61 protein-coding genes (2 of these 61 running past the window's edge) are annotated in these 55,692 nt (G+C 70.1%); 32 read left to right on the top strand and 29 right to left on the bottom strand.

The genetic code is table 11. The features are described from left to right. Positions 1-292: the 5' portion of a Fur family transcriptional regulator gene (locus EL338_RS11795; RefSeq protein WP_126333918.1), read on the bottom strand. 185 nt of this gene lie to the left of the window's left edge; 292 of the gene's 477 nt are visible here — the first part of the coding sequence; the start codon lies at positions 290-292; its stop codon lies beyond the left edge, outside the window. Positions 293-453: 161 nt separating this feature from the next. Between EL338_RS11795 and EL338_RS26145 the strand changes: the two genes are divergently transcribed. From EL338_RS26145 to EL338_RS11750, 10 genes are all read left to right on the top strand, one after another. Next, positions 454-612, top strand: coding sequence for a hypothetical protein (locus EL338_RS26145; protein WP_170217437.1), 159 nt, complete (start codon positions 454-456; stop codon positions 610-612). Between the two features lie 115 nt (positions 613-727). Beyond that, positions 728-1,324, top strand: a complete 597-nt coding sequence (locus tag EL338_RS11790; RefSeq protein ID WP_126336822.1) for an FKBP-type peptidyl-prolyl cis-trans isomerase — start codon at positions 728-730, stop codon at positions 1,322-1,324. Between the two features lie 72 nt (positions 1,325-1,396). Beyond that, positions 1,397-1,786, top strand: coding sequence for a TA system antitoxin ParD family protein (locus tag EL338_RS11785; RefSeq protein WP_126333917.1), 390 nt, complete (start codon positions 1,397-1,399; stop codon positions 1,784-1,786). A 28-nt stretch (positions 1,787-1,814) separates the two neighbouring features. Then, the gene (locus tag EL338_RS11780) at positions 1,815-2,393 is read left to right on the top strand and encodes an ATPase (protein WP_126333916.1); all 579 of its coding nucleotides are present in this window, start codon (positions 1,815-1,817) and stop codon (positions 2,391-2,393) included. 306 nt (positions 2,394-2,699) lie between these two features. Then, positions 2,700-4,052, top strand: coding sequence for a serine hydrolase domain-containing protein (locus tag EL338_RS11775; protein ID WP_235666509.1), 1,353 nt, complete (start codon positions 2,700-2,702; stop codon positions 4,050-4,052). Between the two features lie 157 nt (positions 4,053-4,209). Further along, the gene (gene rox / locus EL338_RS11770) at positions 4,210-5,643 is read left to right on the top strand and encodes a rifampin monooxygenase (RefSeq protein WP_126333914.1); all 1,434 of its coding nucleotides are present in this window, start codon (positions 4,210-4,212) and stop codon (positions 5,641-5,643) included. A gap of 26 nt (positions 5,644-5,669) precedes the next feature. After that, the gene (locus EL338_RS11765) at positions 5,670-6,269 is read left to right on the top strand and encodes a TetR/AcrR family transcriptional regulator (protein ID WP_126333913.1); all 600 of its coding nucleotides are present in this window, start codon (positions 5,670-5,672) and stop codon (positions 6,267-6,269) included. Next, positions 6,266-6,769 (top strand): pyridoxamine 5'-phosphate oxidase family protein, encoded by a 504-nt coding sequence (locus EL338_RS11760; protein WP_126333912.1) that lies wholly within the window; start codon positions 6,266-6,268, stop codon positions 6,767-6,769. Before EL338_RS11765 ends, EL338_RS11760 begins: the two co-directional genes overlap by 4 nt. 93 nt (positions 6,770-6,862) lie before the next feature. Continuing rightward, positions 6,863-7,588, top strand: coding sequence for a cutinase family protein (locus EL338_RS11755; protein ID WP_435404903.1), 726 nt, complete (start codon positions 6,863-6,865; stop codon positions 7,586-7,588). A gap of 16 nt (positions 7,589-7,604) precedes the next feature. Next, positions 7,605-7,979 (top strand): Hsp15 family ribosome-associated heat shock protein, encoded by a 375-nt coding sequence (locus EL338_RS11750; protein ID WP_126333911.1) that lies wholly within the window; start codon positions 7,605-7,607, stop codon positions 7,977-7,979. Between the two features lie 6 nt (positions 7,980-7,985). On the opposite strand, the gene EL338_RS11745 is transcribed toward EL338_RS11750, so the two are convergent. Genes EL338_RS11745 through EL338_RS11735 form a run of 3 tightly spaced genes read right to left on the bottom strand, consistent with a single transcriptional unit; the run spans position 7,986 to position 11,340 of the window. Further along, entirely contained in the window at positions 7,986-9,554 is a 1,569-nt protein-coding gene (locus EL338_RS11745) for a threonine/serine exporter family protein (protein ID WP_126333910.1), read from the bottom strand. Between the two features lie 29 nt (positions 9,555-9,583). Then, complete coding sequence (locus tag EL338_RS11740) at positions 9,584-10,636, bottom strand: zinc-binding dehydrogenase (protein WP_235666448.1); 1,053 nt, start codon at positions 10,634-10,636, stop codon at positions 9,584-9,586. Positions 10,637-10,650: 14 nt separating this feature from the next. Then, positions 10,651-11,340: a phosphonatase-like hydrolase gene (locus tag EL338_RS11735; RefSeq protein ID WP_126333908.1), complete on the bottom strand. Its 690-nt coding sequence runs from the start codon at positions 11,338-11,340 to the stop codon at positions 10,651-10,653. A gap of 151 nt (positions 11,341-11,491) precedes the next feature. Between EL338_RS11735 and EL338_RS11730 the strand changes: the two genes are divergently transcribed. Then, on the top strand, positions 11,492-12,619 hold the full coding sequence (locus EL338_RS11730; protein WP_126333907.1) for a TIGR03364 family FAD-dependent oxidoreductase: 1,128 nt from the start codon (positions 11,492-11,494) through the stop codon (positions 12,617-12,619). A gap of 6 nt (positions 12,620-12,625) precedes the next feature. Here the strand turns inward: EL338_RS11730 and phnE are convergent, their stop codons facing one another. The 6 genes from phnE to EL338_RS11700 all read right to left on the bottom strand — a co-directional run bounded on the left by phnE (position 12,626) and on the right by EL338_RS11700 (position 19,175). After that, the gene (phnE, locus tag EL338_RS11725; RefSeq protein ID WP_435404968.1) at positions 12,626-14,335 is read right to left on the bottom strand and encodes a phosphonate ABC transporter, permease protein PhnE; all 1,710 of its coding nucleotides are present in this window, start codon (positions 14,333-14,335) and stop codon (positions 12,626-12,628) included. Positions 14,336-14,339: 4 nt separating this feature from the next. Then, on the bottom strand, positions 14,340-15,143 hold the full coding sequence (phnC, locus tag EL338_RS11720) for a phosphonate ABC transporter ATP-binding protein (protein ID WP_126333906.1): 804 nt from the start codon (positions 15,141-15,143) through the stop codon (positions 14,340-14,342). Positions 15,144-15,173: 30 nt separating this feature from the next. Beyond that, entirely contained in the window at positions 15,174-16,142 is a 969-nt protein-coding gene (locus EL338_RS11715) for a phosphate/phosphite/phosphonate ABC transporter substrate-binding protein (protein ID WP_126333905.1), read from the bottom strand. A gap of 123 nt (positions 16,143-16,265) precedes the next feature. Then, a complete protein-coding gene (locus tag EL338_RS11710; protein ID WP_126333904.1) occupies positions 16,266-16,730 on the bottom strand; it encodes an SRPBCC family protein in 465 nt (154 codons plus the stop codon). Positions 16,731-16,783: 53 nt separating this feature from the next. Beyond that, positions 16,784-18,610, bottom strand: a complete 1,827-nt coding sequence (locus EL338_RS11705) for a fatty acyl-AMP ligase (protein ID WP_235666447.1) — start codon at positions 18,608-18,610, stop codon at positions 16,784-16,786. Positions 18,611-18,629: 19 nt separating this feature from the next. Next, positions 18,630-19,175: a TetR/AcrR family transcriptional regulator gene (locus tag EL338_RS11700; protein WP_126333903.1), complete on the bottom strand. Its 546-nt coding sequence runs from the start codon at positions 19,173-19,175 to the stop codon at positions 18,630-18,632. 186 nt (positions 19,176-19,361) lie between these two features. On the opposite strand from EL338_RS11700, the gene EL338_RS11695 reads away from it, so the two are divergent. Together EL338_RS11695 and EL338_RS11690 are read left to right on the top strand one after the other, a co-directional pair. Beyond that, positions 19,362-19,778 (top strand): hypothetical protein, encoded by a 417-nt coding sequence (locus EL338_RS11695; RefSeq protein WP_126333902.1) that lies wholly within the window; start codon positions 19,362-19,364, stop codon positions 19,776-19,778. Between the two features lie 193 nt (positions 19,779-19,971). Continuing rightward, positions 19,972-20,886 carry an MPT63 family protein gene (locus EL338_RS11690; protein WP_126333901.1) on the top strand — a complete coding sequence of 305 codons (915 nt, stop codon included), beginning with the start codon at positions 19,972-19,974 and terminating at the stop codon, positions 20,884-20,886. Between the two features lie 38 nt (positions 20,887-20,924). Here the strand turns inward: EL338_RS11690 and EL338_RS11685 are convergent, their stop codons facing one another. After that, on the bottom strand, positions 20,925-21,734 hold the full coding sequence (locus EL338_RS11685; RefSeq protein ID WP_126333900.1) for a hypothetical protein: 810 nt from the start codon (positions 21,732-21,734) through the stop codon (positions 20,925-20,927). Positions 21,735-21,868: 134 nt separating this feature from the next. On the opposite strand from EL338_RS11685, the gene EL338_RS11680 reads away from it, so the two are divergent. Both EL338_RS11680 and EL338_RS11675 read left to right on the top strand, forming a co-directional pair. Next, positions 21,869-22,642 (top strand): enoyl-CoA hydratase/isomerase family protein, encoded by a 774-nt coding sequence (locus EL338_RS11680; RefSeq protein ID WP_126333899.1) that lies wholly within the window; start codon positions 21,869-21,871, stop codon positions 22,640-22,642. Positions 22,643-22,650: 8 nt separating this feature from the next. Continuing rightward, positions 22,651-24,204 carry a class I adenylate-forming enzyme family protein gene (locus EL338_RS11675; RefSeq protein WP_179967195.1) on the top strand — a complete coding sequence of 518 codons (1,554 nt, stop codon included), beginning with the start codon at positions 22,651-22,653 and terminating at the stop codon, positions 24,202-24,204. Positions 24,205-24,209: 5 nt separating this feature from the next. On the opposite strand, the gene EL338_RS11670 is transcribed toward EL338_RS11675, so the two are convergent. Next, positions 24,210-24,803, bottom strand: a complete 594-nt coding sequence (locus EL338_RS11670; RefSeq protein ID WP_126333897.1) for a DUF1707 SHOCT-like domain-containing protein — start codon at positions 24,801-24,803, stop codon at positions 24,210-24,212. Positions 24,804-24,893: 90 nt separating this feature from the next. On the opposite strand from EL338_RS11670, the gene tenA reads away from it, so the two are divergent. After that, positions 24,894-25,595, top strand: a complete 702-nt coding sequence (gene tenA, locus EL338_RS11665; RefSeq protein ID WP_126333896.1) for a thiaminase II — start codon at positions 24,894-24,896, stop codon at positions 25,593-25,595. Between the two features lie 10 nt (positions 25,596-25,605). On the opposite strand, the gene EL338_RS11660 is transcribed toward tenA, so the two are convergent. The 4 genes from EL338_RS11660 to EL338_RS11645 form a co-directional block, all read right to left on the bottom strand. Further along, positions 25,606-26,388, bottom strand: coding sequence for a DUF3159 domain-containing protein (locus EL338_RS11660; RefSeq protein ID WP_126333895.1), 783 nt, complete (start codon positions 26,386-26,388; stop codon positions 25,606-25,608). 59 nt (positions 26,389-26,447) lie between these two features. Further along, positions 26,448-27,008 carry an NlpC/P60 family peptidoglycan-binding protein RipD gene (gene ripD, locus EL338_RS11655; RefSeq protein WP_126333894.1) on the bottom strand — a complete coding sequence of 187 codons (561 nt, stop codon included), beginning with the start codon at positions 27,006-27,008 and terminating at the stop codon, positions 26,448-26,450. A gap of 227 nt (positions 27,009-27,235) precedes the next feature. Further along, positions 27,236-27,730 (bottom strand): thiol peroxidase, encoded by a 495-nt coding sequence (gene tpx / locus EL338_RS11650; protein ID WP_126333893.1) that lies wholly within the window; start codon positions 27,728-27,730, stop codon positions 27,236-27,238. A 78-nt stretch (positions 27,731-27,808) separates the two neighbouring features. Continuing rightward, on the bottom strand, positions 27,809-28,786 hold the full coding sequence (locus EL338_RS11645; protein WP_126333892.1) for an enolase C-terminal domain-like protein: 978 nt from the start codon (positions 28,784-28,786) through the stop codon (positions 27,809-27,811). Between the two features lie 101 nt (positions 28,787-28,887). On the opposite strand from EL338_RS11645, the gene EL338_RS11640 reads away from it, so the two are divergent. Together EL338_RS11640 and katG are read left to right on the top strand one after the other, a co-directional pair. Continuing rightward, positions 28,888-29,331 (top strand): Fur family transcriptional regulator, encoded by a 444-nt coding sequence (locus EL338_RS11640; RefSeq protein WP_126333891.1) that lies wholly within the window; start codon positions 28,888-28,890, stop codon positions 29,329-29,331. A gap of 114 nt (positions 29,332-29,445) precedes the next feature. Then, positions 29,446-31,602, top strand: a complete 2,157-nt coding sequence (gene katG / locus EL338_RS11635) for a catalase/peroxidase HPI (RefSeq protein WP_235666446.1) — start codon at positions 29,446-29,448, stop codon at positions 31,600-31,602. A 78-nt stretch (positions 31,603-31,680) separates the two neighbouring features. Here the strand turns inward: katG and EL338_RS11630 are convergent, their stop codons facing one another. Further along, positions 31,681-32,358, bottom strand: a complete 678-nt coding sequence (locus EL338_RS11630) for an Rv0518 family GDSL lipase (RefSeq protein ID WP_126336818.1) — start codon at positions 32,356-32,358, stop codon at positions 31,681-31,683. A gap of 70 nt (positions 32,359-32,428) precedes the next feature. After that, positions 32,429-33,622, bottom strand: coding sequence for an acyltransferase family protein (locus EL338_RS11625; protein ID WP_126336817.1), 1,194 nt, complete (start codon positions 33,620-33,622; stop codon positions 32,429-32,431). A gap of 231 nt (positions 33,623-33,853) precedes the next feature. On the opposite strand from EL338_RS11625, the gene EL338_RS11620 reads away from it, so the two are divergent. The 5 genes from EL338_RS11620 to yaaA all read left to right on the top strand — a co-directional run bounded on the left by EL338_RS11620 (position 33,854) and on the right by yaaA (position 37,825). Further along, positions 33,854-34,741: a DMT family transporter gene (locus tag EL338_RS11620; RefSeq protein WP_126333889.1), complete on the top strand. Its 888-nt coding sequence runs from the start codon at positions 33,854-33,856 to the stop codon at positions 34,739-34,741. Between the two features lie 83 nt (positions 34,742-34,824). Continuing rightward, entirely contained in the window at positions 34,825-35,241 is a 417-nt protein-coding gene (locus tag EL338_RS11615) for an STAS domain-containing protein (protein WP_126333888.1), read from the top strand. Positions 35,242-35,251: 10 nt separating this feature from the next. After that, positions 35,252-35,908: an MOSC domain-containing protein gene (locus EL338_RS11610; protein WP_126333887.1), complete on the top strand. Its 657-nt coding sequence runs from the start codon at positions 35,252-35,254 to the stop codon at positions 35,906-35,908. A gap of 8 nt (positions 35,909-35,916) precedes the next feature. Then, positions 35,917-37,053, top strand: coding sequence for an alkaline phosphatase family protein (locus EL338_RS11605; protein ID WP_126333886.1), 1,137 nt, complete (start codon positions 35,917-35,919; stop codon positions 37,051-37,053). 25 nt (positions 37,054-37,078) lie between these two features. Then, positions 37,079-37,825: a peroxide stress protein YaaA gene (gene yaaA, locus EL338_RS11600; protein WP_126333885.1), complete on the top strand. Its 747-nt coding sequence runs from the start codon at positions 37,079-37,081 to the stop codon at positions 37,823-37,825. A gap of 9 nt (positions 37,826-37,834) precedes the next feature. Here the strand turns inward: yaaA and EL338_RS11595 are convergent, their stop codons facing one another. Together EL338_RS11595 and EL338_RS11590 are read right to left on the bottom strand one after the other, a co-directional pair. Continuing rightward, positions 37,835-38,554 carry a phytanoyl-CoA dioxygenase family protein gene (locus tag EL338_RS11595; RefSeq protein ID WP_126333884.1) on the bottom strand — a complete coding sequence of 240 codons (720 nt, stop codon included), beginning with the start codon at positions 38,552-38,554 and terminating at the stop codon, positions 37,835-37,837. Positions 38,555-38,684: 130 nt separating this feature from the next. Beyond that, complete coding sequence (locus tag EL338_RS11590; protein WP_126333883.1) at positions 38,685-39,947, bottom strand: amidohydrolase family protein; 1,263 nt, start codon at positions 39,945-39,947, stop codon at positions 38,685-38,687. 77 nt (positions 39,948-40,024) lie between these two features. Here EL338_RS11590 and EL338_RS11585 point away from each other — a divergent pair, with 77 nt between their 5' ends. The 3 genes from EL338_RS11585 to EL338_RS11575 are packed head-to-tail and all read left to right on the top strand — an operon-like array spanning position 40,025 to position 42,285. After that, positions 40,025-40,879, top strand: coding sequence for an AraC family transcriptional regulator (locus tag EL338_RS11585; RefSeq protein WP_126333882.1), 855 nt, complete (start codon positions 40,025-40,027; stop codon positions 40,877-40,879). Between the two features lie 39 nt (positions 40,880-40,918). Further along, positions 40,919-41,848, top strand: coding sequence for an alpha/beta fold hydrolase (locus tag EL338_RS11580; RefSeq protein WP_126333881.1), 930 nt, complete (start codon positions 40,919-40,921; stop codon positions 41,846-41,848). 26 nt (positions 41,849-41,874) lie between these two features. After that, the gene (locus EL338_RS11575; RefSeq protein ID WP_126333880.1) at positions 41,875-42,285 is read left to right on the top strand and encodes a nitroreductase family deazaflavin-dependent oxidoreductase; all 411 of its coding nucleotides are present in this window, start codon (positions 41,875-41,877) and stop codon (positions 42,283-42,285) included. A 23-nt stretch (positions 42,286-42,308) separates the two neighbouring features. Here EL338_RS11575 and EL338_RS11570 read toward each other — a convergent pair whose 3' ends face one another. After that, the gene (locus tag EL338_RS11570; protein WP_126333879.1) at positions 42,309-43,574 is read right to left on the bottom strand and encodes a competence/damage-inducible protein A; all 1,266 of its coding nucleotides are present in this window, start codon (positions 43,572-43,574) and stop codon (positions 42,309-42,311) included. A 2-nt stretch (positions 43,575-43,576) separates the two neighbouring features. Next, the gene (locus EL338_RS11565) at positions 43,577-44,239 is read right to left on the bottom strand and encodes a GNAT family N-acetyltransferase (RefSeq protein ID WP_126333878.1); all 663 of its coding nucleotides are present in this window, start codon (positions 44,237-44,239) and stop codon (positions 43,577-43,579) included. Positions 44,240-44,348: 109 nt separating this feature from the next. Between EL338_RS11565 and EL338_RS11560 the strand changes: the two genes are divergently transcribed. Both EL338_RS11560 and EL338_RS11555 read left to right on the top strand, forming a co-directional pair. After that, on the top strand, positions 44,349-45,473 hold the full coding sequence (locus EL338_RS11560; RefSeq protein ID WP_126336816.1) for an epoxide hydrolase family protein: 1,125 nt from the start codon (positions 44,349-44,351) through the stop codon (positions 45,471-45,473). A 99-nt stretch (positions 45,474-45,572) separates the two neighbouring features. Then, positions 45,573-46,700, top strand: coding sequence for a nitronate monooxygenase (locus EL338_RS11555; RefSeq protein WP_126333877.1), 1,128 nt, complete (start codon positions 45,573-45,575; stop codon positions 46,698-46,700). A 298-nt stretch (positions 46,701-46,998) separates the two neighbouring features. On the opposite strand, the gene EL338_RS11550 is transcribed toward EL338_RS11555, so the two are convergent. After that, positions 46,999-47,391, bottom strand: a complete 393-nt coding sequence (locus EL338_RS11550) for a hypothetical protein (RefSeq protein ID WP_126333876.1) — start codon at positions 47,389-47,391, stop codon at positions 46,999-47,001. A gap of 179 nt (positions 47,392-47,570) precedes the next feature. On the opposite strand from EL338_RS11550, the gene EL338_RS26265 reads away from it, so the two are divergent. Continuing rightward, complete coding sequence (locus tag EL338_RS26265) at positions 47,571-48,155, top strand: hypothetical protein (protein ID WP_197721926.1); 585 nt, start codon at positions 47,571-47,573, stop codon at positions 48,153-48,155. Here the strand turns inward: EL338_RS26265 and EL338_RS11540 are convergent. Further along, complete coding sequence (locus EL338_RS11540; RefSeq protein ID WP_126333875.1) at positions 48,152-48,523, bottom strand: dopamine receptor D4; 372 nt, start codon at positions 48,521-48,523, stop codon at positions 48,152-48,154. The genes EL338_RS26265 and EL338_RS11540 overlap by 4 nt on opposite strands. Before the next feature lie 189 nt (positions 48,524-48,712). On the opposite strand from EL338_RS11540, the gene EL338_RS11535 reads away from it, so the two are divergent. Then, positions 48,713-49,960: a cytochrome P450 gene (locus EL338_RS11535; protein WP_126333874.1), complete on the top strand. Its 1,248-nt coding sequence runs from the start codon at positions 48,713-48,715 to the stop codon at positions 49,958-49,960. Here the strand turns inward: EL338_RS11535 and EL338_RS11530 are convergent. From EL338_RS11530 to EL338_RS11515, 4 genes are all read right to left on the bottom strand, one after another. After that, positions 49,953-51,227 carry a DUF7159 family protein gene (locus EL338_RS11530; protein WP_179967194.1) on the bottom strand — a complete coding sequence of 425 codons (1,275 nt, stop codon included), beginning with the start codon at positions 51,225-51,227 and terminating at the stop codon, positions 49,953-49,955. The genes EL338_RS11535 and EL338_RS11530 overlap by 8 nt on opposite strands. A gap of 155 nt (positions 51,228-51,382) precedes the next feature. Further along, the gene (fdxA, locus tag EL338_RS11525; protein ID WP_126333873.1) at positions 51,383-51,724 is read right to left on the bottom strand and encodes a ferredoxin; all 342 of its coding nucleotides are present in this window, start codon (positions 51,722-51,724) and stop codon (positions 51,383-51,385) included. A gap of 70 nt (positions 51,725-51,794) precedes the next feature. Then, complete coding sequence (locus EL338_RS11520; RefSeq protein WP_126333872.1) at positions 51,795-52,718, bottom strand: cytochrome c biogenesis CcdA family protein; 924 nt, start codon at positions 52,716-52,718, stop codon at positions 51,795-51,797. Between the two features lie 6 nt (positions 52,719-52,724). Then, positions 52,725-53,240 carry a protein disulfide oxidoreductase gene (locus tag EL338_RS11515; RefSeq protein WP_126333871.1) on the bottom strand — a complete coding sequence of 172 codons (516 nt, stop codon included), beginning with the start codon at positions 53,238-53,240 and terminating at the stop codon, positions 52,725-52,727. Positions 53,241-53,408: 168 nt separating this feature from the next. Between EL338_RS11515 and EL338_RS11510 the strand changes: the two genes are divergently transcribed. Then, on the top strand, positions 53,409-53,861 hold the full coding sequence (locus tag EL338_RS11510; protein ID WP_126333870.1) for a transglycosylase family protein: 453 nt from the start codon (positions 53,409-53,411) through the stop codon (positions 53,859-53,861). A gap of 3 nt (positions 53,862-53,864) precedes the next feature. Here EL338_RS11510 and EL338_RS11505 read toward each other — a convergent pair whose 3' ends face one another. Beyond that, positions 53,865-54,968 carry a pyridoxal-phosphate dependent enzyme gene (locus tag EL338_RS11505; protein WP_235666445.1) on the bottom strand — a complete coding sequence of 368 codons (1,104 nt, stop codon included), beginning with the start codon at positions 54,966-54,968 and terminating at the stop codon, positions 53,865-53,867. Between the two features lie 77 nt (positions 54,969-55,045). Between EL338_RS11505 and EL338_RS11500 the strand changes: the two genes are divergently transcribed. Beyond that, positions 55,046-55,692, top strand: the 5' portion of a protein-coding gene (locus EL338_RS11500) for a cytochrome P450 (RefSeq protein ID WP_435404902.1). The gene runs 643 nt beyond the window's last position; the window shows 647 of its 1,290 coding nt (coding positions 1-647); its start codon is at positions 55,046-55,048; its stop codon lies off the right edge, out of view.

Genomic DNA, 55,692 nt, shown 5'->3' with positions numbered 1-55,692 from the left:
AGCCCCGGCACACCACGTGGTGGTGGTTGTCGCCCACCCGGGTTTCGTAACGAGCGAGCGAACCGTTGGGCTGGATTCGGCGAACCAAACCCGCCGCGGTCAGCGCATTCAGCGCGTCGTACACGGTTTGGTGGGACACCTCCGGCAGGCGGACGCGGGTGGCCCGGATGATCGTGTCGGTCTCGGCATGGGGGGGGTGCTCGCTCACAGCGACCAGCACCGCGAGGCGGGGGCGGGTGACACGTAAACCGGCCGCCCGCAATGTGCTCGGCAATTCGGGGGCCTCAGCCATTCTCCCGAGTGTGGCGCGCAGATTTTAAAGTATCAAGTGTCAATCGAAATACGCTGTGGCACTTGCTTTTCAGTGTGCCCACCCGGGACCGTCAAGGGCCGAAATTCGATGTTTGAATTCGCGCATTTGCGGGTACCGAAGGCGGACGAAAGGAGCCATTCATGGGCAAGCACAGCAAGGACAACGCGACCGGACCCGAGCCCGGGCAGGAACCGCCGGCCCCAGGCCCTACCGATCAGGGCGGCAAGGGCGGAATGGCCACCCGGGAAGTCGCCCCGGACATCGCCGAGCCCAGTTCCGACAGCGACACGCGGGACTGAGCCGATTTCACCTGGCTCACGGGGTAGCGCCCCGGTGGCGGCCGGCGTCTGTAGCGTGACCATCGTGAACTCTTCTCGCATACCCACCTCCTTCACGTTCGTCGCCGGCGCCGCCATGGTCGCCCTGACGCTGAGCGCCTGCGGTTCCTCGGACACCGACACCGCCACCTCACCGACCACCCCCTCGGTCGCCGAGGTGGTCACCACCTCCGTCAACGAGACGACGGTCGATGAGACGACGGTCGCTGCCGCCGAGTGCCCGACCACGGCTCCGGCCGAGGGCGGCACGCCCGAGTGGACGTTGCCCGGCGACACCGGCAGCGTCGCGGTCACCGGCGCCACCGAGTCCGCGGCGCCGCTGGTCACCGTCGAGGCGCCGTTCAGCGTGGCCGAGACCCAGGTGCAGACGCTGCAGGCCGGCGACGGCCCGGTGGTCGCCGACGACGCCACCGTCCTGGTCTGCTACATGGGCGTCAACGGCCGCGACGGGTCGGTGTTCGACAGCACCTACGAGCAGGGCGCGCCCATCGACTTCCCGCTGGGCGGCGTGGTCCCCGGCTTCCAGAAGGCCATCGCCGGTCAGACCGTGGGCTCCACCGTGGGCGTGGCCATGACCTCGGCCGACGGCTACCCCGACGGCCAGCCCGCCGCCGGCATCCAGCCCGGTGACTCGCTGATCTTCGCCATCAAGATCCTCGACGCGACCAGCTGATTCAACGACGGCCGTGATCGTGTAGCAATATGCTACACTCGTTTCAGATTGCTACACGATCACGGAGTCGTCATGACGGATACCACCGACCGGGTGACCCGGTTCGCCGCGGACCTCGTCGATGCCGCGGCGGTCGAAGGTGCCCGCCAGAGCCGCTCGGCCAAACAACAACTCGACCACTGGGCGCGGGTCGGCCGCGCGGTCTCCAGCCAGCACAGCGCCGCACGCCGCAAGGTCGAAGCCGCGTTGGCCGGCGAAACCCCCCTGCGCAACCTCAGCCCCGAGGAGGGCGTGGCGTTCAACGCAGAGATCACCGCCGCCCTCGAGGAAAACTTGGCGCGCACCGACTACGGGCAGATTCTTGCCGACCGCGGCGTGACCACCGTCGCCCTCGATGACGATGGACAGATCGTGCAGTACCGGCCCGATGGAACGACGGCGGTGCTGGAACCTCGTCCGTGACCCGTGACGGCGAACGGGTCGCGCCGAGATGAAGCGGCTGGACCTCGTCATCGGCTGCAACGGCGCCGGAAAATCTACCTTCGTGGAGCTGACCCTGGCGCCCCTGCTGCCGGGTAGCGCGTTCGTCAATGCCGACGAGATCGCCAAGCGGCGTTGGCCCGCTGATGCCGCCGAACACGCCTACGAGGCCGCGCGTACCGCGGCCGCCACCCGCGCCCGGCTCATCGAACTCGGTGAATCGTTCATCGCCGAGACCGTGTTCTCACACCCATCGAAGCTCGAACTCGTCGACACGGCCCTCGCAGCCGGCTACGTCGTGGCCCTGCACGTCGTGCTGATCCCCGAAGAGCTCGCGGTGCTGCGCGTGGCCCACCGCGTCACCGCCGGCGGACACGCGGTGCCCGAGAACAAGATCCGGGAACGCTACGGGCGGGTATGGGAGCTGGCCGCCCGCGCCGCGCAGCGGGTCGATTCAGCCACGTTCTACGACAACAGCACCCGACGAGGACCTCGTATCGTCGCCCAACTACACGGCGGTTTCATCGTCGGTCAGCCCCGCTGGCCGGACTGGACGCCAACGGCGTTCACCGACCGCTGGCCCGCCTGACTCAACTACCCTGCACAACAGTCGATTTCATGTGGGCCAATTTTTCCAACCGTCACGAGAATTGACGGTCGCGCTGTTATGGTGATCGCGCTCAGGCCAATTGACGCGCGAACAAGGAAATTCGAAGCCGTGCAACACCATTACGGTCGCCCCTTTCCACGCCGAACTCTGCTCCGCGGTGCGGGCGGCCTCACGGTGGCCGCATTGTTCGCCGGCACCGCGGCCACGACGGCGTGTAGCCGCACGGAACCAGCCCCCGACGACGACGCGAGGTTTGCTGAACTCGACGCCAAGGTCGAAGAACTCATGGCGCGCTACGCCGTGCCCGGGGTGGCCGTCGGGGTGTGGCACCAGGGCCGCGAACACCTGCGCGGCTTCGGCGTCACCAACCTCGAGGAGCCCGAGGACGTCACCGAAGACACGCTTTTCCGGGTCGGCTCGACCACCAAGACGTTCACCGGGACCGCGCTGATGCGCCTGGTGGAATCCGGCGACGTCCACCTCGACGAACGGGTCCGGACCTATCTTCCCGACTTCACCACTTCCGATCCCGAGGTGGCCGAACGGGTCACGGTGCGCCAGTTGCTCAACCACTCCGCGGGCTGGCTGGGCGACTACTACGTCGATTTCGGTCCCGGCGACGACGCGCTGGCCAAGTACGCCGCCGGAATGGCCACGCTGCCGCAGCTGACGCCGCTGGGCACCACGTTCGCCTACAACAACGCGGCCCTCGCGCTGGCCGGCCACCTCATCGAGAAGGTCACCGGCAACACCTACGAGCAGGCGCTGCAGGAGTTGGTCCTGGACCCGCTGCACCTCGACCGCAGCGGGTTCTTCCCCGACGAACTCACCGACGTCCCCACCACCGCATCGCACAACAACGTCGAGGGGCGCGCGGTGCTCAACCGCGACGCCTGGGTGATGGGCCGCTCGCTGCACCCGACCGGCGGGCTGATCTCCACCGCACGGGACCAATTGCGTTACGCCCGATTCCATCTCGGCGACGGCGGCGGCCCCGACGGCGAGCAGCTGCTGACCACCGAGTCCTTGCAGGCCATGCGTTCGCACCTCGGTCCGCCGGGCACGCTGATCGTCGAGGTCGACGGCGCCGGGGTGGCCTGGCATGTGCGGCCCACCGCCGAGGGGGTGCCGGTGATCATGCACGGCGGCTCCTGGCCGGGTCAGCAGTCTGGGTTCTACTTCGTTCCGGACCGCGACTTCGCCCTGACGGTGCTCACCAACTCCGACAGCGGGGACCGGTTGATCGCCGACATCATGTACGACGACTGGGCGCTGCAGCGCTTCGCCGGACTGCACAACCTGCCCGCCGACGTGCGCGACCTGAGCCCCACGGAGCTGGCCGCTTACGAGGGCCGCTACACCGCCACCGAGATCGAGGCCGACGGCGCGGTCAACAGCACCGAGGCGGTGCTCACGGCCGAGGACGGCCGGCTGCGCTACCGCGTGCTGAACGCCGACGGCGAGCCCAAGCCCCCCGAGCCGCACGCGCCGGCCTATCTGGCGTTCTACCGCGACGACTACGTGCTGCACCTCGACCGCGACGGGAACTCGCTGCATAACCGCGCGAACTTCGTGCGCGGCGACGACGGACAGGTGCAGTGGCTTCGGATGGGCGGACGACTCAACCGGCGCAACTGACGCCCTGTTTCCGCCTCACTTTCAACGTATAGCGCACCCCGGGGCTTGTGGCAAGGCCCCCGTCATGCTGCAGAATCGTCGGGCCCGAAGCCAGATCCGCTGAAAATCAACGACTCTCGGCGTGACTGGCATCCCGATACTCCGAGGAGATGCGCAGATGTTCGACGTGATCATTGCCGGCGGCGGCCCCACCGGCATGATGCTGGCCAGCGAGTTGCGGTTGCAGGGCGTGCACGTGCTGGTCCTGGAGAAGGACACCGCGCCCGGTAGTTTCGTTCGGGCGCTGGGATTACACGTGCGCAGCATCGAGCTGCTGGACCAGCGCGGGGAGCTCGAACGGTTCCTCGCGCACGGCCGGCGACACCCGCTGAGCGGATTCTTCGCCGGCATCGCCAAGCCGGCGCCCGCCGACCTCGACACCGCGCACGGCTACGTGCTGGGCCTGCGGCAACCGGTCATCGACCGCCTGTTGGCCGCGCGGGCCGCCGAACTGGGGGCCGAGATCCGCCGCGGCGCCGAGGTCGTCGCCGTGGCCCAGGACGACGACGGGGTCACCGTGGCTCTGGCCGACGGCGCACCGCTGCGTGCCCGGTTCCTGGTCGGCTGCGACGGCGGCCGCAGCACGGTCCGCAAACAACTGGGGGTTCCGTTTCCCGGTGCGCCCGCCCAGGCCGAGACCCTGCTCGGCGAGCTGGCTGCCACCGCGGATCCCGCGGTCATCGCCGCCGTCGTCGCCGAGGTGCGGCAGACCGAATTGCGGTTCGGCGCAATGGCTCTCGACAGCGACCTGTATCGCATCATCGTCCCCGCCGCGGCGGTGAGCCCCGACGGCGCCGCGCCACCGACGCTCGACGAGTTCCGCGCCCAACTCCTGGCGGTCGCGGGCACCGACTTCGGCGTGCATTCGCCGCAGTGGCTGTCGCGGTTCGGCGACGCCACCCGCCTGGCCGAGAGCTACCGGGTCGGCCGAGTGCTCCTGGCCGGCGACGCCGCGCACGTACACCCGCCCGCCGGCGGCCAGGGGCTCAATCTCGGTATCCAGGACGCCGTCAACCTGGGCTGGAAGCTGGCCGCCGAGCTGAAGGGCTGGGCGCCAACGGGATTGCTCGACAGCTATCACCACGAACGTCATCCGGTCGCCGCCGAGGTCCTCAACAACACCCGCGCGCAGATGGAACTCATGTCGACGGCGGCCGGCCCGCAGGCGGTGCGGCGACTGGTCTCCGAATTGATGGAATTCGAGGAGGTCAACCGCTACCTGATCGAGAAGATCACCGCCATCGACATCCGCTACGACCTGGGTTCCGACCACGACCTGGTGGGCCGACGGCTCCGCGACCTGCCGCTGCGCCACGGCGGCCGGCTGTACCCGCTGCTGCACGACGGCCGAGGCCTGCTGCTCGACCGCTCCGGCGGACTGTCGGTCGCACGGTGGGCGGACCGGGTCGATCACGTCGTCGACGAGAGCCCGGAGTTGGATGCACCGGCGGTGCTGCTGCGGCCCGACGGTCACGTGGCCTGGGTGGGGGCCGAGCAGCAGGACCTCGACGACCGCCTGGCGGCGTGGTTCGGCGAACCTTGCCGCGATTGATTTTAGAGATTACTCTCTAAAATCTGATGGGACGCGCACCGAGGTTCGACGCCGACACCCTGCTGGACGCCGCGCGCGAGTTGTTGCTCACCCGTGGCCCGGCCGGGCTCACGGTGCAGGGCGTGGTCACCGCGCTGGGCGCGCCGTCGGGGTCGGTGTACTACCGGTTCGCGAATCGGGACCTGCTGGCCGCCGAGGTGTGGCTGCGCGCCGTGGAGCGTTTCCAGGCCGGGCTCACCGCCGCCGTCGCCGCACCCGACCCGCTCGACGCCGCGGTGCGCAGCGCACTGCACGTACTCGAGTGGAGCCGCGCCAACCGGGCGGACGCCAGCGTGCTGATGCTCTACCGGCCCCGCGACCTGTTGCCCGACGGCTGGCCGACCGCGGTGCGGCCGCGCAACGAGGAACAACTCGCGGCAGTCTCGACCTATCTGTCGCAGCTGTCGACCCGGTCCGGCACCGACCCACTGCGGGTGCGATTCGCGGTGATCGACGTGCCCTACGCCGCGGTTCGCCCCGCCCTGCTGCGCGGCCGCGCGCCCGAACCCGAACTCGACGACCTGGTCGAAGCGACGGTCCGCACCACCCTCGCGCACCCCACCACCACAACGCAGGAGGAGCCATGAGCATCACCGAAACCCAATGGCGCACAGCGCGGCACGTCGTTCGACGCGCGGTCCGCAGCTCGCTGCACTGCAGCATCGCCTCGCGCAACCCCGACGGCTCCCCGCACGTGACGCCGATCGGATCGGTGCTACTGGACCACGACATCGGGACCGCGTGGTACTTCGACGTGTTCAACACCCGCCTGGCCGCCAACGTCGACGCCGACCCGCGAGTCACCATCCTGGCCGTCGACAGCGGCCGGGGACTATGGCTCCGAGCCCTGGCCACAGGCGTTTTCGCCGCTCCCCCGGGCATCCGGTTGATCGGAGCGGTCGGTCCCCCGCGGCCCAGCACACCGGCCGAAGTGGCCCGCTTCCACCGCACGATCGGCCCGCTGCTGCACACCCGGGGCGGCCGCACGGCGTGGGGCCGGCTCGCGAGAGTCCGTGACATACAGGTGGACTCCGTCGACCCAATTTCCATCGGCACCATGACACGCCCGGAGTTGAGCCGTTCTTGACGACCGTTTGAAGCGGCAACACCATGGGTACTGCCTCTTTGCTTCTGCTCGCTCGCCGGGGGATGTGAGCGGCGTATCCCGAAGGAGTCGCTTGTGAACGTTCGCCGGGCCATCCGGATCTTCGCCGCCGCCCTGCTGACCGCGGGGGCCGTGACGGCAGGCAACATGACCGTCAGCGCCGTCGTGCCGGGCGCATCGGCGCAACCGTGCCCCGATGTCGAGGTGGTCTTCGCGCGCGGCACCACCGAACCGCCCGGCGTCGGGTTGACCGGACAGGCCTTCGTCGACGCGGTGCGCGCCCAGGCCGGCGGCCGCACCGTCGCGGTGTATCCGGTGAACTATCCCGCCAGCAGCGACTTCGCCAATCGGATCGCCTTCGCGCGCACCGTCGTCGACGGCATCAAGGACGCCGGGGCCCACATCGAGGCCACCGCGGCGGCCTGCCCGGATACCCGCATCGTGCTGGGCGGTTACTCCCAGGGGGCGGTGCTGGCCGGCTTCGTGACCGCCGCCGAGATTCCCGACGGCATCCCCGACGAATACCTCTCCTACATCCCGAACCCGCTGCCCGACGAGGTGGCCGAACATGTGGCCGCGGTGGTGCTGCTGGGCATGCCGTCGGACGAGTGGCTGAGCCGCTACGACGCGCCGCTGGTCACCATCGGTCCACTGTACGAACAGAAGACCCTCGAGTTGTGCGCGCCCGGCGACTCGATCTGCGACGGCAACCCCGGCGGGATGCCCACCTTCGAGCACACCCTGTACCCGGTGAACGGGATGGTCCACGAGGCCGCGGCGTTCACCGTCGATCGGATTTAGGCCGTCAACGGCTTTAATGGATGGCGTGGAAGCAACCCGTGTTGATCGCTGGCTGTGGGCGGTCCGCCTGACCAAGACCCGGCCGGACGCGGCCGCGGCCTGCCGGGGCGGACACGTGCGCGTCAACGATCGACCGGCCAAACCGTCGACCATGGTCTCCCCCGGTGACGAGGTCCGGGCGCTGGTCGGCACCCGGACTCGAATTGTCGAGGTGGTCCGGGTGATCCAGAAGCGGGTGGGTGCCGCCGACGCGGTGACCTGCTACCTCGACCGCAGCCCCGCGCCGCCGCCGACGGCCACGGTTCCGGTCGCGGTGCGCGACCGCGGCGCCGGGCGGCCCACCAAGCGGGACCGCCGGATGTTGGACAAGTGGCGCGCCGCCCAGGGCTGAGATCCGCTACTTTTCCTCGGCGTCGGACTCGGGTTCCTCGGTGTCCTCGGCCGTCTCTGTCTCCGGTTCGAGGGCGACACTGCGCGACCGCAGCCGGCGCGCCCCCGGGCGCGCGGGGCTCTCGCTGGGTCGCAGATGCACGACGCGGCCCACGGCCCGGCGCAAACCCGGTGGGCCCTCGATCCGGACGAAATCACCGACCCGGCCGGCCCGGTAGCGCAACGGCGAACCGAGCAGCTCACCCATGACCACCCCGGCGCCGATCGCCAGCGCCACCGCGGCCGCGGCGAGCAACTGGGCCAGGCCGGCGTTGAACTTCTCCTCGACCGCGAAGTTGAAGACCGCCCGGAAGATCGCCAGGCCGGGCAGCATCGGCGTGATGCCGGCGGTCGCGGTGACCAGGGCCGGCGCCTGCCGGCGGATCGAGACCAGGGTGGCCAGCAGACCCACCCCGATGGCCGCGACGCCGGTGGCCAGCACCTGCCCGAACTGCACGTTGCCCAGGCCGATCAGCACCAACTCGGCGGTCCCGGCCGCCATCCCGGCGGTGACCACCGAGCGCAGCGGCGCGTAGTAGGCCAGCGTCAGACAGACCCCGGCCAGTGACGCCCCGAGGACGGCGATCAGGATCTGCGCGGGTTGGCTGGGCGCGACAAACGATTCGGTGGCATCGATGTGCAACGCCATCCGGATACCCGCCAAGGTGGCGACCTGCAGGCCGGCGACGATCCCGACCACGATGCCCGCGGTCAGGAACACGGCGTCGCCCAGGCGCGCCATCGCGGTCACCATGTAGCCGGTCAGGGCGTCCTGCACCGACCCGACGAGGGTCATGCCGGAGAGCAACACGACGATGCCGGTGGCCACCATGACCGTCGGCCCCTGATCGGCGAACCGGTAGGCCGCCACCGCCACCAACGTGGCGATGAACGCACCGACTGCGTGGTAGAAGAACAGCGGCGCGCCGGCCCGCAGCAGCCACCGCCCTACCTGATCGATCACCGCCGAGGTGATCGCGGCCAGGATGCACGTCAACCAACCGCCGCCGAGCAGCATCGCGATGCCGAGCGCGAACCCGGCCCACCCGGCGCTGGCGAACCACCGCGGGTACGGGTGCGACTGCTCGGTCAATTCGTCCATGGCGACGTGCGCCTCGTCGACCGTCACGCCGCCGGCGGTGATCCGTCGGACCAGCCCGTCGAGTCCGGCGAGCCGCGTGTAGTCGGTGGCCCGGTTGCGGACGGCGCGCACGATCGTCAGCGGCGGGCTCTCCGCGGTCGGCGGCGCCGAGACGATGACCGTGTTGAACGTGATGTCGACGACGCAGTCGGTGAGCTGATAGGCCTGCGCGACGTCCTGGGCCGTCGCGACGATGTCGGCGGTACCCGAACCGGACGACAGCATCACCTCGGCCAGCCGAATCGTCAGGTCGAGCACCTTGCGGGTGTGCAGGTCGCCCAATCCTGCCTGCCGGCTCCGTTGCCCGGCGCCGGTGGCCGGTTCGCGCCGCCCGCGAAGCGCCATTTGCAGGCCGCGGCGAATGCGCGCGCTGCCGTTCGAAAGATCTTCCGCCATTTCCTAAGCAGGATACTGGCGTCAGCGGCTCATCCGCGCCGGCCGGGGCGGACCGCCCGCCGCAGCACGGCTCCCCCGGTTTCGATCATCTGATCGCCGAGATCGGCCAGGTCCGCGGGCTCGGCGACGACGGCGGCGAAGTCGTACCCCGTGGGGGCGGCCAGGAAGGCGACCGCCTCGGCCAGATGCCGGGGTTCGTAGTTGTGCACGCCCACAACGGTGATCAGGGACCGGACCAGATGTTCGGGATCGACCGGCACGGTCCCGCGCGGTGCCACCGAACCCGCCAGCACCACCCGACCGCCGATGTCGACCAGTCGCGGCGCCGTCGTGACCGCGTCGGGTGCACCGGAGAGTTCGATCAGCACGTCGGCCGCCGGGTCGGGATCGGCAGCGTCGGGCGGCACCGCCCGCGCCGCCCCGAACCGGCGCGCCAGCGTCCGTCGCTGCGGGTCGGGGTCGCGCGCCTCGACGATCGCGCCGCGCGCGGCCGCCACCGCGCACGCGCACAACCCGAGCATGCCGAGGCCGCTGATCACCACCCGTCGGTCCGTCAGTTCACCGGCGGCCTCCACGCAGGCCATCACGGTGGCCAGCGCGCAGGCGCTCATGGCCGCCGACGCGTCCGGGACGACGTCGGGCACCCGCACCAGAGTCAGGCCCGGGTGCAGCAGGATGTGCGAGGCGTAGCCGCCCGACAACGGCCACGGACCCGTCAGCGGTTCGTGCCCGGTCTTGAGCAGCCGACGGCACTTGGCGCTGTGACCGCGCCGGCAACGGTCGCAGTCGCCGCAGACCGCGGTCACGCTCCACACCACCCGGTCCCCGATCGACAGCGGCGCACCGGCGTGGTCGACGACGCCGTCGCCGAGCGCGGCGATTCGGCCGACCGCCTCGTGGCCGAGGACGCTCGGGTGCGGGCCGGGGCGCCGGCCCCGCACGGTGTGGACATCGCTGCCGCACACGGTGGCGAGGTCGACCTCGACCACCGTCTCCCCGCGCCCGGGCGACGGGAGGTCGAACTCCCGCAGCGCGAATTCACCTGCCCCGAGCCAGACTTGCGCCTGGACCTTGGTTCCCACCGTCGTCAACCTCGTCAGCCCAGCGTCGCGTATTCCGGGATGGTGGGCAGGTCCGCGAGCGAGGAAAGCACGTGGGCGTGCGGTTGCTCCTTGAGGATCTCCGCGGGTACCGATCCGGTCAGCACGCCGACCCCGATGACCCCGGCGTGATGCGCGGCCTGCAGGTCGACGATCGTGTCGCCGGCCGCGAGCACGCGGTGCACGTCCAGCACGCCGGTGCGCTGCATGGCCTCGTGGATCATGTACGGCGCCGGGCGGCCCTGGGCCACCTGATCCGCACAGACCAGCGCGTCGAGGGTGGCATCGGCCCCGCCGACGGTCCAGCCGATGCCGGTCAGCAGCGACTCGGCGACGTCGGTCGAGAAGCCGGTGCTCAACCCGACTTTCACGCCGCGGCCGCGCAGATCGGCGATGACCTCGGCGACCCCGGGAAAGGGGCTCGGCGGTTGCTCCCGATAGGCCCGGGCCAGGGCGTCGACGAACCAGCCGTAGGCCTCGTCGACGGTGCCGGTGTCGGCCTCGACGCCGCCGAGGGTGAGCAGATTGGTGATGGCCGAGCGCTTTTCGGTGCCCATCCAGTTGCGGAACTGCGCGTCGGTGATCGTCGCGCCGCGGTCCTCGACGCACTGCCGCAGCACCCGATACACCTGATGCCCCTCATCCAGGGTGGTGCCGGCAATATCGAAGACCGCAAGGTCGATCATCTGACGTCCTAATGTCGAGGGGATAACACCGGGCAGCCTAGGAACCCCACGCGATGCTCAACCGCCGACGAATTGACCGGCACCCGAACGCGCGGTGAACAGTTGCCTCCCGACCGCGCGACGAAAATGCCGGCCGCTCAGGATGAGAGCCATGGTGGATTCCGTTGCGGATGTCGTTGTCGTCGGGGCCGGGATCGTCGGGCTGTCCCATGCCGTCGAGGCGGTGCACCGCGGCCTGTCGGTCCACATCGTCGAGCGCGACGCCGAACCCGTGGGGGCCTCGGTGCGCAACTTCGGCCACGCCTGCATCACCGCGCAGGGGCCCGAACTGCTTGCGCTGGCGCAGGTTTCCCGGCGCGGATGGATGCGCGCCGCGGCTCGGTGCGGGTTCTGGGCCCCGGAATCGGGGGCGCTGATGCTGGCCCGCAACGGGGCCGAGGCCGCCGTGCTCGAAGAGTTCCGCGAGGAGCGCGGCGCCGAGGCCGTGCGACTGCTCTCCGCCGAGCAGACCCGGGCCCGACTGGGCGGGGCGGACCGGTCACCGGACCCGGACATCGTCGCCGGCGCGGTGTTCCCCGCGGACTTCCGGGTGGACCCGCGCTCCACCGTGATCGCGATCGCGCGGTGGCTCGCCGAACAACCCGGCGTCGTGTTCCATTGGCGCACCGCCGCACTTGGCTGCGCCGACGGCGTCGTCTACACCGGGCGCGGTCCGGTGCGGGGGCGCCGGATCCTGGTCTGCGTCGGTCACGACCTGGACCGGCTGTACCCGGTCACCGCCGAGGAGCACGAGGTCATTCGCTGCCGGCTGCAGATGGCCCTGGTCGCCGCGCCGGCCGACTACCAGCACGACGGTGCCGTGCTCACCGGCACCTCGATGCTGCGCTACGGCGGGATGGCGGGGCTGCCGTCGGCGGCGCTGGTGCGTGCCGAACTCGACCGCGACCATCCCGAGTTGATGGAGATCGCCGCGAATCTGATGTTCGCCCGTCGTCCCGACGGCACGGTGCTGGTCGGCGACTCCCACCATTACGGTCTCACCGCGACGCCCTTCGACGACGAGTCGGTGACCGAACGACTCCTCGCCGGGGCCGCCCACATCCTCGGGGTGCCGGGCCTGCAGGTGCTGCAGCGCTGGCAGGGCGTCTACGCTTCCAGCGCCCGCACAGACATCCTGCGCGAAACCCACGACGCAACAGTCAGTTCGGTGACCGTGACCACCGGGCTGGGCATGACGTTGTCGTTCGGGCTGGCGGCGCAGACCTTCGACGCGCTCTGAGCCGGCTCAGCGGACGGCGCGGCGGACCCAGATCGACAGCGCCTCGACGGCCAGCACCACGACCAGGATGATCAGCACGATGGTCGTGACGACATCGAACTGCATGACCCGCGAGGCGTTCAACAGGTAGAAGCCGATCCCGCCGGCGCCGACGATGCCCAGCAGCGTCGCGGCCCGGATATTGGTGTCGAGCAGGTACATGATGTGCGCGACGAAGGCCGGCGCGGCCTGGCGGACGGTGGCGGCGAAGAACACCTGCGCGGCGGTGCCGCCGTTGGTGCGGATCGCGTCCTGCGGACCCGTGTCGGTTTCCTCCAGGGAGTCGGCGATGAGCTTGCTGAGCAACCCCACCGCGCCCAGCGCCAGCGCCAAGGTGCCGGCGACTCCGCCCAGGCCGGTGATGACCACGAAGATGATCGCGACGATCAGTTCGGGGATGCCGCGCACGCACACGATGAGCACCCGGAAGAAGGTGTGGATACCGCGGTGCGCAATCACGTTGCGGGCGGCCAGGATTCCGATGGGGATGGCGACGATGGTGCCCAGCAGCGTGGCGGCCAACGCGATCTGGACCGTGACCAGCATCTGCGCGAGCAGTTCGGGGAGGATGCCGCCGTCCCCGGGCGGGAAGAACAGCGACAGCGTGTTGGGCAGGTTCTCCAGACCGAAAGTGAAGGACTGCCAGGAGAACTCCGCACCCGCGATGGACAGTGCGATGATGACGGCCACCGCCGCGATGCTCAGGAATCGACGTATCCGGTCGACGGTCCACGGCGGTATGTCGCGAACGGCCGGCGGCGCGCCCGGCCCCCGCGACACCCAGTTCCGGGAGACCTTGTCGGCCCAGGTGACCGGGCCGCCGGCGGCCGCGGAACCGGTGCCCCCCGACATGATCGCCGTCCGCACGGCGCCGGAGATCAACTCGGTGCCGATGCACAGCAGCAGCACGATCAGCGCCAGCGCCATGCCGCGCTGATAGTTCAACGACCGCAACGCATCCGAGATGGCCAGACCCAGACCGCCGACGCCGACGTAGCCGAGGATGATCGAGGTCCGCAGGTTGATGTCGAAGCGGTGCAGCGCGGTGGCGATCAATTGCGGCAGCAACGGCGGCAGGATCCCGCCGATGATCTGTTGCCACCGCCCTCCCCCGGCGGCCCGGATGGCCTCCTGCGGGCCGTTGTCCAGGCTCTCGATCGCGTCGGCGTAGAGCTTGCCGATCATGCCCACCGAGTGCAGGCCCATGGCCAGGATGCCGGGCAGGGCGCCCAGACCGAACACGCGGAAGAAGAACACCGCCAGGATCAGGTCGGGAATGGCGCGGGCCAGCACGATGACCACCCGCGCGGTGCCGCGGGAAACGTTGCCGGACGTGGTGTTCCACGCCGCGGCCAGCGCGATCGGCAGCGAGATCAGCACCGCCAGCACGGTGGCCAGGATGACGATGGCCAGCGTCTCGAGGATCAGACCGGTCAGCTCACGAAGCGGCGGGAAGTCCAGCGGGAACATCCGGGCCGTGAACGCCATCGCGTTGTCGATGCTGTCGATGAGGCTGGCGACGTTGATGCCCAGGTCGATCGTGGACCAGACCGCGGCGGCGAGCAGCCCCAGCAGCACCAGCGTGACCGCGATGGTGTTCGGCGACGGTCCGGGCCGGCGCGGCACCGCGAAGTGGGACTCGCCATCGCGTTGCGGCAGTGCGGAAATGGTGATCACTGGTTCAGCCGACGCCGGCCAGCGCCTGGTCCTCGAGGTGCTCCGGCACGGCGGCGACCTTGTCGTAGATCTGCAGCGCCTCGTCGCGGGCGATGGTGGCGGTGGCACGGTCGAGCACCACCCGGCCGCTGCGCAGGCCGAGGATGCGGTCGGAGAAACTCAACGCCATCTCCACCTGATGCAGGCTGCAGATCACCGTGAGGTTCTCCTCGCGGCTGATTCGGGTGATCAGCTCGATCACCTGCGCGGCCGACACCGGGTCCAGGGAGGCCACCGGCTCGTCGGCGAGCAGGATCTGCGGACGCTGGATCAGTGCGCGGGCGATCGCGACCCGCTGCTGTTGACCGCCGGAGAGCGTGTCGGCGCGCTGAAAAGCCCGATCGGCCAGCCCGACCCGGGCGAGTTGCTCGAGCGCGTCCTGACGCACCGACTTGGGATAGCTCATCAGGCTCAGCCGTGGGCCACGCAACGAGCCCAGCTTGCCCGTGCAGACGTTCTCCAGCACCGACATCGGGCCCACCAGGTTGAAGTTCTGGAAGATGAAGCCGATGCGTCGGCGCAACTGCCGAAGCCGCGCGTCACCGGCGGATTCGATCCGTTCACCGAGCATGGTGATGGTGCCCTCGCTGGGTTGTTGCAGCCCGTTGATGTGCCGCAGCAGGGTGGACTTGCCCGAACCGGACAAGCCGAGCAGGACGGTGACCCGGTTGGCCGGGAACCGCGCGCTCACGTCGTCGAGCCCCAGCACCGTCGGGCTGAAACGCTTGGTGACGTTGTGGAATTCGATCGGGTGATCGGTGGTCGTCATGGTGGGTCTCGTTTCTTCGCGGCGGACGAATCAGGTGTTGCAGGCGTCCGCCTTGGTGACCTCACAGACCTGCCGGACACCGTCGTAGGTGGCATCGGTGACCGGCGCGAATCCCCACTGGGTGTCCTCGGGCAGCCCGCAGGATTCGGCGTCGGCGCAGTGCCCGGCCTCGACGAGGGCCGGAATATTGGCGCTGTCGACGAAGATTCGCTTCAGTGTTTCCTGTGTTTCGGCGTCGACGGTCTCGGTGTTCATCGCGATCGGCGACCCCGCGATCATTTCCGAACGCCAGACCTCCTTGACGTCCTCGGGCTGCAACTGGCCGCTGTCGACGAGCATGCGCAGCGACTCCTCGTAGGCGAACCCGGCGTCGCACTGGCCGCTGGCCACCGACAGCATCGAGGCGTCGTGCCCGCCGGCCATCACCGGGGTGACCCCGGTCTTGGGGTCGATGCCGGCCTCGAGCAACCCGGCCGACGGGTACAGGTAACCCGAGGTGGAGGCGACGTCGACGAAGCACACGGTCTTGTCGGCGAAGCCGGCGATGTCGGTGATGTCGGAGTCGGCGCGCACCCAGCCGATCGAGTAGTAGCCGGGCTCTTCGCCCTCCTCGTCGACCAGCGCGCCGAGCGGCTCCAGCGGAATGCCCCCGTCGCGGCCGATCACGTAGGAGAACGGCCCGTACATCGCCAGGTCGATCTTGTTCGCGCGCTGGCCCTCGATGACCGCGGCGTAGTCGGTGGCCTGTTGGAACTCAACGGTTTTGCCGGTCTCGGCCTCGATCAGCGCGATGAGGCCGTCGAACTGGCTGCGCAGCGCGGTGGACTCCTCCGAGGGGACCGCGGCGAGCACCAGCGTGTCACCGTCGGCCGCCGCTTCCGTCCCGTCCTGCCCGTTCCGGGCGGTATCGGCGCTCTCGCCGCACCCGGCCAGCACCAGCGCGGCGGTCGCGAGCAGCGCGGCCGGTGCGCCGAGACGGGAAAGGAAAAGCTTGGACATGGGTGATCTCCTCGGATGGATGCCGGTGCCGCGTTAGCGACCGTCAGCCAAACACTCCCGAGTTTCGTCCGACCAACATCGACATGAACGGACGATGCCGGACCCGGTGTCCGCGGGGTGGGGTCAGCCCTTCTCGACGATCGCCTTGATCGCGGCCAGCGTCGCGGGGATCCCGGACTCGGCCGCCAGGCGCCGCTTCTCGATCTCGGCCTCGGCTTGCTCGCCGAAGATCTCGTGGAATCCGGAGATGCCGGCGGGCAGGAACTTCCACGATTCGGTGAGCCGGGTGCCGCCGCCCTCGGGCTCGAGGGTGTATCCCCAGTACACCCAGCCGTTGTTGACCTCCCAGGCGAATTCGCGGCCCGCGGTGGCGGCGACGACCTGGCTGCGGGTCTCCCAGGTCTGCTCGGGGGTCTCGTTGCGGCCGGTGAACCAGGCCCCGACCTGCGGCCCGGCCCCCTCGTCCCACCAGCAGCTCTTGCAGATCGGGCTCCACTCGCCGGTCCTGGTGACATCGGAGACCACCGCGTAGACCTGCTCGGGGCTCGCCGCGATGGAGATGGATTCGGACTTTTCAAGATCGGTCATGGGGACCAGTCTGCCAAACCCGATTCGCGCGATGGTGTTCCGCGATGATGTTCTCAGTGCGCGCCCAGGGTGCCGCGCAGGTACTGCTCGCGGCAGGCCCGGCGGGCCAGCTTGCCGCTGGTGGTCCGCGGGATGGCGCCGGCAGGCAGCAGCACGACGTCGGCGACCGGCAGCCCGTGCCGGCGCAGCACCTCGACCTCGATGGCGGCCAGCGCCGGCTGTGGATCCTGGCGCGCGGTACCGGCCGCGCGTTCGGCGACGATCACCAGCTTCTCGTCGGGGTCCGCGAACGCCGCGACGTAGCCGCGGCGCACCAGCGCCGCGGCGTCGGCGACGGTGGCCTCGATGTCGTGCGGATAGTGCTGGTGCCCGCCCACGCTGATCAGGTCGGCGGTGCGGCCGGTGACGAACAGGTCGCCGTCGAGGTGGAAGCCCAGGTCGCCGGTCTGCAGCCAGTGGCCGTCGAGATCGGCGCCGGCGGTGTGACCGGCCGCGCCGCGGGTGTCGCGCAGCCGGGCGCGAAAGGTCCGTTCGGTGTCCGCCGGCCGGCGCCAGTAGCCGCGCCCGATGTTGTTGCCCTGCAGCCAGATTTCACCGATGTGGCCGTCGGGCAGCTCCGTGCCGGTGGCCGGGTCGACGACCACGGCCCACTGACTGCGCGCCACCTGTCCGCAGGCCACCTGCGGCACCGCCGCCGGGGTGTCCGCCGGGACGGGCACCGCCCGTCCGGCGCCCAACGCCGCCCGGTCCAGGTACACCAGCGACGCCTCGGCCATCGGCGCGATGGTGGCCACGAACAAGGTTGCCTCGGCGATCCCGTAGGACGGTTTGATGGCGGTGGGCGGCAACCCGAACGGGGCGAAGGCGTCGTTGAACCCGTTGATCGCGGCCATGCTCACCGGTTCGGAACCGATGATCAGCACGACGTTGCGCAGATCGATGTCCGCGCCGGCGGCCGGGACGCCGCGCTGCGCGGTCCACTCGTAGGCGAAGTTGGGGGCGGCGGTCACCACCCGGCCCTCGCGGGAGCCGTCCGACAACGCCTCGATCCAGCGTTCGGGCCGGCGGACGAACGCCGTCGGCGACATCAGCGTGGAATGTCCACCATAGACCGCCGGGAAGCCGATCATCGAGAGCCCCATGTCGTGGTACAGCGGTAACCAGCTGACGCCGTGGGTGTTTCGGTCCAGCATGTCGATCGACAGGATCATTTGCACCAGGTTGGTGCCGACGGCGCGGTGGGTGATCTCGACACCCACCGGGGGACGGGTGGCACCCGAGGTGTACTGCAGGTGGGAGACGTCCTCGACGTCGAGTTCGACCTCGGCGAAGGCGTCCCCGTCGGCGTCGGGCACCTCGTCGATCACGACGAGTTCCGGCCGCCGAAAGTGGTTCTGCGCGTTCAGGAATTGCCGCACGGTGCCCAGCGCGGCGGCGGTGGTCAGGACGACGGCGGGTTCGGCGTCACCGAGCGCGGTCTCGAGCCGTTCGGCGTGGCCGGGCAGCTCCGGGGCGAACAGCGGGACCGCGATGGTGCCGGCCTTGATCGCGGCGAAGAAGCCCACCACGTAATCCAGGCCCTGAGGAGCGAGCACCGCGACCCGGTCGCCGCGCGCGGCGACCCGCTGGATGGCGGCGGCCACGGCACGCAGTCGACGCCCGAGTTGCGACCACGTCAGTTCGACGGTGCGGGTGCCCGCGGGTCCGGTGTGGTCGAGGTAGCGATAGGCGACGGTGTCGCCGACATTGGCGATGTTGCGGTCGATCAGCGCGATCAGCGTGGTGCCGGGCGGGAGCCGGATGTTGCCGTTGCCGTCCAGGCACTCCTCGATCTGGATCAGGCCGGTGCGACTCGGCGGGTGGTGGGCATCGCAGGTCACGGGGCCAGTCTAGGAGAGCTCAGATGCGCACCGCGGGCCAGAACAGGTCGAACAGGCGTTCCTGCCAGTCGTCGACCAGGCCGCCGGTGCGCGCTCGTTCGGCGATGTGGGCGCCGACCACGGCGTCGATCAGGGTCTCGGTGTCGATGTCGGCCCGCATCGAGCCGTCGGCCTTGCTGGCGTCGATGACCGTGGCCAGCTTGGCGCGTTGGTCGACGAGCACCTGCCGGAACAGCGCGGAGAACTCCGGGTCCTCGCCGGTCAGCAGCGAGGCGAAGCCGCCGAAGCCGATCCCGCCGTCGACCGCTTCGACGGCGTGCCGGATGAACCAGCGCAGCCGTTCGGGTGCGTCGGCGGCCAGGTCGATCGGGGCCAACGCCGCCAGCCGCGACATGGCGGCCGCCAACATCTCCCGTCGGTCCCGGTGGCGTCGGTAGATCGTGGTCTTCGCGATGCCCGAATGCGCCGCGACCGCCTCCACGGTGACCGCGCGCGGACCGCCGGCACGCAGCAGATACAGGGTCGATTCGGCGATGCCGTCCTCGACGGGCCGTCGCTGTGCCATCCCTGCCCTCCTTCTCGTTGCGGTCCTCGGCGGCGTCGGGAATATCCGCGACCGGTGGAGTGTTACATGACATAGAGCTACGCTACGCGTATCGTAGTGATTAGAACTCGTAGTGATTAGCACGTGGCGATCGTCGAACTGCCGGCCCGGCCGTTCCGACGCCAACCAAAAGAGAGGGAGGACACAATGAGCACCAACAAACGCCGGATCTCCCATCCGTATGTGGGATATGTCTTCTTGCTGATTTCATTCGTCATGCTGGGCGTCTTCGTGGCCGGCCTGGCGCTGCAGAGCGGCACCGCGGCGCTGATCGGTGGCGTGGGTCTGGTGGCCGCGATGGCGCTGGCCGTCTTCGGCTTCCGGCTCGGGGCGCGCAAGCTGAGGAAGGCGCGTGAGGGTGGCGACCCGACGCGCAACATCAGCATCTGGTCCGAGCCGCTCCGGCAGGACGCGATCGACAAATACCTGGTCGCCTACCGTGGCCAGGCCTCGGACGACGAGTCGGACGACAAGTCCGCCGCCGCCTCGACGGTCCGGGAATTCCCCCGGGGCGAGTCCGAGGAACGCCTGGTGGGCGCCGCGCCCACCCGGTTGTCGGCGTAGTTCGGCGCTGCTCCTACCGCACCCGACCATCCGGCCGGTTCTGCCCGAATCGGCCGGATGGTCGTCTCTTTTTCGGGTCCCCGCAGCTGGCGACCTCGCCGGGAGCCCCGGCGTCGGAATTGCTGACCTGCTAATTTCACTAACGAACGTCCCGCTGTCCAGGAAACACGACCCGACGCACAGGAGTGTCACTGTGAAGACCAGCAAAATCGCCATCACCGCCACCTCGGCGGCCCTGTTCGCCGCCACCGGCCTGTTCGGTGCGCCGCTGGCCGGTGCCGAAACCGCCGACCTCGGCGAACAGGCCGAACTCAACGAAGGCAACGTCGTCCAGGGCTGGACGATCAGCGATCTGAAGCAGAGCTCGGACCCCGTCTCCTACCCCGTCCGAGGCACCCTGTGGGAGGCCACCGCCACCAACGAGGCCATCCAGGGCAACGTGCAGCCGATCGTCTCGAACCTCAATGCCCGCAGCGAGAGCGGCGAGACCTACCGGGTGCTGTTCCAGATCGCCAGCCCGCAGGGCATCAGCCCGGCCGGTCTCGCGCAGGGCCAGAAGGCCACCGGCAAGGTGTACTTCGACGTCACCGGCCCCGCGCCGGACACCGTGGTCTACAACGACGGCACGCAGGACCTGCTGACCTGGGTGCAGCCCGCCGCCGAACCGGCCGCGACCGGCACCGGTGCGGGCAGCGCGTCGGCTCCGGCCGCGCCGGCCAGCCCCGCCGAGGCCCCGGCCGCCACGGACGACGCGCCGGAGGCCGTCACCGAGGATGCGCCGGAAGCCGTGACCGACGAGGTTCCCGAAGCCGTGACCGAGGATGCGCCCGAGGCCGTGACCGACCCCGCCGCCACCGGCCGCCAGGGCACCCCGCTGCCCGAGGACGCCGCCGTCGCCGAGGCCACACCCGCGGCGCCGGAGGCAACCCCGGCCACCCCGGCGCCCGAGGGCGCCCCGCACGGCCCGGCCGCCGAACCGGCCGCCGGCAGCCAGGGCACCCCGCTGCCGGCTCAGGAACCGGCCGCGACCGCCGATGCCGTCGAGGGCACCCCGCACGGCCCGGCCGCCACGCCGACGACCCCGGTCACGCCGGCTCCCACCGCGTAGGCGCTCGGGGCGCGCTGTCCCCGCTGATCAACGCGCCGTCAGGAGTGCGAGGACCACCACGCGAACAGCTGCTCGAGGTTCCGGGAGCCGGGCTCGGACCGGATCTCGCTGAGCAGCAGGCTGGCCTCATCGGTCCAGCCGACCGTGGTGGCCTCCCTGTCGGCGGCGCACACCACGATGCCGCTCACCACATCCGGTGTGGCGTTGCGGCGCCACGGCCCGGGCGACTGGATCCGGCCGGGGCACACCACGACCGAGCTGCGCTTGGTCATCTTGTCGAACGCGGCCGTCAGCGCGTCCTCGTCGGCCACCAGCGTGTAGGTGGCCGCGGGCGCCTGGGGTTCGTCGGTGGCCTCGCAGCTCACCTGCGCCGCAGTTCCTTGCGGCGGCTCCACCACCTGGCACGCCGAATCCGGGTAGCCGCCCGGCAGGCGCGCCAGTAGCCGTTCCTCGGCCTCGGAGTGACCCGCGAAATCCGCCTCCGCCGCGGTGTCGGTGCCCGCCGAGGTGTCCTCGCCGGAGCGGACCACGGCGAAGCCCACCACGCCGAGCGCGACCAGGGCCGCCGCGGCCGCGCCCGCCACCACCAGGGCGCGCTTGCGGCGCGCGGGGACGCGGCCCATCTCCACCGCGGAAAAGTCGAAGGGCGGCAAGGCGGTCGGGGGCAGCGCGGTCGGGGGCGGCGCTGTCGGCGGCAGCGGCGTGTGCGGTGGCGCCGGCTGCGGCCCAGTCGCCGCCTCCCAGTCCCGCTGCACGGCGGCCCAGCTGCCCGGGACGACCGGCAGCGGTTCGGTGTTCTCGGTGCTGACCGGTGCCTCGTCCCCCGGCGGATCCGCTTCTGCGTCCATCCGTCCCTCTCGGTGAGTTGTCACGGCCGACCCCGTGACCGAATGCCTCGCCCCTAGAGGGTAGTAGGCCCGCGTGGAAGCCGGTAAGCCCGCTCGGTGCCACCGCGGCCGACACGGAAAACTAGGGTGACGCAATGCCCCTTGTGACCTATCAGCTCGACGGCCACGTCGCAACGATCACTCTGGACCGCCCCGAGGCGCGCAACGCGATCAACGGTGCGCTGCGCCAGGATCTGAACGCGGCCTGGGACCGGTTCCGCGACGACGAGGACGCCTGGGTGGGGATCCTGACCGCCAACGGCGACGTCTACTGCGCCGGCGGGGACCTCAAGGACGGCGCGGGTTCGGTGGGCACCTTCGGCGGCACCTTCTGGGAGAAGCCGACCATCAACAGCTTCGAATCGGGCATGGAACTGTTCAAGCCCACCATCGCCGCGGTGCACGGCCCGTGCATCGGCTACGGGCTGACCGGGGTGCTGTTCTGCGACTTCGTCATCGCCTCCACCGAGGCCAGCTTCTGCTTCCCGGAGGTCTCGATCGGCGTGCCGACCATCGTCGGAGCGATCCGGCTGCCGCAGCGCGTCGGCTGGGCCAACGCCATGGAACTGTTGCTCACCGGCAAGCCGATCAGCGCCGAGCGGGCCTACGAGATGGGCCTTGTCTGGCGGCTGGTCGAGCCCGCGGATCTGCAGGCCGAGGCGCGCGCCTGGGCGCAGACTCTCACCGAGGCCGCGCCGCTGGCCCAGCGAGCCACCAAGGAGGTCGCCTGGCGCACCGCCGACATGGGCTGGATCGAGTCGGTGCGCTTCGGCGAGGTGATGCGCAAGGTGGCCGGCGCCACCGAGGACGTAGGCGAGGGCATCACGGCGTGGCGGGAGAAGCGTCCACCGCAGTGGCGGGGCCGGTGAGTGGCGCCGTGACCGAACAACCGCGGACCGAACAACCGCTGACCATCCCGACGCTGCTGCACCGCGCGGCGCGCGATTTCGGCACCGACGCGTACGTGGTCACCCCGCAGGACCGGCTCGACTACCGCGCGGCCGACACGCGCTCCGGCGAGGCGGCGCGGTGGCTGCTGGGCCACGGCGTCGGTAAGGGCACCCGGGTCGGGTTGTTCTTCCCCAACGGCATCGACTGGATCACCTGGTGGCTGGCGGCCTCCCGGATCGGGGCGCTGGTGGTCCCGCTGAGCACGCTGTACACCCCGGCCGAGATCGCCAAGGTGCTCCGCCTGGCCGACATCGCGACCCTCGTGGCCCCGGCGCGGGTGCTGACCCACGAGGTGGCCGACAAGCTCGAGGCCGCGCTGCCCGGGCTCGCCGACGCCACCTCGCCGCGGCTGGCCCTGTCGGCGGCCCCGTATCTGCGTTCCGTCGTACTCACCGGCGAGCACGATCGGCGTTGGGCCACCCCGGTGCGCCCGGAAGACGCGGTGTCCCAAGACATCCTGGCGGCGGTGCAGCGCGAGGTCTCCCCCGCTGATCCGGCGATCATGGTGCACACCTCCGGCTCCACGGCCGACCCCAAGGGCGTGGTCCACACCCACGGGACGCTGGTGCGGCAGACCTCGACCTGGCCGGCCGCCATCCACGCGGTCACCGGGCAGCCGACATCACCGCGCATCCTGTGCGCCATGCCGTTCTTCTGGATCGGCGGGGTGCTGGCCGCCATGGGCGCCCTGCACGATTCGCTGGCGCTGCTGGTGCTGGACCGCCTCGACCCCGGCACCGCGCTGGATCTCATCGAACGGGAGCGCGCCACCGGCATCGTGGGCTGGCCGGCGTTCACCCAGAAACTGCGCGACCACCCGAGTTTCGCCGACCGCGACCTGAGCAGCGCCCCGATGCTGCGCGACGGGCCGGTCGACATCGCGATGACCGATGTCCCCGACGGGTTCCCGGTCCACCGCACCATGTCGGAGACCGCCGGCGGCTTCGTGCACACCGAGATGAAGATCGTCGACGAGCACGGAAACCCGGTGCGCGCCGGCGAGGTCGGGGAACTGCTGGTGCGCGGGATCGGCGTGATGGCCGGCTACAACAAGCGGGAGCGCTGGGAGACCTTCGACGCCGACGGCTGGTATCACACCGGCGACCGGGTCTATCGCCGCGAGGGCGATCCCCGGCTGTTCTACGTGGGTCGCAGCAGCGAACTGATCAAGTCGGCCGGGGCCAACGTGTCGCCGCTGGAGGTGGAGGCCGTGCTCGGCGGGTTCGACGACGTGGCCCAGTGTGTCGTCGTCGGCGTCGAGCACCCGGAGCGCGGCGAGCAGGTGTGTGCGGTGCTGGTCCCCGCCGCGACCGAGATCGACGTGTCGGCACTCGAGCGGCGTGCCCGCGAGCAGCTGTCCAGCTACAAGGTGCCCACCCGCTGGATCGTCGTCAGCGCCGACCAGATCCCCACCCTGGCCAGCGGGAAGCTGGACCGAAAGTCGTTGCGCTCGTGGGTGCTGGAGCACCACCCGGCGTGAATCCGTCAGCGGCCCAGCCAGTTGCGCACCCGGGTGCCCAGCGGGTGCTTGACCGTCAGCGAGCTGAACCACAGCTTGCCGCGCACCACCAGGTGCACGCGGCCGGCGGGCGGGCCCGGGCGGATCTTCGAGTTTGCGGTGCTGGCCGAGCACCGCAGCCCGTTGACGTCGGCGGTGAAGTCCTCGGGCACCGTGATGTCGATGCTGCCGCAGATGTCGTCGATTTCGATGGTGACGACCGGGGTGCGGATGTCCGCCTGGGTGAAATCGAGATGCACATCGGACAGCCGACTCTTGACGGTGATCAGCTCGGGGGCCTGCCAGTCGCCCGCGCGTCGGATCGTCGACATGGTGGCGTGCAGGGGCAGCGGCGCCAGACCCGCGCCCGACGCCAGGGGCACCGGCGCGCCCGACAGTTGCATGCCGGGCAGATCGGCCACGACCGCGCCGAGTTCACCTCGGGTCCGGGCCGCCATCGCGGTGTCCATCCGTTCGCTGAATTCGTCGAGCGTGAGCATGCCCTCGCCCACCGCACGCTGCAGGAGTCCGGCAACGTGTTCGCGATCGGCATCCCCTACGCGTAAGTCCCGTGGGTCCATTCGCTCCAGGGTAGCGACGCTCCGACGCTGCGGGTCCTGCCGCGCGGTGGGCGCGCCGACGGGCACCTCGGTCCGGGTACGTTCCGAGGCATGACGAATCAGCGACCACACGAATACCGAGAGCCCGGATCCTGGTCCGCCCGACTGTGGGCCGAGATCGAGGCCGGTCAGTTCGCCGCGATCCTCGAGCATCCGTTCGTCACCGGACTGACCGACGGGACACTGCCGTCGGATGTGTTCGCGCACTACGTGGCTCAGGACGTGCTCTACTTGCGGGACTATTCGCGCGCCTTGTCGATCGTGTCGGCGAAGGCCCCGCGACCGGCGGACTCCGCGATGTTCGCCCGGCACGCGGCCGAGGTGTTCGACGTCGAACTGGAACTGCACAACACGTTGTTGCCCCAATTGGGTATCAGCGCCGCCGATATCGAGGCCGTCGCGGTCGCGCCCACCACCCAGGCCTACACCAGCTATCTGCTCGCCACGGCCTACGGCGGCGGTTTCGCCGACGGCCTGGCCGCCGTGCTGCCCTGCTACTGGATCTACGCGCGGGTGGGTAGCGAACTGCTGCGGCGCGGCTCGCCCGACCCGCGCTATCAACTGTGGATCAACAGCTACGGTGGCGACGAATTCGCCGCCACCGTCGCCGAGGTGCTCGACCTCACCGACCGGCTCGGCCCGACACTGACCGCGGCCGACGAGGCCGCGGCGCGAGCGCATTTCACGACGACGTCACGCTACGAGTGGATGTTCTTCGACGCCGCTCACCGGCTGGAGCGTTGGCCGGTATGAGGCGGGTGGATCAACGCTTGCGTTCGCGCACCTTGTAGGTCGCCGGCCAGGACATCCGGCTCTCGTCGCCGGTCAAGGTGGTGCCGCTGCCGCCGACCTTGATGTTGTAGGCCTCCTGATCGGGACCGACCTCGCGTTCGACGTGTTGTTGCGCCAGGTAGTACAGCTCGTCGATGGCGGCCTCGCTGTAGGCGACGAAGGTGGTCTTGCGCTCGATGTCGTCGATGCCCTCCATCATCTTGTCGGGCAGGTACCGCGACGCCAGCGCCGCCAGACCGAGCAGCGAGATCGGGATCACCCAGTAGCAGACGAACGACAGCGGTGTCCTGGTGTCGAGGATCGTCGCGTCCCCCTGCACGATCGGCGGGATCGCCGAGGACAGCGTCATGCCGGCGAACGCCGCGACCCAGACCCAGGTCAACACGGTCGTGATCCGTTTGAACAGATCGCTTTCCACGACCCCGGGCGGCTGACCGACCTCAGCGAACTCCCGGACGAAGGGCCGGCCGGCCAGCAGTCCGATCAGCGCGACCAGGAAGATGCCCGCGTTGCTGAGCGGCTGCATCCACCGCTCCATGAACTCCTGGCTGGCGATGAAGGTCAGGATGGTGAGGACGACAAACGTTGCCAGCGCCCCGATTTCGAGCGATCGGCCGGGCCCGCCGGTCACCCGGCCGATGAGCGCGGCACCGATCGCGACGGCCAGCGCGACGAGCACCGCCGTGTGGAAGGGGACGTTACCGACCAGGATCCAGTAGACGATCCATGGCGCGAAAGCAATCAATGTGCCCACGGCTGGTCAGTCTAAGGGCTTACCGTTGCCCTATCGGCACCGCCACCCGCCCCGCGGCGTCATTCGATGATGCGCGACAGGTAGGGCGCCATGTTGTTGGTCCGCACCGGTGACACCGCGACGGCCGGGGTGGTGGCCTCGAGCATCTGGCCGTTGCCGAGGAACAACGCGACGCTCTGGGTGCCCTCCGGACCGTAGAAGATCAGGTCGCCGGGCAGCGCCAGCGACGGCGGGATCTTGCGGCCGACCTTGTACTGCTCGCCCGAGGAGCGCGGCAGTTTGATGCCGACGCCGCCGAAGGCGTAGACGATCAGGCCCGACGCGTCGAAGCCGGCGACCCGCGGACGCGGTTCCTGCACGGCGGGAGTGGTACCGAAGATGCTGACCAGCGGGTCCGGTTCGACGGCGCTGGTGATTTCCGGTTCGGCGCCCAGTGTCGGCCCGGAGATGTCGCCGCCGCCGTAGGTGTACGGCACGCCGCGCTGCGCCAGCGCGCGGGCGATCACGTAGTCGATGGCTTGCTGATTGGCCGCGGGCCGGGCGGCAGCCGGCCCGGGTGCCACCAGTGCACCGGCGAGTGCCAGGGCCACACCCAGAACAAGCGCGCAGAGGCGTTTCATCGATGTTCGATTCTCTTCGGGACGAAAGTTTCGCTCTCACTTGTACCGCGCGCGCCCGAGGCGGCGCCAATTGCGCGCGGGCACAAGGCCAATGAGATGCACGACCGTGACCCAACGGTGACTGATCGCCACGCAAACACGAACGCCCGCCGCGGAACGGCCGTGAGACCGTTGCCGAGGCGGGCGCCCGGAGAAATTCAGTTGTGTCGGACTACTTCCGTGTCGGACTACTTCGTGGCGGCCAGCGCGGCGTCGTAGTCGGGCTCGGAGCCGATCTCGGGGACGAGTTCGGTGTAGACGACCTTGCCGTCCGCCCCGATCACGACGACGGCGCGGCCCAGCAGGCCGGCCATCGGCCCGTCGGCGATGGTGATGCCGTAGTCCTCACCGAAGCTGTCGCGGAACGCCGACGCGGTGGTGACGTTCTCGATGCCCTCGGCGCCGCAGAACCGCTTCTGCGCGAACGGCAGATCCTTGGAGACGCACAGCACCGACACACCGCCGGCGGCCGCGCGCTCGTTGAAGGACCGCACGCTGGTCGCGCAGACCGGGGTATCTACCGACGGAAAGATGTTGAGCAGCACGGCTTTCCCGCTGAACTGCTCGTTGTCGACCGCGCCGAGATCGGTGCCGACCAGCTTGAACGCCGGCGCCGAGGAGCCGACCGCGGGCAGTTCGCCGACCGTGTTGATGGGGTTTCCACGCAAGGTTATCTGTGCCATGGCCCCAGTGTGCCAACACCGCGCCGGTCTGTGGTGGCCAGGGGTGGTACCCGCGCGTTCCAGCCGCCCCCGCCCCGGTCAGCCCGCGGACCGGGCGATCTCAAGCCGGCGCCGCCAGCGGTCCACCCGCTGCGGGTCGGTCACCGCGAACCGTTCCAGCAGGTCAGGGACCGGGCCGGGGGGCATCGGCGCGGCCGGCAGGTACCCGTCGGCCCCGGTCAGCGACCGCGCCGCGCTGACCAGGTCACCGGTCAGCTGGGCGCGCTCGCCGACGCCGCACGCGTGCTCCAGCTCGGGCAGCGCCGCCGCCAGCGCGATCGCCCCCGCCAGGCCGACGGTGCTCACCGCCGAGGACATGACCGCGCACGGCAGCCCGAGGGTTTCGCCGACCCGCAGCGCCCGTCGGACTCCCCCGAGCGGACCGCAGTCGAGCACGACGACGTCGGCGGCTTCGAGCAGCGCCCCGCTCCCCCGTCCGGCGCCGTGCTGCCGGGCCGCGTCGACGCCGATGCGCACGCCGACCGTGCGGCGCAGCGCGGCCATCTCGGGCAGCGACGCGCAGGGCTGCGCCACGAAATCCAGATCCCCGGCGGCCCGGGCCAATTCGGCGATGATCGACGCCGCGGTGGCCGGATCCCAGGCCGCCCCGGCGCGGCACCGCAGCCGGCCGCCGGGACCGAGCGCGTCGCGCACCGCCTCGACGCGGGCGATGTCGGCGGCGCGCGAGGGCGCATCACCGCCGGCGGTGCCCACGGTCACCTCGGCGGTGCGGCAGCCGCTGTCGGCGACCAGGCGGTGCGCGCGGTCGGCGGCCACCGCGGGGACGCTGACGGCGACCGGCACCCGTCCGCGCACCGCGTCGGGCCAGCCGACCGTGCCGGGTTCGGTCGCCGCCGTCAGCCAGCGCGCCAGTTCGGCCGGATCCGCGGACTCGGCCGGGCTGAACTCGCCCCAGCCCTGCGGCCCCTCGATCAGCATCCCCTCCCGCACCCCGGTGCCGTCGGCGAGCGGGATGGCGAAGATCCGCGCGCGGTCCAGGTCGATCAAAGTCTGCACAATCACGGCACGCTAGCCCAGATCGCAGCCGATCCGGCCTGATCCAACACGAATATTGCCATTCTCTTGACCGATTCCAGAAAAGGGGTAAGTATGTCCACATGACCTCGGCAACCGAGTACGCAGACCAACTGCGTGCGGCCGATCTTCGGGTGACCCGCCCCCGGATTGCGGTCCTGGGCGCGGTGCACGCGCACGCGCACGCTGACACCGACACCATCATCCGCGCGGTCCGCGCGGAGTTGCCCGATGTTTCGCACCAGACGGTGTACGACTCGTTGAACGCGCTGACCGCCGTCGGGCTGGTGCGCCGCATCCAACCGTCGGGATCGGTCGCCCGCTACGAATCCCGCGTCGGCGACAACCACCACCACATCGTGTGCCGCTCGTGCGGCGAGATCGCCGACGTCGACTGCGCCGTCGGTGACGCCCCCTGCCTGACCGCCTCCGATGACCATGGCTTCGCGATCGACGAGGCCGAGGTCATCTATTGGGGCCTGTGCCCCGCCTGCGTAGCTACCCATATGTCGGGATCACACCCGTGATCACAGCCCGTCACACCACTCCCGAAAGGAAACGCAGTGCCTGAGGACAATGCCGTAGAGCATCCCCCGATTGGCGAGGCCCAGACCGAACCGGCAGAGACCAGCGGTTGCCCGATGGTCATCAGGCGGCCGGTCGAGGGCGGCAGCAACCGCGACTGGTGGCCCAACGCGGTCAACCTGAAGATCCTGCAGAAGAACCCCGACGTCATCGATCCCAACGACGAGGACTTCGACTACCGCCAGGCCGTGCAGACCATCGACTTCGAGGAACTGGAACGCGATTTCGACGAGTTGATGACCACCGCCCAGGACTGGTGGCCGGCCGACTTCGGACATTACGGCCCGCTGTTCGTCCGGATGACGTGGCATGCCGCCGGCACCTACCGGGTCCAGGACGGCCGCGGCGGCGCGGGCCGGGGCCAGCAGCGCTTCGCCCCGACCAACAGCTGGCCCGACAACGTCGGGCTGGACAACGCCCGCCGACTGCTGTGGCCCATCAAGAAGAAGTACGGCAAGAAGCTGTCCTGGTCGGACCTGATTGTCTACGCCGGCAACCGGGCCCAGGAACAGATGGGCTTCAAGTCCGCGGGATTCGTCTTCGGCCGCCCGGATTACTGGGAGCCCGAGGAGGACATCTACTGGGGTGCGGAGGCCGAGTGGCTGGGCACCCGGGAGCGCTACGCCGGCTCCAACGGTGACCGGACCCGGCTGGAGAATCCGCTGGCCGCGTCCACCATGGGCCTGATCTACGTCAATCCCGAAGGCCCCGAGGGCAATCCGGATCCGCTGGCCGCGGCCATCGACATCCGTGAGACCTTCGGCCGGATGGCGATGAACGACGTCGAGACCGCGGCGCTGATCTGCGGCGGGCACACCTTCGGCAAGACCCACGGCAACGGCGACGCCAGCGTCCTGGGCCCCGAGCCCGAGGCCGCCGCGCTGGAGAACATGGGCCTGGGCTGGCGCAACCCCAACGAGACCGGCAACCCCAACGACAAGGTCGCCAGCGGGTTGGAGGTGACCTGGACGCACACCCCGACCAAGTGGGACAACAGCTTCCTGGAGATCCTCTACAGCAACGAGTGGGAGCTGTTCAAGAGCCCCGCCGGTGCGAACCAGTGGCGGCCCAAGGACAACGGCTGGGCCAACTCCGTGCCGACGGCCGACCTCAAGGGCCGGACGCATCCGTCGATGCTCACCACCGACCTGTCGATGCGGTTCGATCCGATCTACGGTGAGATCACCCGCCGTTGGCTGGACAACCCCGAGGAACTACGCGAGGAGTACGCCAAGGCGTGGTTCAAGCTGCTGCACCGCGACCTGGGCCCGGTCTCGCGTTACCTCGGACCGCTGGCGCCCAAGGAGACCTGGCTGTGGCAGGACGTCACCCCGGCCGGTAAGCAGCTCTCCGATGCCGACATCGCCACCCTCAAGGCCGCGATCGAAGCCTCGGATCTGACTGTGGCGCAGCTGGTTTCGACTGCGTGGAAGGCGGCGTCGTCATTCCGTGCCAGCGACATGCGCGGTGGGGCCAACGGTGCCCGGATCCGGCTGCAGCCGCAGCTGGGCTGGGAGTCCAACGAGCCCGACGAGCTGGCCCAGGTCATCGGCAAGCTCGAGGACATCCAGCGCAGCGCCGGCGTCGACGTGTCGTTCGCCGACCTGGTGGTGCTCGGCGGCAACGTCGGCGTCGAGAAGGCCGCCAAGGCAGCCGGGCACGACGTCGTGGTGCCGTTCAGCTCGGGCCGCGGCGACACCACCCAGGATGAGGTCGATGTCGACTCCTTCGCCTACCTGGAGTTGCGGGCCGACGGATTCCGCAACTACCTCGGCAAGGGCCTGGAGGTGCCGGCCGAGTACCAGCTCATCGACCGGGCCAACCAGCTGAAGCTGTCGGCGCCGGAGATGACGGTGCTCGTCGGCGGTCTGCGCGCCCTGGACACCAACTTCGGTGGTTCGAAGCTCGGTGTGCTGACCGAGCGGCCGGGACAGCTGACCAATGACTACTTCGTCAACCTCACCGACATGGGCCTCAAGTGGGAGCCGTCGTCCGCCGACGACGGCACCTACGTCGGCAAGGACCTCCTCAGCGGCGAGCAGAAGTACACCGCCAGCCGGGTCGACCTGCTGTTCGGTTCCAACTCGCAGCTGCGGGCGCTGACCGAGTTCTACGCCGAGGACGATTCCGAGGACAAGTTCGTCAAGGACTTCGTCGCGGCCTGGACCAAGGTGATGGACGCCGATCGCTACGACATCGGCAAGGGAGCCTGACTGCAGCCCTCGAATGCGGTGCCCCGCGAGCTTCGGCTCGCGGGGCACTGTCGTCTCGGCTGGGGCGTCGTTCCCCGGTCAGGCCGGCCGGGGTAGTCGCGCGGCGATCAGCGGCGCGATCCGGGCCGCGAGGTAGGCGTGGCCGGCGTCGGTGGGGTGCACGCCGTCGGGTCCGATCAGGCCCGGTCGATTCATGAACCAGCCGGCCGCGAGGGGATCGAAGAAGCTGCCCCCGGCCGCGGTGGCTTCGGCCCGCAGGACATCGCGGATGCCCAGCACCACCGGCGGCACGTCCGGGGTGGGCCAGGCCGGCCCGATCACCAGCAGCCGCGCCCGCGGTGCGCGGCGCTGGGCCAGGTCGAACACCTGGCGCACGCGGGTGCGCAGCCGCTCCGGGGGCACCCCCTGATCGTTGCGCGAGCCGAAGAAGACCACCACCGCGTCGTCGGCGCGGGTGGCCCGCACGGTGAGATCGGCGAAGACGCTGCCGCGGTTGCCCACGGTGTCGTAGCCGGCGCGGCCCTCGGCGGCGACGTCGGCAACCACCTGGATGCCGCGCCGGGCCAGGCGTTGCCAGGCCAGGGCGGTCCAGTTCTGCGGACCCATTCCGCCGTCGACGGTGCCCGTGGTGTAGGAATCGCTGATCACCGCGACCCGCTGCAACGGCAATTCGCTGGTCGCGGGCTCGATCTCGGTACGGGGCGGTGCGCCGAGCAGCAACGCCAACGCGATCAGCAACGCACCCACCCGCGACAGACTCACGCGCGTGATCCTACGGCCGACAACGCCGGAGAACCGCCGCGCCACAGCGCAATTGCGCGCGGTCTCATCCGACCCGCACGGGCGCCCGCGCCGCGACGGCGTCCTCGGACGCCGCGGGCCGCGACGGATGCGGCCCGGACTCGACCATGCTGCGCATCCACTTGCGCGCCGGTTCCTCCACGCCGTGATAAAGCGCGACCGCACCGGCGACGGCCACCGCCACGATGCCCAGCAGCAGCCACGGGCCCCCAGCGCCCTGCAGCGTCAGTTCGAACTGCTGGGCGGCCCACTTCCAGGCCGTGTGCACCAACTCGTGAAACATGTAGAAGGCGAACGAGATCTGCCCGCCGTAGACCAGCACCCGGGTGGCCAGCAGCGACGGCAGCGCTCCGACGCCGATGGCCAGGGTGACCACCAACGGGACGAAGAGCAGGTCGACCACGCCGCCGCTGTCGATCACGCCGGGAATCGGGTGCGCGTCGAGCCAGTACAGCAGCGCGACGATGACCCCGACCAGCAGCAGCGACAGCGCCCCGGCGACCTGCCGGTGCCGGTGGCTCAGCCGCAGCCGCCGCACCGCCGCGCAGGCCAACGCCCCGGCCAGGAACTGCATGATGATGCGCGGCAGCCAACTCCAGGGCGTGTAGAACTCGCCGCTCCCCAGCAGCAGCAGGACCGGGGGCGCCGACGCCGCGACGGCCAGCAGCACCAGGCTGCGCGCCCGGGTGACGGCCGCGACCCGGAAGATCACCAGCACCAACGCGCCGAACAGCAGGTACGCCAACCATTCCGCGCTGATCGACCAGGCCGGCCCGTCCCAGCTGGACCCGTCGAAGTACGGCTGGAACCAGAGTTGTACCAGGAAGAACTGCCGCAGGTAGCTGATCGCGGTGAGCGAGGACGCCTCCTCCGACGGGATGTGCCCCACGTGGAGGGTGAAGATGATCCAGGCGGCCGCCAGATGCATGGTGACCAGATAGATCGGCCACACCCGGGCCAGCCGCAGCCACAGGAAGTGCACGGTGGCCCGCGTCGACCACGCCGGCCCGAGGCGATCCAGGTAGGTCCAGGTCAACACGAAACCGCTGAGGATGAAGAACAGGTCCACGCCCTGGGCGCCGCAATCGAGCAGCGGCGCCAGCGCCTCGCTCACCTCCGGGGCCGCCTCGTCCAGCAGCGCGCGGAAGTGGAACAGCACCACCCACAGCGCGGCGAAGATCCGCAGCCCGGTCAGGGCCTTGATCTCTCCACCGCGGATCTCTCCACCGCGCACGAAACACACTTCCCGTGAGGCTGCTTGGTCTCTCGCGCTTCGGCGAGTCTTCCGGGCGGTCGGAGTCGCACGACCTGACAACCGGCAGTCGGTAGCGTAACAGCGTTGCGGCGCGTAGTCGGTCGTCCACACCGCGCGGCGGCTTTCCCAGCGCGCATCAGTATTGTCGTTGTTTGCCAGACCTTTTCGTCAGTGCGCCCCACCAGTGAGGAATCCATGTCACAGCCGGTTGTCGTCGCGCTGGCGCTGATCGCGGCGTTGTGCGCGGCCCTCGGCATCGTGGTGCGCCAGCTGGCCACCAGGGACGTGCCCGCCGAGGCCGGCATGAGTTCGGCGATCGTCACCTCGTTGCTGCGCACCCCGCTGTGGTGGGCGGGTCTGGCGACCGCCGCCGCCGGGTACGGCTTCCAGGCGCTGGCGCTGTCGTTCGGGTCGTTGATGCTGGTGCAACCGTTGCTGGTGTCCGCGTTGCTGTTCGCGCTGCCGATCAGCGCGCGACTGGCGGGCCGGCGGGTCAGCCGCACCGAATGGGGCTGGGCCGTGCTGCTCACCGCGGCGCTGGCGGTCTTCGTCCTGGTGGCCCATCCCCGCCAGGGACACAACGACCCGTCCCCGCAGACCTGGCTGGTGGTCAGCGCGATTCTGGTCCCGCTGGTCCTCGGGTGTGTGCTGTGCGCGTCGCGGGCCGTCGGCACCCAGCGCGCCCTGTATCTGGCCACCGCCGTCGGCGTGCTGTTCGGTCTCATCGCGGTCCTGACGAAGCTATGTACGCACCGGCTGCAGGTGGGATCCTGGCGCGCGATGCTGGAGACCCCGGCGCCGTATGTGCTCGTGGTGCTGGCTGTCGTCGCCACCGTGCTGCAGCAGTCGGCTCTGCACGCCGGGGCGCTGCCGGCCTCGGTGCCCGCGATGCTGGTGCTCGAACCGGTAGCCGCGGTGCTGCTGGGCACCCTGGTCCTCGGCGAACAACTGACCGCCCACGGGCTGGGTCTGGTGGCGCTGCCGTGCGCGCTGGTGGCGTTGGCGGCGGCCACGGTGGCCCTGGGCCGCGACTCGGGAACCCTCGACGAGCGCATCGCCGCCCAACCCTTACCAAAGAATTAGACCGGGCACCCGGTGACCTTAGAGTAGCCACTTAATGTCGCGGTGGAGGCACAGAACAACACGCCACCGAAATGAGGCCGAACATGAACCGCTACGGAAATCCTGTGTTCGACTGCAACGGCGCGCGGCTGCGGGCGCAGAGTCGCCGACTGGCCACCGTTGTCACGATCAGCGGCGAGGTCGACATGGTCAACGTCGATCGCGTCACCAAACATGCCCGACGCTACGTCCTGGCCGCCACCTCGGTGGTGCTGGACCTCAGCGGCGTCCTGCACATGGACGATCACGGCCTGGCGCTGCTGCGCGCATTCGACGAGGACTGCGCCGAGACCGGCCAGGACTGGGTCCTGATCCCCAGCGACGCCGTGATCGACGTGCTGGCCGGCACCCGCGATGCCTACCCGATCGCGGGCTCGGTCCCCGAGGCGTTGAACTACTTCGCCGACGAGACCCAGCGGCGCCGCACCCTGCTGCTGCCGCTGCTGAGCAAGTCCGCCTAAACTGTCGCCGATGGCGACCCTGACATCACTGAATCTCGCCCATCCGCACACCAACCCCGCTGCCACGTCGAGGCCGACCGGCATCAACAAGGTGCCCACCACCGAGCCGGTCGCCATCACGGCCCCCGGCTCACGACTCGAGGGCGCCGGCAGCGGGTTGGCGGGCGACACCATCGGCGACCGCAAGCATCACGGCGGTGACGATCAGGCCGTATACGCCTATGCGCGGGAGGATCTCGACGGCTGGCAGCAGCGGCTCGACCGCGAGCTGACCGACGGGATGTTCGGCGAGAACTTCACCACCATCGGCGTCGACGTCACCGGCGCGCGGATCGGCGAGCGCTGGCAGGTCGGCGACGACGGGCTGGTCCTGGAGGTCACCTCGCCGCGGACACCATGCCGGACGTTCGTGGAGTGGCTGGGCATCGACGGCTGGATCAAGACCTTCACCCAGGCGGCGGTCCCGGGCGCGTATCTGCGCGTGGTGCACCCGGGCACCGCCCGGTCCGGCGATCGCATCGTCGTCACCGACCGCCCCGACCACGACATCACGGTCGGACTGGTGTTCCGGGCGATGCTGCTCGAGCCGGAGCTGTTGCCGCGCCTGGCCGACGTCGACGCGCTGCCGGCCCGCATCCGCGACGCCGCCCGGCAGCGCGTCGGCTAGCGGGCGTCGTGGATCTCCCCCGCCCCGACCCCGACCAACCGCACCTCGCCGACGTGGTGCCCGCGGTGCTGGCCGCCATGGGCGTCACCGGTTTCGAGGCGCGAATCCCGTTGGCGGCCCAGGTGTCCGGGGCGTGCGTGCTGCTCATCGACGGGCTGGGCGCCGACCTGCTCGACGAGCATGCCGAGGACGCCCCGGTGCTGGCCGGGCTGCGCGGACCCTCGGTGCACGTCGGCTTCCCCGCCACCACCGCGGCCGGCCTGGCCGCCGTGGGCACCGGCCACCGCTCCGGCGAACACGGCCTGGTCGGCTACACGTTCCTGGTGCCCGACACCGGGGTGATCAACGCGCTGCGCTGGCGGCCCCACCCATGGGGCCCGGATCTGCGCGATCAGGTGATACCCGAGGAAATCCAGCCGCTGCCAACCACATTCGAGCGGGCCACCACGGCCGGCGTTGCGGTCAGCGTAATCTCGGGCGCGGAGTTCACCGGCTCCGGGTTGACCCGCGCGGTGCTGCGCGGCGGCCGCTACGTCGGGGTGCACGCCCTGGGCGACCTGGCGGCGTCGGTCAGCTCGACCATCGCTGAGGGCGGCTTCTGCTACGGCTATCACAGCGAACTGGATCTGGTCGGACACCTGCACGGCCCCGGGTCGACGGCCTGGCGCATGCAGTTGCGGCAGGTCGACCGGTTGGTGGAATCCGTCGTCGAGACACTGCCGCCGGGCGGGCTGCTCGCGGTGGTCGCCGACCACGGGATGGTGACCGCCGACCCGGCAACCGGCGTCGACCTCGACGCCGAACCCGCATTGTTCGACGGGGTGGACGCCGTCGGCGGCGAAGCCCGGGCCCGCCACGTCTACACCCGCGCCGGCGCCACCGAGGACGTGCTGCAGGCCTGGCGCGCGCGGTTGGGGCCCAGCGCCTGGGTGGTCTCGCGGGACGAGGCCATCGCCGCCGGCTGGTTCGGGCCCCGGGTACGCGACGCCGTGCGGCCGCGGATCGGGGACGTGGTGGCCGCGGCCCGCGATTCGGCGGTGCTGCTGCGGCGCACCGCCGAACCGCTCGAGTCGGCGCTGGTCGGCCACCACGGCTCACTGACCAGCGCCGAGCAGCGTGTCCCGCTGCTGCTCGCCTACGGCTGACGGGCGCCGGATAGCCTGTCTCACCGTGATCGTGCTGCTGCCGCCCTCGGAAACCAAACGCGTCGGCGGCGAGGGCCCGCCGCTGCGGACGACCTCGCTGAGCTTCCCCGCGCTCAATCCGTTGCGCGACAACCTCGTCGACGAGCTCGTCGCGCTCGCCGCCGACCCCGATGCCAGCCGTCGCGCCCTGGGCCTGTCGCCCAAACAGGACGCGGAGATCGAGCGGAATGCGGCGCTGCGGACCTCACCGACGGCCCCGGCGATCCTGCGCTACACCGGGGTCCTCTACGACGCGCTCGACATCGAATCCCTGAGTGCGGCAGCGCGTTCCCGCGCCGACGCGCGCCTGGCGGTCGGCTCCGCGCTGTTCGGGCTGCTGCGCGCCGACGACGCGGTGCCGGCCTACCGCCTCTCGGCGTCCTCCAAGCTGCCGGGACAACCGACGCTGGCGTCGCGGTGGCGGCCGGTGCTGGAACCCGTACTCGCCGAACTGGCCGCCGGCGAACTCGTCGTCGACCTGCGCTCGGGTTCCTATGCCGGCCTCGGCCGGCTGCCCGGTGCCGTCGACGTCGACGTGGTGGCCGAGCACGCCGACGGGCACCGGACCGTCGTGAGTCATTTCAACAAGGCCCACAAGGGACGGCTGGCCCGCGTGCTCGCGACCAGTCGCGCCGAACCGGACACCGCCGCGGGTGTCGCGGCCATTGCTCGCCGCGCCGGCATGCGGGTGGAACGGACCGGTGAAGAGTTGACCGTCGTGGTTGCCGCCTAGGTCGGGCACTCAGCCACGCCAGGCGGCGGCAAGCGCCGACGGCGTGGTCGGAGCCAACGGCGCCGTCAGCGCGACAGGTGCTTGGGACATGAATCGCGGTGTACGCCCGCGGTGCTCATCGGCGGCGTGCACGGTGAACGGGTGCACGAGGTACATGTCGCCGGCCTGGCCTGTCGCGTGCGCGACGGAACGGCCCGTGCTGGCCCGGTCCACCAGCCCTCCAGCCGCGACGGGCCCCATCAGGTCGTCGCCCAGCACCTTCGCCACGTCTCGATGGGAGCCCACCCGGATGCGCGTCGGCGCATCGTCGGGTCCGACATTTGATAGCAGCGTCAGCAATAGGACAGTCTGCGGTCGCCCGCTCACCGCCCACGAGCCATCCGGCAGCGGAGTATTCAGATCGACGTGCCAGCCGCGGTCGTCGGCAGCGGAGCGCCCGGGAAAGCGCACCGGGATATTGCCCAGGGAACCACGGGGTTCCCATCCGCCGGGCCCACAGATCTGATCGAGCGCCCCGCCGAGACGGTCACTGGCGGAAAGTTGTCCGAACGGTCCAGCTCCTGTCAGGTCGGCGGTCCAGACCACGGGCTGAGCCCAGCGATCGGGTTCGTCCGGTGACAACCCGATTTGTTGCCACAGCAGATCCCGGGCCTCGTCGGCGACCTCCCGCGGGGCAGCCTGCTCCACCTTCACGAACCCGGCACGGATGAATTCCTCGACGTCGGCCATGAAACCCACGGTGCCGAACCACGCACCGGACGTCGAGTGATTTTCGGACGTCGGCCCGCGCCGAGACTGCAGCGACCCTCGAGTCTGAGGTCGAACCTTTGCACGGCGGCTGCAGTCTCGGTGACGTTGCTCAGGCCTTGGCGAGTTGCTTCTGCTCGTAGAGCCGGGCCCACTCGGCGCGGGGCCGGATCGAGGTGTCGACATCGGTGGCGTTGGCGCGCAACGCCTTCACCGTGGCCTGCTCCTTGGGGGTCAGCTTGAACGGATCCCAGCCGAAGAAGCGGCAGGAGTTCTCCCAGGTGATCTTGTTGATGTCGGAGTCGCTGGCTCCGGCGTCGTTGAGCTCGGCCAGCACCTGCTCGGGGGCGTCGGGCCAGAAGCAGTCGCTGTGCGGGTAGTCGCACTCCCAGGCGATGATGTCGATGCCGATCTCGTGCCGCAGCTTCAGCGAGGTCTTGTCGGTGACGTAGCAGGCCAGCGAGTGCTCGCGGAACACATCCGAGGGCAGCTTGTCGCCGAAGTCGCGGCGCAGCCACTTCTGGTTCGTGTAGTGGCGATCGGAGCGATCCAGGTAGAACGGGATCCAGCCGATGCCGCCCTCGGAGAAGGCGAACTTCAGGTCGGGGTAGTTGCGCATCGCCGGGCCCCACAGCAGGTCCTGGGCGCACATCGCCGAGACCTGAGTGGCCAGGATGATGAGGTTGTCGATCGGCGCGTTGGGCGCCATCGAGATCGCGCCGAAGCCGGTGCCGATGTGCAGACACATCACCACGTTCTCCTCGGACAGCGTCCGGAAGACCGGGCCCCAGTAGTCCTCATCGTGGTAGCTGGGCAGACCCTCGAGGTGCGGCAACTCGGGCATGGTGACCGCGCGGCAGCCCTTGGCCGCCACCCGGCGGATCTCGTTGCACATGCCCTCGGGGCTCCAGGTGGGCAGGATCGCGATCGGGATGAAGCGGTCCGGGTAGCTGCCGGCCCACTCGTCGATGTGCCAGTCGTTGTAGGCCGACACCATGACCAGGGTGACGTCTTCGCGCGTCATGTTGAGGTGCCGCGCCGAGAATCCGGTGAAGGTCGGGAAGCACATCGAGGCCAGGATGCCGTTGCGGTTCATGTCCCGCACGCGCTCGTGCACGTCGTAGACGCCGGGGCGCATCTCGGCGAACCCGGCGGGGTCACGGCCCCACTCCTCGGCCGGCCAGGACACCACGGCGTTGAGACCGCTGACGCCCTGCGGGCGGCCCTGGTACATCCACTGGTCGACACCCTTGTCGTCGGTGACGACGATCGGCGCGTCCGCCTTGTACTTCTCGGGGACGTGGTTGAGGAACATGTCGGGCGGTTCGACCACGTGGTCGTCAATGCTCACCAGGATCAAATCGTCGACGTTCATCGGTCTCCTTCATCAGGCCGCGGTTGTGCGAGGGTGGGCTGGCCCATCCCATGCCTCCACTTGTACCCTCGATCACCATGACCGTCTCTGCGCTATCGGACAGACATAATGCAGATTCGGCCAAGCCGCGTCAGATCGATCTGCGCCGGGGTGGCCGGGCGCTGGCGGGCAGCTATCTGTACGAGGGCGACAAGCTGCTGACCGGCTGGCATTCCCACGACGTGCACCAGATCGAATACGCGATCGGCGGGGTCGTCGAGGTCGAGACCCCGGCCGGCCACTACCTGCTGCCGCCCCAGCAGGCCGCCTGGCTGCCCGTCGGCCTCGAACACTCCGCGACGATGAACCCCGACGTCAAGACCATCGCGGTGATGTTCGATCCGGAACTGCTCCCGCACGCCGGCGACCGCGCCCGGATCCTCGCGGTATCGCCGCTGATCCGCGAGATGATGATCTACGCGCTGCGCTGGCCCATCGACCGCCCGGCCGGCGATGAGGTCTCCGACGGCTTCTTCCGCACCCTGGCGCACCTGGTCACCGATGCGCTGGACCACGAGGCGCCGCTGAGCCTGCCCACCTCCGAGCACCCGATCGTCACCGCGGCCACCGCCTACACCAAGGAACACCTGCAGTCGGTCAGCGCCGAGGACGTCAGCCGCGCGGTCGCAGTCTCGGAGCGGACCCTGCGCCGGCTGTTCCAGGACACCCTCGGCATCTCCTGGCGGACCTACCTGCTGCACGCCCGGATGCTGCGGGCGATGGCGTTGCTGGCATTGCCCGACACCAGCGTGCAGGACGTGTCCAGCGCGGTCGGGTTCGACAACCTGAGCTCCTTCACCCGCGCGTTCGCGCAGTTCAGCGGCGAAACGCCGTCGTCGTACCGGCGCCGAGTCAAGCGCGTCGAGACGCCCGCGCGCCGCCGGTCACGGTAGCGATTTCGTCGCTGAAATGTGTCGTGCGACACTTTTGCCATGCGAAATCCACTCGGCGCACCGAAGCTGGCGCGGCCCAAGCTCGAGGGCACCATCGCCGTGGGTGATCTGCGGCGGGTCGGGTTTGCCGAGTTCGGCGACCCGCAGGGCCGACCGGTGTTCTGGCTGCACGGCACGCCCGGGGCGCGCCGGCAGATCCCGACCGAGGCGCGGATCTACGCCGAACAGAACCAACTGCGCCTGATCGGGGTGGACCGGCCGGGCATCGGCTCCTCGACACCGCACCAGTACGAGAACATCGGCGCCTTCGCCGACGACCTGCAGATCATCGCCGACACCCTCGGCATCGATCGGATGACCGTCGTCGGCCTCTCCGGCGGTGGCCCCTACACACTGGCCGCCGCGGCCGCCATGCCCGACCGGGTGGTGGCCGTCGGGGTGCTCGGCGGCGTCGCGCCGACCGTCGGCCCCGATGCCATCAAGGGCGGGGCGATGACGCTGGGCACCGCCGTGGCCCCGGTCCTCGAGGTGGTCGGCGAGCCCATCGGCACCGTGGCCACCGGACTGGTCCGGCTGATCAAACCCGTGGCGCTGCCCGCCCTCGAGATCTATGCCCGGGTCTCCCCCGAGGGGGACCGCCGGCTGCTCGCCCGGCCCGAGTTCAAGGCGATGTTCCTCGACGATCTGCTCAACGGTGGCCGCAAGCAGCTCGGCGCCCCGTTCGCCGACGTGGTCAACTTCGCCCGGGACTGGGGATTCCGCCTCGACGAGGTCAAGGTGCCGGTGCGGTGGTGGCACGGCGACAAGGACCACATCATCCCGCACTCGCACGGCGAGCACGTGGTGGCCCAGCTGCCCGACGCCGAGCTGTTCACGCTGCCCGGGGAGAGCCACCTCGCCGGCCTCGGCTACGCCCACGAGATCCTCGGGTCCATGTCCGAGCTGTGGGAACTCCACGCCCAGAACTGAATTCGCCCGCCGACCGGGAAGCAGCCATGAGAGCCGAAGACCACCCGAACCACACCACCGACGTGCCGATGCTGTTCCCGCCAGCGGTGGAACGCCTGCAGATCAAGTACGTCAACCCGGCCATGCGGCCCTTCGCCAAGCGGCTGCCCGGCTTCACGATCATCAAGCACACCGGGCGCACGTCCGGGACCCCGTACGAGACGATCGTGACGTCGTACCGCAAGGGCAACGTGTTCGCGGTGCTGCTGGCGCACGGCAAGACCAACTGGGTGAAGAACGTGCTGGCCGCCGGCGAGGCCGACGCGCGGTTGCTGCGCCGCGAACTGCACCTGGTGAACCCGCGGATCCTGCCCGTCGGCTCCGACGGCACCGGATTGCCGCTGATCCCCCGGCTGGCGGTGCGCAGCGTCGGGGTGTTCGTCGCCGATATCGCCTGAGCCGATATCGCCTGAAGCGACCGTCAGGACCCGAGCAGCACCGTGCGCAGCAGGTGCATCGCCACCGTGCTGGACCGTTCCCGGATGTCGGCCCGGTTGCCGGGCAGCAGCAGCGTCTCGGTCCGGCCCGCCCCGTCGGCGGTCTTCACGCTGAAACAGACTGTGCCGACCGGCTTTTCGTCGGTGCCGCCGTCGGGTCCGGCGATGCCGGTGATGGCCACCGCGATGTCGGCCTCGAAGCGCCGCAATGCACCCTCGGCCATCGCTTCGGCCACCTGTTCGGAGACCGCGCCGTGCTCGATGATCAGGCCCGCGTCGACCCCGAGCACCGCGGTCTTGGCCTCGTTGGAGTAGACCGCCGCGCCGCCGGCCACGTACGCCGAGGAGCCGGGGCGGTCGGTCAGCCGGGCCGACACCAGGCCCGCGGTACACGACTCGGCTGTGGCGACCCGTCGACCCGCCAGCAACGCCGCGACCTGCTCGTCGACGGTGGCACCGTCGGTCGAGTACAGCGCGCGGGTGTGCTCGGCCTGCAGGAACTCGACGAGCTTGCGGTAGCTGCGCTCGCCGTCGGGCTCGTAGCGCGTGACGATCTCGAGTTCGCCGCGGCGCAGGCAGGTGGTGATCTCGAGCTGGTCGAAGCCGGCGACCTCGGTCTCGGCGTGGCGCAGCGAGTCGGCCAGTTCGGACTCGGGTACGCCGAACATCCGCAGCGTCTCCTGGCGATACCGGCTGCGCTGCGCGATGGCCTGCTGCACGGTGTGGGTGGCCAGCGCGGCCGGCCACATCTCCTGCAACTCGCGCGGCGGGCCGGGCAGCACCACGATCGTCGGCGTACCGGCGACGACGATCCCGGGCGCGGTGCCCACCGGTTCGAGCACCGTGGCGCCCGCGGGTACCAGCGCCTGCTTGCGGTTGGCGGCCATCACGGCCTCGAAGTCCGCACCCGGATAGCGTTCCATCAACCGCCGCAGGATCGCCGCGATGCGATGTTCGAGTTCGATGTCCAAAACCAGTTCGCGGCCGCTGAATTCGGCCACCGTGGCCACCGTCATGTCGTCGGCGGTGGGGCCCAGGCCGCCGGTCGTCAGGATCACGTCCACGCCGGCGTCGGCCTGAAAGCGCAGCGCCGCGGCGATGTCGTCGGGTCGGTCGCCGCAGATGGTGATGTGGGCGAGCTCGATCCCGAGTTCGAGTAACCGATCCGCCAGCCAGGGGCCGTTGCGGTCGGCGATCCGGCCGGTGAGGACCTCGGTTCCGGTGACGACGATTCCCGCGCGAGTACCCACGGCTACGGCGTCGCCCCGGGCGCGCGGACCACCATCGGGACCGCCGGGAAGTAGGCCGCCATCTCCGAGCGGCACTTGCGCAGCGCCGCCGTGCCGTAGCCCCGCTTGCGGTGCTCGGGACGGATCCAGATCCGCACGCTGACCTCACCCCCCACCAGCTCGCCGAAGACCAGGCCCACCTTCTGCGGCCCCTCGACCGCGACGAACCACGCGGCATCCTCGGTGAACAGCCGGGTCTTGGCCGCGCTGAGCTCGTCGTCCAGGTCGCGGGCCGGGGCCCCCGAGCCGTCCCCGGCGGTGTGGGTGTCCTCGGTGCGCGCGGCGAAGATGTCGCGGTCCTGATCGGTGTCGAAGGGGCGCAGCGTCAGCGTCTCGCCGCTGGCCGCGGGCCGCTCGCTGACGGTGAAGCTCAGCTGCGAGTTGAGATCCTCGAGTTCGGCGGCGATCTTGCGACGCGAACTCTTGGTGAGCAGCTCGAACGACAGGCCTAGCACTGCCTCGGCCGACTGGCGCGAGGTGCCCAGCAGCTCGGCGATGACGTCGACGGCCGCGCCGCGGTCCTCGGCCTCGACGATCGCGTCGAGTAGCTCGTGCCTGCGGTCCAGCGCGCTCAGCATGGCGTCGGTGATCTCCCGACGAGCGGCGGCAATGTCGTGATCGGCCATGACGCAACCATAGTTCAGGCGCGGGCCCGCGCGCTGGCGGAGACACCCGGCGTAGGCTCGGGCGCCAAGTCGGCTCGAAGGGAATGTCGTGACCACTGCCGTACCGCCCATCCGACCGTTCCGGATCGCCGTCGACGACGCGGAGTTGGTCGACCTGCGCGAGCGCCTGGCCCGCACCCGGTGGCCGGAGGCCGAATGCGTCGAGGACTGGAGCCAGGGCATCCCGCTGTCCTACACCCGCGAGCTGGCCCGCTACTGGGAGCACGACTACGACTGGCGCGTCCGGGAGGCCGCGCTCAACGAAGTCGATCAGTTCCACACCGAGATCGACGGCCTGGACATCCATTTCCTGCATCAGCGGTCGCCGCACGACGGGGCGCTGCCGCTGGTGCTCACCCACGGCTGGCCCGGCTCGGTCGTCGAGTTCCACAAGGTGATCGGCCCCCTGACCGACCCGACGGCGCACGGCGGACGCGCCGAGGACGCCTTCCACGTCGTGTGCCCGTCGCTGCCCGGCTACGGGTTCTCCGGCAAGCCCTCTCACGCGGGCTGGGGCGTGGCGCGGATCGCGGCAGCCTGGGAGACCCTGATGCAGCGGCTCGGCTACAACCGCTACGGCGCCCAGGGCGGGGACTGGGGCGCCGCGGTGACCAGTGAGATCGGCCGAAATCACGGCGGCTGCATCGGGATTCACCTCAACATGCCGCTGGGCCGCCCACCGAAGGAGCCGCCCGGGCAGTGGTCGGAGGCCGAACAGCACGCGATGGCCGCGGCCGCCGAGCACCGCCGCTGGGGCACCGGGTACGCCCAGCAACAGTCCACCCGGCCCCAGACGCTCGGCTACGGCCTGGCCGATTCCCCGGTGGGGCAACTGGCCTGGATCGTCGAGAAGTTCTGGGCCTGGAGCGACTGCGACGGGCATCCGGAGAATGTGCTCAGCCGCGACGAGATGCTCGACGACGTCATGATGTATTGGCTGACCAACTCGGCGACGTCCTCGGCCCGGCTGTACTGGGAGAGCTACCGCGGGTTCGGCCGCGGCGAGCGGGTCGAGCTCCCGACCGGGGTGGCCGCCTTCCCCAAGGAGATCCTGCGGGCGCCGCGCAACTGGTGCGAGCAGTCCTTCAACATCACGCACTGGACGACGATGCCGCGCGGCGGCCACTTCGCCGCCCTCGAGCAGCCCGAACTGTTCGTCGACGACGTCCGGACCTTCTTCGCGACGCTGCGCTGAGTCGAGGAGGGGCGTGCGCCCGGCGCGGCGGCTGCGATAAACTAGAACACGTTTCAGTCTTGCGCTGCTTCCCTGCCATACGCTCACCAGGAGCCGACTATGCACACTCCCCTCTGTGACCAATTGGGCATCGAGTTCCCGATCTTCGCCTTCACCCACTGCCGCGACGTCGTGGTGGCGGTCAGCAAGGCCGGCGGCTTCGGCGTGCTCGGCGCGGTCGGATTCACCCCCGAACAGCTTGAGATCGAGCTGAAGTGGATCGACGAGAACATCGGCGACCATCCCTACGGCGTCGACATCGTGATCCCCAACAAGTACGAGGGCATGGACGCCGCCGACCTGGATCCCGAGGTGCTCAAGAAGACGCTCAACGACCTGGTGCCCCAGGAGCACATCGACTTCGCCAAGAAGATCCTGTCCGATCACGGCGTGCCGGTCGAGCACAGCGACGACGACGCCCTGCAATTGCTGGGCTGGACCGAGGCGACCGCCACCCCGCAGGTGGAGGTGGCACTGCAGCATCCCAAGGTCACCATGATCGCCAACGCGCTGGGCACCCCGCCGGCGGAGATGATCAAGCACATCCACGACGAGGGTCGCGTGGTGGCGGCGCTGTGCGGTTCGGCGCGCCAAGCCCGCAAGCACGCCGACGCCGGCGTCGACATCATCATCGCCCAGGGCGGCGAGGCCGGCGGTCACTGCGGCGACGTCGGCTCGATCGTGCTGTGGCCGGAGGTGGTCAAGGAGGTCGCGCCGGTCCCGGTGCTGGCCGCCGGCGGCATCGGCAGCGGTCAGCAGATCGCGGCGGCGCTGGCGCTGGGCACGCAGGGTGCGTGGACCGGTTCGCAGTGGCTGATGGTCGAGGAGGCCGAGAACACCCCGGTGCAGCAGGCCGCCTACGCGAAGGCCACCAGCCGCGACACGGTCCGCAGCCGCTCGTTCACCGGCAAGCCGGCGCGGATGCTGCGCAACGAGTGGACCGAGGCCTGGGAGAACCCGGACAACCCAAAGCCGCTCGGAATGCCGTTGCAGTACATGGTTTCCGGGATGGCCGTCGCCGCCACCCACAAGTACCCCGACGAGAGCGTCGACGTGGCGTTCAATCCGGTCGGTCAGGTCGTCGGGCAGTTCAACAAGGTGGAGAAGACCTCCGCGGTCATCGAACGCTGGGTGCAGGAATACCTGGACGCGACCGCGACGCTCAACGACCTCAACGACGCGGGTTGAGCCCCATACCGTTCAGTTTGGCCGGCGGCCCGTTCTCAGCCGTCGAGGATTCCGATGGTGATGGTGGTTGGGTGGCGCAGCCGATGGTGGGGTCCCCTTTCGCCAGGGTTCGCCGCTCTGCACGCGGCTCCTCGACCGAAACCCGTCACCTCGGGTGACAGTCATACACAGCTGGGGCGGGCCCGTCAGCCGCCCTGTGGATATCCGTCATCCGAGGATGACGCCATTCGATCGAGAGACCGTCCGGAGACGCCCGGCCGCCACCCCCGCGGGGCTACTCCACGGCTGAGCCTGGACCTCAGGCGTAGAAGTCCTGCTGCCAGCCCAAGTCGCCGGCGCACTCCAGCGGCAGGCCGTCCGGGGACTGGGCGGCCGCGCCGCGGTTGGTGGGGCACGGCGCCCCGATCTCCTGCACGCCGTACAGCGGCGGTGACCAGACCCAGAAGCCGGAGTCGACGGGGGGCCACTGGTTCGGGATGTAGTGGCAGGCATACGTCTGGCCCTCGACGCCGCGGCCGAAGATGAAGCGTTCCCAGCTGTGGCATTTGGTGCTCAGTTGCACGTCGTGGGCCATCCCGGGGACGTCGGCGTAGGCGTGTTCGGGATCGGCCGCAGCCGCACCCGCACCGCCGAGCGCGAGGGCGCCCGCCGCGGCCAGGACGGCAACTGCGCCGGCTGCGTCGCGAATCATGTCCCGCCTTCCCGTCGGCCCGTTCGCGAAGCCTATCCGCTGCCGCGGCGCGATCGGTGAAGTTCTGCGCGAAACACCGTCGCCGCAGCGCCGAAATTGCTGTTCAGGGTGGTTTGCTGAACGGACGCGGTCCTACGAGGCACAGGAGGCCACCGGTGTTGTCCAGTCGCAATGTGTTGATGCTGACCGGATTGGGTGCGCTGCTGGCGATCGTCGTGCTGTTCGCCGGGATGACGGCACAGCCCGGCGCCGACCCCGCGCTGCCGGCCGCGGTCGCGGCGCCCACGACCACGACCACGACCACGACGACTACCTCGGCGAGCCCGACCACCAGCGCCGCCGGCACCGACACCGACGATCTCGGCTTCATCGGGTCCAAGGCGCGCTGCGAGGCGGGCCAGAGCGCCGTCGCGCTGGGCCGCACCCAGCGGTCGATCGTGGTGGTGTGCGCGGACTCCAGCGGCGACTACGAATACCGCGGGGTGCGGATCAACGACGGCGCGATGCTGACCACGCAGGCCCAGTCCACCGGCGACGGCACCTTCGTCGCCAACAGCGAGGGCTCCCGGTACACGGTGTCGCCCGACGAGCTGGCCGTGACCTCCGGCGGCAAGCTGATCTACCGCGACACCTGGGCGTTCTACGAGGCCCCGAGCTTCTCCGCGGAATCCGCGGACACCACCGGGACCGCGACGGCCACCGCGACGGTTACTGCGACTCCCACGGTGACCCCCACGACGACGAGTTCGACGCCGACGCGCTAGGGCGCTGCGGGCGGCGGCGCCGGTGGTGGCGGCGCGGACTGCGGACCGGCGGGCAACCCGCGCGGCGAATTCGCGTCGGGGTTCATCGGCCGCTGCGTGAACAGCAACAGCGCGTTGGCCCCGCTGACCTCCTGGGTCTGCACCGCGTGCCAGAGATCGCGCAGGTAGCCGAGTCCGCGGCCCTCCGGCGGCGGGGTGCTGCTGCTACCGGGTGGCAGATTGTCCGGGCTGGCCAGGTGTGGGACCCCCTCGCTCGATGCGGGATCCGGCGGCGGCTCGGGGGCTGCGGGGTCGGCGCCCGCGACGGGCGCAAGGGTGATCGCGACGGCTGCGCTCAGCGAGCCGAGCAGGACTGATCGAATGCGCATACTCGGTGTTCACCCCGCGGGTCACATTTGTTACATCCGCCCCAGTATCCGCCGTCATCCCCACCCGCGGGCCGGGTTCCGCAGAACGAGTGAGCCAATGCCGGGAAAACCGGCGAGACGGCGCCGCGTTCGGTGTAGGAACAGGTTCTAGTTCCTTTCCGAGTTCACCGCAGCGAGGAGCCCAGCAGGATGCCCGGACCCAGCCTGTCCCCCGGTTTCGACTTCACCGATCCCGACCTGAACCGCGAGCGCCTGCCGGTCGAGGAACTGGCCGAGTTGCGTCGCGTCGCGCCGATCTGGTGGAACGCGCAACCCGTCGGCGACGGCGGCTTCGACGACGGCGGCTTCTGGGTGGTGACCAAGCACAAGGACGTCAAGGAGATCTCGATCCGCAGCGACGTCTTCTCCAGCGAGGCCAAGACCGCGCTGCCCCGCTACCCCAAGGGCTCCACCGCCGAACAGCTCGAGACCGGCAAGTTCGTGCTGTTGAACATGGACGCCCCGCACCACACCCACCTGCGCAAGATCATCTCCCGCGGGTTCACGCCGCGCGCCGTCGAGCGGCTGCGGGCCGACCTGAACGAGCGGGCGCAGAACATCGCCCGCTCCGCCGCCGAGCACGGCCTGGGTGATTTCGTCGAGGAGGTGGCCTGCGAGCTGCCGCTGCAGGCCATCGCCGGGCTGATCGGGGTGCCACTCGAGGACCGCAAGAAGCTGTTCGACTGGTCGAATCAGATGGTCAGCGACGACGACCCGGAGTTCGCCCACTACGACAACCGCAGCGCGGCAACGGAATTGATCATGTATGCGATGCAGCTGGCGGCGCTGCGCGCCGAGCAGCCGGGCGAGGACATCGTCACCACCCTGATCGAGGCCGACGTCGAGGGCCACAAGCTCTCCGACGACGAGTTCGGGTTCTTCATGGTGCTGCTGGCCGTCGCGGGCAACGAGACCACCCGCAACTCCATCACCCACGGCATGATCGCCTTCGCCGAACACCCCGAGCAGTGGGAGCTCTACCGGCGCGAGCGCCCGCAGACCGCGGTGGACGAGATCGTGCGGTGGGCCACCCCGGTGAGCTCGTTCCAGCGCACCGCGCTGGCCGACCACGAGCTCTCCGGGGTGTCGATCAAGAAGGGCCAGCGGGTCGTGATGTCTTATCGCTCAGCGAATTTCGACGAGGACGTGTTCGACGACCCGTTCACCTTCGACATCCTCCGGGACCCCAACCCGCACGTCGGCTTCGGCGGCACCGGCGCGCACTACTGCATCGGGGCGAACCTGGCGCGGATGACCATCGACCTGATGTTCAACGCGATCGCCGACCACATGCCCGAGCTCAGCGCGGTCGGCGAACCGCAGCGGCTGCGGTCGGGCTGGCTCAACGGCATCAAGCACTGGCAGGTCGACTACTGCGGCGGCACGCGCCTCAGTTGAACCGGTTGAGCCCGGGGATCTTGTCGAGGATGCGGTCGCGCAGCCGCGGCTTCTCGGGCACCTGCGGCACCACCGGGGCCACCACGGGCGGTGGCGGCGGCGCGATCGGCTGGATCGGTTCGACGGCCGCGGGCGGCGCGATCGGCTGGATCGGTTCGACGGCCGCGGGCGGCACGTAGGCCGGTTCGACGGCCTCGAACGTCGGGATCGGTTCGGCGATCGGCGCCGGTTCCGGGGCGGCCGGCGGGGGCGGTGGCGGCGGCGCAACGGGGGCCGGCGGGACCTCGACGACCTCGGGCGGGGGCGCGGGCGCGGCGGGTGGCTCGACCGCCGCCGGCGCGGCCGGGGCCGGCGGCGGGGCGGCGGGCGGCTTGGGGCGCAGCGACGGCAACTGCACCTTCGACGGCGGCGCCTTCAGCGGTGCGCCGCCGAGTTCCTCGGTGGGCTTGGTGACCACGGCGGTGTCCCGGTGGGCGTCGCCCCGCGGGATCAGGTGCGGGCTGACGGCCAGCGACACCGCCACCACGAAGGTGACCGCACCGGCCACCAGCATGGTCAGCGGCACCGCGGGCCAGCGCCCACCCGTCGCGGCCGCGCCGGCCGGTTGCGGATCGACCGTGGAGGCCAGCGCGGCGCCGTGCGCCAGCGCCAGTTCGGCCTCGGGTGGGTCGAAGACGGGCAGGCCCAGTTCGTCCTGCAGGAGCGCGGCCAGCGCGTCCAGGCCGCCCACCGAACCCACCAGGAACAGCCCCTCGGGCCGCCAGTCGTGACGCTCCAGGTTCGCCCGGACCCAGGCCAGCAGTTGATCCTCGCTGTCGACGGCGTAGCTGACCGCGGTGTCGATCTCGCCGTCGTAGGTGTCGACCAACGACAGGATCACGGCGTCGGGTTCCAGCACACAGACGGCGGTGCGCTGATAGCCGATCATCCGGCCGATGCTGCGGGCCAGCGCCTCGGCCGCCCGCGGCGACTGCACCGCGACGACGTTGGCCAGGCCCAGGTCGGCCAGCGAGTCGAGCAGCAGCGAGGCCTCCAGGTCCGCGTCCGCGCTCCAGGTGACGCCGATGGAATGCAGCCGGTGACCGTCGGATTCGGCGATGCTCAGGACCGCCTCGGCGACCTGTTCCGACGCCCGCCCGGGCGCGCTCTCCCCGGCGAACACGTCGAATTCGTCATGCCCCAGGGTGGCGCCGTCGGCACCGCGCCCCTCGACCAGGACGGTTTGGACGTTGGTGGCCGTTACAGACAGGCCCAGCACCGTGTCCACGCAGCTTCTCCCTTCGTGTCCGGACCGCCGCGGCGCCGCAGCGAACTCCGATCACGCGAGAAAACGAGCCGGGAGGGCGACGCGTGTCGTCGACCCTCGACACACTTCAGTGCATTTCTCTACCGCATCGCGTGCCGAAACGCGAATGGAAAGGCTCAGCTTTTCCGGGGCATCGCCGCGACCAGGGGCGTGTCCACGCCCACCGCGCCGAGCGCGGAGGCACCACCCGGGGCGCCGAGGGGCGCGCTGCGGCCGGGCAGGATCTCGGTGAAGAACGCCGCGTTGTCGGCCAGGTGTTGGCGCTGGTCCTCGGGCAGGTCGGTCTCGAAGTAGATGGCGTCCACCTTGCAGATGAACGCGCACGCCGCGCAGTCGACGCACTCGTCGGGATTGATGTACAGCGAGCGTTCACCCTCGTAGATGCAGTCGGCCGGGCAATCCTGGACACAGGATTTGTCGACCACGTCCACGCAGGCACTACCGATCACGTAGGTCATGGCCACCACGGTAAGTGTGACCACGAGTTGCGGACACTTGCGAAGGTCCCCGATCGCGGGCCATCGGTCCCTAAAACGTGTCAACGGCCGACCGGGGTGCCGTCGGACCGGGCCGGGCGCGGAACCTGCGCCAGCACAGCGCCGCGACCACCAGGACCAGCAGGGCCAACACCCACGGCCAGGCGCCGGTGCGGTGCACCCAGCCGGCCAGCGTCCCCTGGATCCGGCCGGCGGCCGCGATCACCGGATCCGACGGATCGCCCCCGCCGTGGAACAGCCGCAGCTCGTAGATCCCGTAGTGGGCGACGTAGAGGCCGACGAGCGCGACCACCGCGCCGCCCACCCGGTTGATCGCGGGCAGCACGCGCCGCAGCCGGTCCGCCAGCGCCGAACTGGCGAAGGCCGCGGCGACCGCCAGCGTCCCCACCACCAGGGCGAAACCGACCGCGTAGCTGAGGTAGACCAGCGCGGCGGTCCCCCAAGCCACCGACGACAGAGCCGCCGACGAGGAAGCCCCCGACGACGCCCGCGCCCCGGCCGCGGTCACCGCGAGGAACGGGCCGATGGTGCAGGACAGCGACGCCACCGCGAAGCCCAGGCCGTAACCGAACATCGACAGCAGCCGCACCGTCGGGGCGCGCTGGGTGCGCTCGGCGAGCCCGGCCGGCAGGCCGAAGCGCAGTTCGCGGCCGCTGAGCAGCCAGACCCCGAGGACCAGCAGCAGGGCGCCGATGACGACCGTGGCCACCGGCAAATAGCGCTGGACCGTCGATGCCAGCGTCACCGTGAGCGCGCCGAAGGCCGCGAAGACCGTGAGGAAGCCCGCGGTCATCGCAGCGGTGGCCAGCACGGCGCGACCCACCGCGGCGCCGCGCCGGGTCCCGGGCGCGGCGACCACGAACGTCAGGTACGCCGGCAGCATGGCGAACCCGCACGGGTTCAGCGCGGCCACCAGGCCGGCCGCCAACGCCAGGCCGGCCAGCTCGAGGTCCACGACCGGCTACGCGGTCAGCGCGGCCACCCGGGCCGCCAGATCCTGCTCGCTGATGGCCGAGGTCGGGTTGTTGACGAACGTCGAGGTGCCGTCGGGCTTGACGAACAGGTAGGCCGGCTGCCAGGGCACGTCGAAGCGGGCCCAGATCGCGCCGTCGGCGTCGTCGAGGTTGGTGAAGTTCAGGTTGTACTTCGAGGCGAACTCCTGCATGGCCGCGGGCTCGGAACGGGCCGCGACGCCGACGAACGTCACGTCGGGATTGGCGGCGGCAACCCGACTCACGGTGGGCGCCTCCTGATTGCAGAACGGGCACCACGGCGTCCAGAACCACAGCACCACCGGCTTACCCTGCAGGCTCGCCCCGTCGAAGGGCGCGCCGGAAATGGTGGTGCCGGTGAAGTCCAACCGCGGGTCGGCCGAGGCCGCCGGCGCGGGCCCGGCGACCAATCCCGCGCACATCAGTACCGCCGCTGCTATTGCGAGCACCCCGCCGCGGGCCCGCCGAAGCAAATTCCCCATCATTTTTCCTCCCGGGATAGGCCGAGCGATTACCCCGACACGCCGCCGATCACACCCAGATCACACGACAAATTCGCGCGACGACCGGCGCAAACGTGAATGCCAACGAATTCTTAGAGAAAAAGCTGTGATGGGAGTAACAGATGCGTCAATAGGGACGAAAGAGGTGATATGAAAGCCATCCGGAAGTTCTTCGCCACGGCCGCGCTGACCGGCACCTTCCTGGCCGCGATGCTGGCCGCCCTGCTCGGAGTTTCCACGGGCACCGCGAACGCCGACAGCGTGAATTGGGACGCGATCGCGCAATGCGAATCGGGTGGCAATTGGTCGATCAACACCGGTAACGGTTATTACGGCGGGCTGCAGTTCAGCCCGGCGACGTGGGCGTCCAACGGCGGGGTGGGCAATCCCGCGCACGCCTCCCGCGAACAACAGATCCAGGTGGCCGAGCGGGTGTTGACCACCCAGGGCCTCAAGGCGTGGCCGAAGTGCGGCGCCAAGGCCGGCGCCCCGTTCTCCACCGTCGGTACCCCCAGCGCGCCCTCGATGCCGCAGTGGCGTCCCGGCACCTACATCCGCAACACCATCAACGAAATCCTGGCCCTGGTCCCCCGCCCGCGCTGATGCCTACTCGGGGTGCTTGAGTCCCGCACCGCACAGCGGCACGACGACATCGTCGCCACCCAGCGCGGGCACCGTCGACGCCCGGTTGCGCACCGCGGCCCAGCAGACCGCCGCGGTGGGCTCGACGAACAGGCCCTGCTCGGCCAACTCGGTTCGGGCCGCGAGGATCTCGGCGTCGTCGACCGTCACCACAACGCCACCACCGGCCCGGACCGCCGCCAGGATCTGGTCACCCCGCGGGGGCGCGGCGATGGCGATCCCCTCGGCCACCGTGGACCCGGTCGGCGCGACAGCGGGGGCCGAACCGGACCGGAACGCCGCGGCAATGGGTGCGCAGTCGGCGGCCTGCACCGCCACCAGCGTGGGCATCCGGTCGGCCAACCCGGCCGCGACGAGTTCGCCGAAGGCCAACGCGCACCCCAGCAGCAGCGTGCCGTTGCCGACCGGGACGACGACCGTGGCCGGCAGGGTGTGGCCGCACTGTTCCCACAGCTCATAGCCGTAGGTCTTAACCCCGTGCAGGAAGTACGGGTGGAACACGTGGCTGGCGTAGAACATCCCGGGCGCCTCGGCGGCGGCCTGCGCGGCGGCCGCGGCCTCGGCGCGGGTGCCCGCGGCCACCACCTCGGCCCCGTGGGCGCGCATCTGCGCGAGCTTGGGTGCCGCGGTGTCCGCCGGGACATACACCCGGCACGGCACGCCGGCGCGCGCCAGATACGCCGCGGCGGCCGTCCCGGCGTTGCCGCTGCTGTCGACGACGGCGGCCCCGACCCCCAGCCGGCGCGCCAAGGTCCCCAGCACCGCCGCGCCGCGATCCTTGAACGACAGCGTCGGCATCAGGAAATCCAGCTTCAGCCGGACGTTCGTCAGCGCCGAGGCGACCAGCGGCGTGCCGCCCTCGCCCAGGCTCACCGTCGGGTCGAAGGCCACCGGCAGCACGGACTGATAGCGCCACAACGAATTTCGGGCCGACGCGGCCCCGCCCAGGTCCAGCCGCGGCCCCGGCGGCGCGACGTCGAACAGTCCGTCGCACCCGCAGCGCCAACCCGCGATGTCCACGGGGCGCACCGTCGCGCAGTCCCGGCAGATCAGGTCGGGCAGGATCACGAACACTCCCGTCGCATCGAATCCGCAATTGTGCCAGCCGAGGACGCCGGAACGGTAGCTTGTCAGAGGTGGGCTCCGTGACGCACCTCGCCGAGAAGACCAACGGGCAACCCCCGCCGGAGGTGCCGCTGGCCGAGGTGGATTTCAGCCGGTGGAACTTCTGGTCCAAGGACGACGACTTCCGCGACGGCGCGTTCGCCACGCTGCGCCGCGAGGCGCCGATCAAGTTCTTCGACGAGGTCGAGTTCGACGACTACGAGCGCGGTCCCGGGCACTGGGCGCTGACCCGCCACGACGACATCCACTTCGCCAGCCGCCACCCCGACATCTTCAGTTCCAGCCCGAACATCACCATCGGCGACAACATGCCCGAGGTCGCCGAGTACTTCGGCTCGATGATCGTCCTGGACGACCCGCGCCATCAACGCCTGCGCTCCATCGTCAGCCGGGCCTTCACCCCGAGGGTGGTGGCCAACATCGAGGCCTCGGTGCACGACCGGGCCCGCCGGTTGATCGCCGAGATGATCGCCCGCAATCCCGACGGTCGCGGCGACCTGGTGACCGAACTGGCCGGTCCGCTACCACTGCAGGTGATCTGCGACATGATGGGCATCCCGGCCGAACAGCACGATCAGGTGTTCGGTTGGACCAACATCATCCTCGGCTTCGGCGACCCCGACCTGACCACGGACTTCAACGAATTCGTCGGTGTGGCAATGGAAAT

Origin of the sequence: Mycolicibacterium chitae (genome assembly GCF_900637205.1) — a bacterium.
GTDB lineage: Bacteria > Actinomycetota > Actinomycetes > Mycobacteriales > Mycobacteriaceae > Mycobacterium > Mycobacterium chitae.
This window is presented reverse-complemented; position numbering and strand designations above follow the sequence as displayed.

Coding starts and splice junctions, on each gene's coding strand:
- EL338_RS11700 (WP_126333903.1), bottom strand. CDS start 19,175: ATGGCACAGCGACGGCCCGTCGAGGACGGCATCGCCGAATCGACCCTG.
- EL338_RS11565 (WP_126333878.1), bottom strand. CDS start 44,239: ATGGCCGATCACGACATTGCCGCCGCTCGTCGGGAGATCACCGACGCC.
- rox (WP_126333914.1), top strand. CDS start 4,210: ATGTTCGACGTGATCATTGCCGGCGGCGGCCCCACCGGCATGATGCTG.
- EL338_RS11715 (WP_126333905.1), bottom strand. CDS start 16,142: ATGTCCAAGCTTTTCCTTTCCCGTCTCGGCGCACCGGCCGCGCTGCTC.
- EL338_RS11590 (WP_126333883.1), bottom strand. CDS start 39,947: ATGAACGTCGACGATTTGATCCTGGTGAGCATTGACGACCACGTGGTC.
- EL338_RS11750 (WP_126333911.1), top strand. CDS start 7,605: ATGGATGGCGTGGAAGCAACCCGTGTTGATCGCTGGCTGTGGGCGGTC.
- fdxA (WP_126333873.1), bottom strand. CDS start 51,724: ATGACCTACGTGATCGGTAGTGCCTGCGTGGACGTGGTCGACAAATCC.
- EL338_RS11790 (WP_126336822.1), top strand. CDS start 728: ATGGTCGCCCTGACGCTGAGCGCCTGCGGTTCCTCGGACACCGACACC.
- EL338_RS11535 (WP_126333874.1), top strand. CDS start 48,713: ATGCCCGGACCCAGCCTGTCCCCCGGTTTCGACTTCACCGATCCCGAC.
- EL338_RS11670 (WP_126333897.1), bottom strand. CDS start 24,803: ATGGACCCACGGGACTTACGCGTAGGGGATGCCGATCGCGAACACGTT.
- EL338_RS11685 (WP_126333900.1), bottom strand. CDS start 21,734: ATGGACGCAGAAGCGGATCCGCCGGGGGACGAGGCACCGGTCAGCACC.
- EL338_RS11710 (WP_126333904.1), bottom strand. CDS start 16,730: ATGACCGATCTTGAAAAGTCCGAATCCATCTCCATCGCGGCGAGCCCC.
- EL338_RS11610 (WP_126333887.1), top strand. CDS start 35,252: ATGGCGACCCTGACATCACTGAATCTCGCCCATCCGCACACCAACCCC.
- EL338_RS11585 (WP_126333882.1), top strand. CDS start 40,025: ATGACCGTCTCTGCGCTATCGGACAGACATAATGCAGATTCGGCCAAG.
- EL338_RS11765 (WP_126333913.1), top strand. CDS start 5,670: ATGGGACGCGCACCGAGGTTCGACGCCGACACCCTGCTGGACGCCGCG.
- EL338_RS11760 (WP_126333912.1), top strand. CDS start 6,266: ATGAGCATCACCGAAACCCAATGGCGCACAGCGCGGCACGTCGTTCGA.
- EL338_RS11510 (WP_126333870.1), top strand. CDS start 53,409: ATGAAAGCCATCCGGAAGTTCTTCGCCACGGCCGCGCTGACCGGCACC.
- EL338_RS11640 (WP_126333891.1), top strand. CDS start 28,888: ATGACCTCGGCAACCGAGTACGCAGACCAACTGCGTGCGGCCGATCTT.
- EL338_RS11735 (WP_126333908.1), bottom strand. CDS start 11,340: ATGATCGACCTTGCGGTCTTCGATATTGCCGGCACCACCCTGGATGAG.
- EL338_RS11550 (WP_126333876.1), bottom strand. CDS start 47,391: ATGATTCGCGACGCAGCCGGCGCAGTTGCCGTCCTGGCCGCGGCGGGC.
- ripD (WP_126333894.1), bottom strand. CDS start 27,008: ATGAAACGCCTCTGCGCGCTTGTTCTGGGTGTGGCCCTGGCACTCGCC.
- EL338_RS11680 (WP_126333899.1), top strand. CDS start 21,869: ATGCCCCTTGTGACCTATCAGCTCGACGGCCACGTCGCAACGATCACT.
- EL338_RS11615 (WP_126333888.1), top strand. CDS start 34,825: ATGAACCGCTACGGAAATCCTGTGTTCGACTGCAACGGCGCGCGGCTG.
- katG (WP_235666446.1), top strand. CDS start 29,446: ATGGTCATCAGGCGGCCGGTCGAGGGCGGCAGCAACCGCGACTGGTGG.
- EL338_RS11515 (WP_126333871.1), bottom strand. CDS start 53,240: ATGATGGGGAATTTGCTTCGGCGGGCCCGCGGCGGGGTGCTCGCAATA.
- tpx (WP_126333893.1), bottom strand. CDS start 27,730: ATGGCACAGATAACCTTGCGTGGAAACCCCATCAACACGGTCGGCGAA.
- EL338_RS11575 (WP_126333880.1), top strand. CDS start 41,875: ATGAGAGCCGAAGACCACCCGAACCACACCACCGACGTGCCGATGCTG.
- EL338_RS11695 (WP_126333902.1), top strand. CDS start 19,362: ATGAGCACCAACAAACGCCGGATCTCCCATCCGTATGTGGGATATGTC.
- EL338_RS26145 (WP_170217437.1), top strand. CDS start 454: ATGGGCAAGCACAGCAAGGACAACGCGACCGGACCCGAGCCCGGGCAG.
- tenA (WP_126333896.1), top strand. CDS start 24,894: ATGACGAATCAGCGACCACACGAATACCGAGAGCCCGGATCCTGGTCC.
- EL338_RS11785 (WP_126333917.1), top strand. CDS start 1,397: ATGACGGATACCACCGACCGGGTGACCCGGTTCGCCGCGGACCTCGTC.
- EL338_RS11620 (WP_126333889.1), top strand. CDS start 33,854: ATGTCACAGCCGGTTGTCGTCGCGCTGGCGCTGATCGCGGCGTTGTGC.
- EL338_RS11775 (WP_235666509.1), top strand. CDS start 2,700: ATGGCGCGCTACGCCGTGCCCGGGGTGGCCGTCGGGGTGTGGCACCAG.
- EL338_RS11745 (WP_126333910.1), bottom strand. CDS start 9,554: ATGGCGGAAGATCTTTCGAACGGCAGCGCGCGCATTCGCCGCGGCCTG.
- EL338_RS11540 (WP_126333875.1), bottom strand. CDS start 48,523: ATGCGCATTCGATCAGTCCTGCTCGGCTCGCTGAGCGCAGCCGTCGCG.
- EL338_RS11555 (WP_126333877.1), top strand. CDS start 45,573: ATGCACACTCCCCTCTGTGACCAATTGGGCATCGAGTTCCCGATCTTC.
- phnC (WP_126333906.1), bottom strand. CDS start 15,143: ATGACGACCACCGATCACCCGATCGAATTCCACAACGTCACCAAGCGT.
- EL338_RS11730 (WP_126333907.1), top strand. CDS start 11,492: ATGGTGGATTCCGTTGCGGATGTCGTTGTCGTCGGGGCCGGGATCGTC.
- EL338_RS11595 (WP_126333884.1), bottom strand. CDS start 38,554: ATGGCCGACGTCGAGGAATTCATCCGTGCCGGGTTCGTGAAGGTGGAG.
- EL338_RS11780 (WP_126333916.1), top strand. CDS start 1,815: ATGAAGCGGCTGGACCTCGTCATCGGCTGCAACGGCGCCGGAAAATCT.
- EL338_RS26265 (WP_197721926.1), top strand. CDS start 47,571: ATGCTGACCGGATTGGGTGCGCTGCTGGCGATCGTCGTGCTGTTCGCC.
- EL338_RS11580 (WP_126333881.1), top strand. CDS start 40,919: ATGCGAAATCCACTCGGCGCACCGAAGCTGGCGCGGCCCAAGCTCGAG.